The following is a 57,671-nucleotide window of genomic DNA, read 5'->3' on the forward strand; positions in this document are numbered from 1 at the left end:
GGATCTCCGCGCCGGGGATCAGCTGGGCAACGGAGATCGCGACGTCCCCGGTGCCGGGCGGCAGGTCGAGCAGCAGCACGTCGAGGTCGCCCCAGAACACGTCGGCCAGGAACTGCTGCAGCGCGCGGTGCAGCATCGGCCCGCGCCACACCACCGGGGTGTTCCCCTGGGTGAACTGGGCGATGGAGATCATCCGCACGTCGTGCGCGATCGGCGGCATGATCATCCGCTCGACCTGGGTCGGCTTGGCGTCGGTGCCGAGCATGCGCGGAATGGAGTGCCCGTAGATGTCGGCGTCGAGGACACCGACCGATAGGCCCTTCGCCGCCATCGCCGCAGCGAGGTTCACCGTGACGGACGACTTGCCCACCCCGCCCTTGCCGGAGGCGACCGCGTAGACCCGGGTCAGGGACCCCGGCTGGGCAAACGGGATCACCGGCTCGGCGGAGTCGCCGCGCAGCGACTTGCGCAGTTCGGTGCGCTGCTCGTCGCTCATCACATCCAGTTCGACGCGGATCGCGCCGATTCCGGGGACGTCGGCGACGGCCTTGGTGACCCGGTCGGTGATCTCGGTCCGCATCGGGCAGCCCGCGGTGGTCAGGAGGACCACGATGTCGACGCCGCCGTCGTCGGTGAGGGTGACGCTGTCGACCATCCCCAGATCGGTGATGGGTTTGCGGATCTCCGGATCGAGCACCTTGGAGAGGGCGCCGCGAACGTCGGACTCGGTCACTGCTGACATGCGACCCATGGTAGGACGCGCGTCCTTAGTGGATGCGCGGCAGGTCGGCGGCGCTCGGGTTGATGCCCGTCGAGTAGGCCAGCGACCAGGCCGTGACGTTCGCGACGTAGGCCATCGAGTTGTTGTAGCGCAGGATCGCCTTGGTTGCGGACCCGAGGTCGCGCATGTTCGTGCCGTCACACAGGTAGTTGGCGGTGGAGGCGGCGGCGTCGTAGAGGTTCTGCGGGTCGGCGATGCCGTCCCCGTTGCCGTCGATGCCGTACTGCGCCCAGGTGGTGGGGATGAACTGGGTGGGGCCGACCGCGCGGTCGTACACGGCGTCGCCGTCGAGGGCGCCGCCGTCGGTGTCCATGATCACGGCCTGGCCGGGGAGGCTGCCGTCGAGCGGCAGCCCGATGATCGGTTCGACGAGATTCCCCCGGTCGTCGGCCCTGCCGCCGTTGGCGTGGCTGGATTCGACGCGCCCGACGCCTGCGATCTGCATCCAGTTGATCCCGCAGCCGGGATTGCGTTCGGCGAGGGTCCGCTCGGCCGACCGGTAGGCGTCGAAGTTGATGGCCGGGATGCCGAGCGGGCCGTCGGGTAGCGGCGCGGGTGCGGCCACCGGTTCGGGTGCGGGTGCGGGTGCCGCCGCGAACGCCGGGGTGGCGTCGACCGGTTCCGGGGCGGTCACCACCGCGGGATCGGTGGTCGCGTCGGCCGGGGTCGGGTCGCCGGTGATGGGGGAGGCGTCGGCGGCGGTCAGCAGGGGGATCGAGGCGGGGGTCCCGGTCGCCGTTGCCGCGGTGACCAGCCCGGTCGGGACGAGGCCCGTCAGGGCGATGAGCGAGTTCCGTTTCGCCTTCGATTCGGACGGCTTGCTGTGGCGACCCACCTGGTACCTCCTGCGGCCCCCGGCGGGGCGTTGTCAGTGCTGTGAACCGCAGTCGACGCTACCCGATTCGAGATGTTTTCGTTATCTCTCCGTGATCAAACGGGGCGCCATCGGGCGCAAAGTCCCAGGTGAAGGCCGATGGTCGAGAAGTCTCGAAAGGATATCGACTCGGGCGTGTCCGGTATCGGCGACGCTACGGCGCGGGCGCGGGCGGACAGAACGGCGGACACGGCAGGGGCGGCAGGGCGGGCAGCGGGGGCAGGCCGGGAAGCGCGGGGAGGACGCCGGGCGCGGCGGCGTCGCGCGCCAGCTCCGGATTCGGGGGGATGGTCGGCGGGGTGGGTGTCGGGGTCGGCTCGGCAGGGCGGGTCGGTTCCGCGGGGCGGCCGGGTTCGGCGAGCAGGTCCGGGATCCGGCCCGGTTCCGGGGTGCCGCCCGCGGCGTACGCCTCCGACCACCCGAGCACATTCGACGTGTACGCCAGTGAATTGTTGTAGCGGAGCACGGCCCGGGTCCGCTGGTCGTCCTCGCGCAGGTTCAGCCCGCCCGAGCACAGGTACCGTGCCGCCGCGAGTGCCGCGTCGAACACGTTGTTCGGGTCGGCGCGCCCGTCGCCGTTGCCGTCGGCGGCGTACCGGGACCAGGTGCTCGGGATGAACTGCATCGGCCCGACCGCGCGGTCGTGCCGGGGATCGCCGTCGAGCGTGCCACCGTCGGTGTCCGTGATGACCTGGTTTCCGGCGAGGGAGCCGTCCAGCGCCGGGCCGAGGATCGGGGTGACGGTGGTGCCCGCCGCGTCCGTCCGTCCACCGCCTGCGTGGCCGGACTCGATGCGGCCAATACCGGCCAGCAGGTGCCAGCTGACACCGCATCCCGGGGTGTCGGCCGCGAGGGTGGCCTCCGCCGACCGGTAGGCACCGAGGACGAGTTCCGGGATGCCGAGGGCGCCGATCGTGACCGGGATCGGGGTCAGTGATTCCGCGAACGGCGACGCCAGCCGCTCGGCGATCGCCGGCGGCAGGTCGAAGGACACCGGCGGCGGCGGGGTGTACGCGCGGGGTGCGCGGGACAGGCGGGGAGCCGGTTCGAGGATCCCAACAACGCCTGTCTGTGCCGGGTCCGCGGCGTCGGGCGCCGGGGCGGCGACGGCGGGTGCGCCCGCGATGGCCTGCCCGCCCCCGACGGTCAGGCCGACCGTCACCCCGCCGATCAACGCGGCAACGGTGACGCCTGCCAGCCCCCTCAGTCGCATCCGCAGCCCCTCGTCGTCTCACACCGTCTCACCGTCACGCAGTCACGCAGTCACGCCGTCGCGTCGTCCCGACCCCCGTCCAGAATGTGACCCAGGTTACAGAACGGACTCGTTGCGCGTCGGGGTTCCGTTGAGCGCTACCGGTGCGGCTGCTGCTCCTCGGCGTCGCGTTCGGCGAGCAGTGACTTGATCTCCTCGAGCTCCCGGCGCAGATAGTCGCGGGTGGCGACCTCGCCGATCGCCAACCGCAGCGAGGCCAGCTCCCTGGCAAGGAACTCGGTGTCCGCCTTCGTCTGCTCGGCGCGGGCCCGGTCCTCCTCCAGCGAGACGCGATCCCGGTTTTCCTGCCGGTTCTGGGCCAGCAGGATCAACGGGGCGGCGTACGCGGCCTGGGTGGAGAACGCGAGGTTCAGCAGGATGAACGGGTACGGATCCCACTGCAGCCCGATGGCGGCAACATTGAGGATGATCCACACGATGACCACGACCGTCTGGATCAGCAGGTACTTGCCGGTGCCGAGGAACCGGGCGATCGACTCACTGACCCGGCCGACCGCCTCGACGTCGATCTGGAACCCGCGCCACCGACGGCCCGGCGTCTCGAGCCGGGCCCGTGCACTTGAGGAGGCGGGTGGGCGCTTGTCACTCATCGGCCGTTTCCTCTTCCCGCCAGTCCTCCGGCAGCAGGTGATCGAGCACGTCATCGACGGCGACCGCACCGAGCAGGTGGCCCTCGTCGTCCACCACCGGGCCGCACACCAGGTTGTAGCGGGCGAAGTAGCGGGTCACCATCGCCAGCGGATCCTCCGGCGACAGCTGGATCATGTCGGTGTCCAACAGCCCGCCGACCAGCGACGCGGGTGGCTCCCGCAGCAGCCGCTGGAGGTGGACGCAACCGAGGTAGCGGCCGGTCGGGGTGGAGATCGGCGGACGCACCACGAACGCCATGCTCGCCAACGCCGGGGTCAGATCGGGATTGCGAGCACGGGCCAGCGCCTCCGCGACCGTGGTTGCCGGCGTGAGGATCACCGGTTCCGGGGTCATCAGCCCGCCCGCCGTGTCGGGGGAGTGCTCGAGCAGCCTGCGCACCGGCTCGGAATCCTCGGGGTCCATTAGCTGCAGCAGCGACTCCGCCTCGGTCTCGGGCAGTTCGCCGAGCAGGTCGGCCGCGTCGTCCGGGTCCATGGCCTCGAGCACGTCCGCGGCCCGCTCCACCTCCAGGTGGGTGAGCAGGTCGGTCTGGTCGTCGGTCGGCAACTCCTGCAGCACGTCGGCGAGCCGCTCGTCGTCCAGCGCGACCGCGACCTCGTGGCGACGCTTGTCGGGCAGGTCCCGCATCGCGTTCGCCACGTCCGCCGGCCGCATGCCGTCGAACTGGGCGAGCAGTTGGGTCACGCCCTGGCCGGGAAGGGCGAGCTGAGAATGCGTGAGCCCCTGCACGTGTTGCCATTCCACGATGTGGATCGGCGCGCGGCGGGACAGTCCGGACCGGGGCTTGCGGACCGCGACGCGGGAGACGACCCAGTCCCTGGTCCGGGTGAGCTCGATGCCGAGGTCGACGACGAGAACCTCGACCCCGGCGAGCTCGTCGAGTTCGGGGTCGTCCACCCGGACCCGGGTGTCGACGACCTGAGCGAGGGCCAGCACCTCACCGGGCTTCTGGGTGAACTTGCGGAGGCTGACGCTTCCGGTCAGCGTCACCGAGCCCGGTTCGATCGCCGTCACCCGCAGCATCGGGACGAAGATTCGGCGCCGGGTCACCAGTTCCACGACCAGGCCGAGCACCCGTGGTCGCTGCCGTCCGATCCGGATCGTGATCACGACGTCCCGCACCCGGCCGATCGATTCGCCGTCCGGTCCGAGGACCACCAGGCCCGCGAGCCTGGCTGCGAAGACCTTGCTCACTGCTGCCATGATGGCAAGGCTAATTGGCTCGGTGTCCCGACGTCGCTCCGCGCGCCGGTGCGGCTCTCGGTGGGAGGTTCACAATGGTCCAGGCACGACCGCGGCGTTCGGTGCTCGCAGTTCCCGGGAGCAACCGGAAGATGATCGAGAAGGCCAAGGGGCTGCCCGCCGACGAGGTGTTCCTCGACCTCGAGGACGCTGTCGCGCCGATCGCGAAAGCACGGGCGCGCAACGACATCGCGGACGCATTGGCCTCGGACGGCTGGGGTTCGCAGATCAAGGTCGTTCGGGTCAACGACTGGACCACCGAGTGGACGTATGCCGACGTGGTCGACGTGGTGTCCGCGTCGGGCGCCCACCTCGACGCGATCCTGCTGCCGAAGGTCACCGACGCGGGGCACGTGCGGGCGCTCGACCTGCTGCTGACCCAGGTCGAGAGGGCCAACGGCCTCGAGGTCGGGCGGATCGGCATCGAGGCCCAGATCGAGAACGCGATCGGCCTGACCAACATCAACTCGATCGCCACCGCCAGCCCCCGGATGCAGACGCTGGTGTTCGGTCCCGCCGACTTCATGGCGAGCATCACCATGCGCACCCTGGTCGTCGGCGAGCAACCGGACGGGTACGACACCGGCGACGCCTACCACCACATCCTGATGACGATCCTGATGGCGGCCCGTGCGCACGGGTTGGAGGCGATCGACGGGCCGTACCTGCAGATCCGGGACGTGGACGCGTTCCGTCGGGCGGCGGCGCGGACGGCCGCACTCGGGTTCGACGGCAAGTGGGTGCTGCACCCGACGCAGATCGACGCCGCCAACGAGGTGTTCAGCCCGAGGCAGGACGACTACGACCGGGCCGAGTTGATCCTCGAGGCATACGAATACCACACGTCGGCGGTGGGCGGCGGCCGCGGCGCGGCGATGCTGGGCGACGAGATGATCGACGAGGCAAGCGCGAAGATGGCACAGGTCGTCGCGGCGAAGGGTCGGGCGGCGGGGATGACCCGCACGACGCGGTTCGACCCCGAAACTCCGTAAACTGGACATCGGATTCACACAGGACGACACCAGGGAGCTCCGATGCCCAACCCACTCGCACCGCCGAATCAGCCGGGACGGGGCGGCCTTCCGACACCACCCAGTGGCTGGCCGATCGGCTCCTACCCCACCTACGCGGAGGCGCAGCGCGCCGTCGACTACCTGTCCGACCAGCAGTTCTCGGTGGAGGACGTCACCATCGTCGGTGTCGACCTGATGCAGGTCGAGCGGGTGCTCGGGCGACTGAGCTGGGCGAAAGTCATTGGCGGCGGCATTGTTTCGGGCGCCTGGCTCGGAGTGTTCCTCGGCCTGCTGCTCGGGCTGTTCACCGACAACCTGCTCGGCCCGCTGATCGCGGGCATTCTTGGCGGCATCGTGTTCGGGGTGATCTCGACGACCATCCCGTACGCGGCCACCCGCGGGACCCGCGACTTCGCGTCGACAATGCAGTTGGTCGCTGGCCGGTACGACGTGCTGTGCGAGCCGAAGACGGCCGAGCGGGCGCGCGACATGCTCGCCAAGCTGGCGCTGTAGCAGGCAGCGCAGGGGGGAGAGTGCGGACCACACTCGGCATCCGCGCGCTCGGGAGGGCGACGCTGGCCCGCCAGCACCTGCTCGAGCGGGCGACCGACTCGACGGAGACCGTGACCCGGCACCTGTACGGGCTTCAGGCGCAATCGCCCGCCGCGCCGTACTTCGCGCTGTGGTCGCGGATCGACGGCTTCCGGACCGACGACCTGGCGCGGCTGATCGAGGACCGGTCGGTGGTCCGGATCACGGTGATGCGCGGCACCGTCCACGCGGTCACCGCAGCGGACGCGGGCGAGCTGCGACCGTGGGTGCAGCCGATCATGGACGGCGACCTGAGGACCAACGCCCAGCATGCGAAGGCCCTCGTCGGATGCGACACGGCGGCAGTGGCCGCGCACGCCCGCGAACTCCTCGACGCAACGCCGATGACGTTGGCTGCGTTGCGTCCACACCTGGCATCGCGGTGGCCGGATCGCGATCCCGCTGCGCTCGCCCACGCGGTGCGGGACCTTCTCCCGCTGGTGCAGGTGCCTCCGCGCGGCCTGTGGGGGCGGTCCGGGCAGCCGGTGTGCACGACGCTCCAGCACTGGGCAGGTGAACCGCTCGCGGAACCCGATCCGGAGCGAATCCTGCAGCGCTACCTCGCCGCCTATGGGCCCGCATCGGTCGCCGATGCGCAGGCGTGGTCCGGCCTGACCCGGCTCGGTGAGGTGTTCGAGCGAATGCGTCCGCGACTGCGGGTCTTCGCCGACGTCGACGGTGCCGAGCTGTTCGATCTGCCGGACGCGCCGCGTCCCGGGGCGGACGCCCCCGCGCCGGTGCGGATCCTCGCTCCCTACGACAGCATGCTGCTCTCGCACGCCGATCGCACCCGGGTCGTCGACGACGGCTTCCGCCGGGTGCTGTTCACCGTCAACGGCATCGTCAAGCCGGCGGTCCTCGTGGACGGACGGGTCGCCGGATACCTCGCTCCGAGTGTGAGCAAGAGTGCCGCGGTCGTGGATGTCACTCTGCTGCAGACACTTTCCAGGACACTGCTGCGTGATGTCGAGGCCGAGGCGCTACGACTGCTGCGCTTCACGCATCCGAGCGCCTGCTCGCACGAGGTCAGGGTGACTGCGGCGCGGTGATCGCCTCGGGGGCCGGGGTGTGCGCGACCGGGGCCACCGCGTCCGCCGGAGTGTCCGCAGGCGCCACCCGGAAGGTCGCCGCGTGCACCGCCCCGACCGCGAGGCCTGCCGCCGCGCCCCACAGCACGGCAACGAGTGCGCCGCCGAGGACCATGAGCGCGTAGGTGCCCGGTCCGGCGTGGACCACGAAGCTCGTGTACACCACGCGGATCAGGTTGGCGGCCAGCATGCCGACGACGGTGGCGCCCACCCCCGCGCCGAACGCGCGCGCCCGGCTGCGCGCAGGGCGGGCCAGCCGCACCGCGACCACCGCGATCAGCACCAGCGCGGCGAGCACGTCCACCAGCCAGGAACCGGGTGTGGTCCGCCCGAGCGGCCAGGCGCGCAGCGCGGGCACCGCGAACGGCAGTCCGAGGGCGCTGGGGACGAGCAGGGTGGGGACGTACGTCACGACGGTGCCGGTGATCGTCCAGATGCCAGCGACCACGGTCAGCACGGCGGCGGTCAGCGTGGCGGGGACGGCCCGGCGGGGGGACGCCTCGACCGGCGGGTTCGGCGATTCCGGTGCGCTGGTGTCGGGCATGGCGCAACATTAGTGGACAACTGTCCAATTGGGTGGCGAAACTCGGAGGTCGGCGTGCGGCGGAGCAAGATCGTGATTCTGGGCCTGGCGGCGGCGCTCGCCCTCGGCGGCGGGGCCGCCGCCGCGCTGCGCAGCGATCCCGCCCCCGCCGATACCTATCTCCGCGACGATCAGGGCCGGGCGCTGATCCTGCGCGGCTTCAACACGGCCTCGAGCAGCAAGAGTGCCCCGGACGGGATGCCGGAGTTCACCGAGGACCAACTCGACCGCGAACGGTCCGACATGGGAACCAATTTCGTCCGGTTCCTGATCTCCTGGCGGTCGGTGGAGCCGGAACCCGGTGTCTACGATCAGGCCTACCTCGACCGGGTCGCCGAACGGGTCGGCTGGTACGGCGAACGCGGATACCACGTGATGCTCGACATGCATCAGGACCTGTGGTCGGGTGCGATCACCCCGGACGGCACGACCGGGAACGGTGCACCGGCGTGGGCGACCCACATGGACGGCCTTCCGGTCGGGGAGCATGACATGTGGGAGCAGTACTACCTCGACGCGGGCGTCATCCGCGCCTTCGACAACTTCTGGGACACCACCGGTGCACACCCCGAACTGGCCGAGCACTACGCGGGCGCCTGGCGGGCCGTCGCCGAGCGCTTCGCGGACGACCCCGCCGTGATCGCCTACGACCTGATGAATGAGCCGTACGGGGGAACGCTCCAGGGCCCCGTGTTCGAGGCCGGACCGCTCACCGCGCTGTACCAGCGCAGCACCGATGCGATCCGCGAGGCGGACCCCGACAGCTGGGTGTGCGTCGCGCCGCAGGCGATGGGCACCAACTGGGGCACCGCGAGCGGGCTCGGCGCGATCACCGACGCTCGCGACGGCGAGCCGCGAATCGCCTACTGCCCGCACATCTATCCGCTGCCGATGGACCTCGGGGGCGGCTACGAGGGCGGCACCCGCACCCTCGTTGACGCGACGATCGACGCCTGGCGCGGTCACACGCTCCGCACCGCGAAGGCGCTCGGTGACGTGCCGGTCATCCTCGGCGAGTTCGGCCTCGACACCACCCTGCCCGGAGCGCTCGACTACGTCGACCGCGTGTACGCCACCGCGACCGACATGGGCGCCGGGGTGAGCTACTGGTCCAGCGACCCCGGATCGTGGGGCCCGTACGAGGTGGACGGCACCGCGCGCAACCTGGTCGGCGCGCTGGACGAGGCGTACCCGCGGGCCGTCGCAGGCACACCCGTCTCCTGGACGGGCGCGGTGGATCGACTGGAACTGACCTACCGCACCGACCCCGCGGTCGCCGCGCCGACCGAGATCTACCTGCCCAGGCGCGGATTCCCGGCCGGGGTGCGGGTCGAGGGCGGCGAGGTCGTCGACTGGAACGAGCAGACCAGGCTGCTGACCGTGCGCGCCCCCGCCGGTGCCGACGAGGCACGACTGGTCGTCACGCCGGGAACCTGATCCGGCGGGATCGCGCACCGGGTGTTAGATGGACGCGTGATCGACGACGTGCTGCCCACCGTCCGCGCCCGCCTGGTCGAGAGCATCGGCGGGCCGCGGCCGTCGGCGGCGTCGGTGACCTTCCTCGGTCTCGAACCCCTCGAGGTGCTCCGGTTCGAGGCCGACGCCGACGGGCTGGTCCGGTACGCGAGCCTCGGCTGTTCGCGGCACCCGATGGGTGACCCCAGCGACCTCGTTGCCGACCCGGTGCGCGGGCCGCGGGCGGAGTTGGTGCTCACCGTGCGCGGGGGCCTCGGCGCCGCGTCCGGGGTGCACCGGTCGCTCGCGATTCTCGCGGCGGCCCCCGCGGTGGAGGGTGTCGTGCTCGCGGTCGATGGACTGCTCGATCTCGGCGAGCCGCTCTGGGTTGGCGCCCCGTTCACCGCGGTCCTGTTGGGGGACAGCGGCATCGACGAGGTCACGCTCCCGGATCCCGCCGACCCGGTCCGGTTCCTCGACGCGGTTCCGATCACCGGGACCGAAGCGGCCTGGGTCCGGCTGCGCGGGGCGGCGGCGCTGCGGGAGGCGTGGACCGAGGCGGGCATCGACGTGCGCGACCCCCACCGCGGGCAGGCCGCGATGTAGTCGGCGCCGTTCGGGCGGGTGCGGTGCCGCCGTCCCCACACTCGGGCAGGCAGCCTGGAACAATGGCGGGGTGCGCATCGACCTCCACACCCACTCGACCGCCTCGGACGGCACCGACAGCCCGGGGGAGGTGATGCGGGCCGCGTCGGCCGCCGGGCTGCAGGTCGTCGCGCTGACCGACCACGACACCACCTCGGGATGGGCGGAGGCGGTCGACGCGCTGCCCGCCGGGTTGAGTCTGGTTCGGGGCATGGAGATGTCCTGTGCGGGGCGGGGCGCGGACGGCCGTCCCGTCGCGGTGCACCTGTTGGCCTACCTGTTCGACCCGGGCAACGAGGCGTTCGCGCGGGAACGGGAACGCCTCCGCGCCGAGCGGACCGCCCGGCTGCGGGGAATGGCCGAGAAGATGGCCGCCGACGGGCTGCCGATCGACCCCGATGCCGTGCTGGCCGCGGCAGGCCCGGCGGCGGGGCGCCCGCACCTGGCCCGCGCCCTCGTCGCCGCGGGGGTCGTCGGGTCGGTGAACGAGGCATTCGCCGACCTGCTGCGGACCGGGGGTCGGTACTTCGTCACCAAGGCCGACACCCCGCTGCCCGATGCGGTGCGGATGGTCGCGGCCGCCGGCGGTGTCAGCGTCCTCGCCCATCCGCGCGCGTCGGTTCGGGGCCACCTGATGGACATGAACCAGATTGGTGAGCTGGTTGCGGAGGGTCTCGGCGGTGTCGAGGTCGCTCACCACGATCACGGCGCGGCCGACGAGAGGTACCTCCGCGGACTCGCCGCGGACCTGAACCTGGTGGTCACCGGGTCCTCCGACTATCACGGCGGCAACAAGTCGGTGGTACTCGGTGAGTTCGTCACCGCGCCCGACCAGTACGAGCGCCTCATCGCGGCCGCGACCGGCGTCGAGGTGGTGACCGGATGAGCGAACCGTGGGTGGACGAATACGACAGCGACTACGACGCCCGCCCGGACGGCCCGGCGCCGCGGTGGGAGCGGCCCCGACGACGCGGGCGCAGCGCCCCGGCGCGGGCGCTGCAGGCGCTGAGCGGGGCCGTGACGGCGGGTGTCGTGCTGCTGACCGTGGTCGTGATCGTTGCGGCGTACCTCGGGTCGAGGCGCGGTTTCCCCGGGCCGGGCGCGGAGTCGGTGACGGTGCACGCGGTCGCCGCGGTCGCGGTGGTGCTCGCGCAGCGCGTCGCCGATCACCGGCGGGGTGCGGCCGCGGCAGCCGGGTCGGTGGCCGTGTTCTTGATCACAGCCGGGTTGTTCTGGACCCAGTGGTGGGGGTAGCTCACCGGAATCGTGGTTCACCGGTGAGATTTGCCAGGTGTGAGCCGACGGTGGCACACTTGCTGCACTCCAATGCCGGTGCCACCGCCCGGCGGGGGAGCGAAGTCGGATTCAACCAGCGGCAGATTTCATGCCCGGGCCCACCCCGCCCGGTGCTTCTCGCGTCCCGAGCCGGGTGCATTCCCCGTAGACCAATCGGGCACTCATCGTGCACCCTCGGAGCGCTGTAGTTCTCTATCGAAAACCTGCGGCTGCGTCGAAAAACAACCTTCGCCGCTGCTACTTACCAGTAACCCGCCCCCGCTGTGGAGCGGCATGAGTAGGAGTGTCATCGTGTCTCCCGTGACTGAAGCAACCACCCCTCCCAAGGTTGAGCTGACCGACGAAGAGATCTTCGCGGGCCACATCGGTGGCAAGCTGTCGGTCGAGACCACCGCACCCCTCGATTCGCAGCGTGCGCTGTCGATCGCGTACACCCCCGGCGTCGCCCAGGTGAGTCGGGCGATCCACGCCGACGAGACGCTCGCCGACCGCTACACCTGGACGAACCGCCTCGTGGTCGTCGTGTCGGACGGGTCCGCGGTGCTCGGTCTCGGCGACATCGGCCCGCGGGCGTCGCTGCCGGTGATGGAGGGCAAGTCGGCGTTGTTCAAGAACTTCGCCGGATTGAACTCGATCCCGCTGGTCCTCGACACCAAGGACCCCGACGAGATCGTCGAGACGCTGATCCGACTGCGCCCGAGCTTCGGGGCCGTCAACCTCGAGGACATCTCCGCGCCGCGCTGCTTCGAGATCGAGAAGCGCGTCATTGAGGCACTCGACTGCCCGGTCATGCACGACGACCAGCACGGAACCGCGATCGTCGCGCTGGCCGCCCTCAAGGGTGCGGTGAAGGTCCAGAGCCGCGACATCACCACCCTCCGCGTGGTCATCTCGGGAGCCGGTGCCGCCGGTGTCGCCTGCGCGAACATCCTGCTCGCCGCCGGGATCGCGGACGTCACGGTGCTGGACTCGAAGGGCATCGTGTCCGCCGACCGGAGTGATCTCAACGAGATCAAGGCGGACCTGGCGGCCCGAACCAACCCGGCCGGGCGCACCGGCGGCATTGTGGAGGCCCTCGACGGCGCGGACGTGTTCCTCGGCGTCTCGGCGGGCACGGTGCCCGAGGAGATCATCGCGACGATGGCCGACGAGGCGATCATCTTCGCGATGTCGAACCCGGATCCGGAGATCCACCCGGACATCGCGCACAAGCACGCCGCGATCGTGGCGACCGGGCGCAGCGACTTCCCGAACCAGATCAACAACGTGCTCGCGTTCCCCGGGGTGTTTAAGGGCGCCCTCGACGCCGGTGCCCGCCGGATCACCGAGGGCATGAAGCTCGCCGCCGCCGAGGCGATCCTGTCGGTCGTCGCGGACGAACTGGCCGTCGACAAGATCGTGCCGAGCCCGCTCGACCCGCGGGTCGCCCCCGCCGTCGCCGCGGCCGTTGCCAAGACAGCGCAGGACGAGGGCGTCGCGTAGCGCCCCGTCCACCCGCACACGCGAACGCCCCGGAACCCCTTGCGGGTCCGGGGCGTTCGGCGTCGAGAGGGGTCCCGGTCAGTGCTCGATCCGGGCCCTGGCTGCGGCCGCCTCGGCGTGCCTGCCGAGGGCCTCGAACGTGTCACCCTCGAGCAGCGCAACCCGCACCGCCAACTGCGGAACGTCCGCAACCCGGTCCCGTGCGTCGGCGAGCACGGCCAGCACCTCCTCGTGCCGGTCGGCGGTGGCCAACGCCTGCGCAACGACGAGCAGGGCGCTCCCGCAGCCGATCTCGTCTCCCGCGGCGGCGAACGCGTCGGAGGCGCCGAGTCCGGTCGCCGCCGCCTCGTCGATTCGGCCCAGCTGCGCAAGAGCCCGCGCCGTCGAATCCTCGATGTCGGCGCGGGTCCACCCCTCGGCCAGCCCCGCCGCCTCACGCAGATCCGCGAGACCGCCGTCGTCGTCGAACCCGCACCGCGCCCGGCCGCGCAGGTGCAGCGATTCGGTGAGCAGATCGGCCCGGCCCTCGGCAAGGCGGGCGTCCGCGACGGCCTCGTCGAGAACCTCGAGGGCGCCCTCGTCCTCGAACTGCGCCAGCATCGCCCCGAGGTCCGTGCCCGCCGTCGCCGCAACGACGTGGTCCCCGCAGGACCTCGCCAGCTCACGGCACCGGTGCCACGCCGCGAGGGCGCCCTGCGGGTCACCCGCGTCCCTGCGCGCCCGGCCCAGCCACAGCAGGGTGTGCCCGAGCGACCCGGGCGCGGTCCCCTGCTCTTCCTCGAGTTCGGCCAGCCGGCTCAGTTCGTCGGCCGCCTCGTCCGGGTGCCCGGCCCGCACCAGCAGCACCCCGAGGTGGTAGGCGGGACCGAGCGATCCCAGGCCCGCGAGTTCCGACTCCCGCTTCGCCAGCCGCATCCGGGCGACCGCGTCCTCCGCGGCGCCGAGATCGGCGGCGATGTGCGAACCCAGTGCGGCCAGGGTCGCGGTGGTGGCCCTCGCGCGGTGCGCCACCGACAGTTCGAGCGCACCGTCGACGGCCGTCAATGCCTCCTCGAAACGGCCGCGACTGGCCAGTACCTGGCCGCGCAGGCGCGCGAGCACCGTGCGTCGGCCCGGTGTCAGGGCGGCGGCCGACTCGGTGTCCAGCCAGGCAAGGGCGTCCTCGGTGCCCTCCTCCGAGTTCTGCAGCGCTTCGACCCGCGCGATCGCGTCGCCCGCCGCCGCGACGTCGTCGACGAACGCCGCCGCCGTGACGTCGTCGACGAACCCCGCCGGGTCGACCACCGCCGGGGCCGCGACGACGTGCGCGCGGCCGATCGGCAGGTCCCAGCCCCGGTCCACCAGCGCGACGGTGGCGGCAAGGGTCTCGCTGCGGTGGCTGGTGCCGTTGCGCTCGTCGAAGCGGGCCGCCAACTCGTCCGCGGCCCGCAGGCACGCCTGCCCCAGCTCGTCGACCGTCCACCGTCCGTCGTTGGGTCCGAGGAACGGGACCAGCGGAGCGGCATCGGATCCGCGCACCCGCTCGTCGCCGAGCCCGGCCCGCCCCGCTGCCGAACAGGTCACCGCGAAGGCGGTGAGCGCCTCGAGATGCCCGGCCGCGTTGAGCCGGTCGTGCGCCAGCCAGCCGAGGTGCCGCTCGAGCATCTCGATGGCGCGGTGCGCGTTGCCGGTGACCGACAGGAAGACCAGGTGCCGCGCGATCATCGCAATGTTGTCGGCGTTGCCGCGCGCGAGCCGGTACCCGCGCAGGTGCATCCGCTCGGCCTCGTCGAACCGGCCCGCCTCCAGCAGCGGCACCAGCGTGTGCGAGATGGCCCGTTCCGGTTCCTCGCCGCACTCGTACCCCTGCTCGAGCATCTCCTCGATCAGGTCCAGCCCGGTCGCGGGCTCACCGGTGAGGATCCGGAAGGTGGCCTCCTCCGAGCGGACACAGGCGTCGCAGTGGCTGTAGTCGTCGCGGGGGGTCCGCGCCAACTCGTCGAGGTACCGCCGCGCCTCCCCGAACCGTCCGGCGAGGAACGCCTCCGAGAAGCGGGTCTGCACCACCCCGGACAGGCCGACGCCCGCCTGCCGGTACGCGGTCTCCATCCGTTCGATGGACTCGGCGATCGTGGCCTGGGGGAACATCGGATTCGAGCCGAGCGAGTCGGCGATCCACTTGTGGAACCACAACAGGTCGTAGTCGTCGACCTCGTTCGGGAACCGGGCCGGGTCCGCGGCGTTGCGGCCAACGCACCAGGCGAAGGCCGCGAGCAGTGCCTCGGTGTCCCCGGTCATCGACGAGGACTGCACCAGCCGCATCCGCACCCGGTACGCGGTCTCTTCCTCGCCGGCCTCGTCGGCGACGGTGATCGCACGCTCGATCAGCTCCCGTTCGGCCGGTCCGTATGGGGTGCAGTCGATCTCGGAGATCAACTCGTTCAGATCGACGGGGGTCTCACTCGGCATGGTCGTCCTTCTCGGTCATCTCGGGAGCGTCGATGGTCGGCAGGCTCGGCAGCCCAACCGACAGGTGCACGATGTCGGTCATCGCGTCGGTCAGCGCCGCGCGATCGGCCGCACTCAGCGGCCGATGCCCGGCGAGCAGGGATTGCACGTACAGGATCCGGACGGTCCGGGACAGCACGGCGTCATCGTCGACGCTGGCAAGGGTGCGGACCAACCGGTTGTGCCAGTTCAGGACGAGTCGGCCCGCGGTGTCCACGCCGGCCGCTGCCTCGGCGGCGTCCACCCGGCCGAGGACATCGGCCCAGAACCCGCCCGCCTCGCTCGACTGCTCGCGCCGCAGCCTGCGCAACACGGCCTCGTCGGCCACGTACAGCGCGGGCACCGTGTCGGGGGCGAACGCCCGGACCGCCGCGGCCGCACCGAGATCGGTCAGCGCGCGGTCCGCCCGCTCGGTCAGCGCACGGGTGCGCGCCCGGTCGGCCGCCTGCGGCAGGTCCAACTGGTCGATCTCGTCGGCGACGGTGACCACCTCGACCTCGGCTCCGGGCACGAACTCCGGCAACCGGGCGGCGATGTCCGCGTCGTAGACATAGCCGCCGTTGACGATCGGGGCGCCGGGGCGGGCGATCCCGGCGAGCTGTCGGAACTCGTCGACCGTCCTGGTGTAGCGCACCACCCCGCGGGTGGCCGCCTCCCCGAAGGTGGTTGGGCCGTCGGTCGTCTCGACGGGCAGGTGCGGGACGATGAACCGGGCCAGCTCGTCGTCGTGCAGGACCAGGGCCCGCAGCGCCAGATGGTGCACCGCGAGGAACCCGGCCAGCCGGTGCGGTGCCCGCGCCGCCAGCCCGATCACCCAGCGGCGCACCGCCGCTCCGAGTTCGGTTCGGGTCTGCTCGAGCGCACCGTCCTCGATCAGGGATTCTCGGGACGCGGTCGGGGTCAGGCCGGTGGTGTTCACCACGGTGCGGACGAAGAACGCCCACTCGGGCAGCAGATCGTCCATCCGATCGGAGAGCAGCATGCCGCCCAGGTATACCCGGCTGGACTGGCGTTGACCGGGGGAGAGCGGGAACGGCAGCACGAACGCGGTGCCGCGGGTTCCGGTGGCGGGCACGTGCAATGCGATCGTGTCGAACGGTTCGGCGCCAACGACCTCGCGGCCGAGCGCGCGCAGCTCGGGTGACGCGGGCACGCCGGTCTCGAGGAACGGGGCTGGCCGGGTGACGGTCTGCCCGGCGACCGTGACCCGCACCGGCAGGTGCCGTCCGAACCGGTCGGCCAGGTCGTGGGCGCCGCCGGCGGAGACCAACTCGGCGGCGTCCTGGCGCGGCACCAACTCCACCCGGGTCCCGACCGGCAGGTCCTCGGCGAGCGTGGTGACGGTGAACGTGCCGTCGGCGCGGCCGACCCACTCGACGGCGCCGCCGCCGACCGCGGAGCGGGACCGGACCCGGATCTGGTCGCTGACCATGAAGCAGCTGAGCAGCCCGATCCCGAACTGCCCCAGACGGTCCGTCCGCGGCAGGTCGAGGACGTCCCGCTTGGAGCTGCGGCCGACGGTGGCGAGTAGTTCGCCGACCTCGTCGGCGGTCAACCCGATCCCGTCGTCCTCGACCGCGAACACCGGGTCGGTGTCGGTGCCGGGCAGGACCCGGATCGTGCCCTGGTGACCGGGTTCGCGTTCGCGGCGGGCGGCGATCGCGTCGCATCCGTTCTGCAGCAACTCACGCAGAAAGACCTGCGGGCCGGTGTAGATACTCGCGCTGAGCAACTCGATGATCCCACCGAGATGTACCTGGAAGAGACGGCTGCCGCCGTCGGCTGTCGTTGTCATCGGTCCCGGAGCCTATCGGGGGAGTCGGACACCCGATTCGCGGAGCGGGGTTCGGGTCCGGGCCCGCCGCCGGGCCGGCGAGCGCCCGCTGGGGTGAGAAGATGTGGCGGCACGGGTGTGGTGACTTCTCAGGAGTGTGGCGGACGATGACCTTGCGGACGGTGGCGGCCGTTGCTGCGGCGGCGACGGCGATGCTGACCGGGTGCGCGCCGAGCACCCTCACCGCCGATCCGGCCCCGGCCGCGCTCACCGTCGGTTCCGGTGGATCCGCGGATCGCGCGGTGCTCGCCGAGATCTACGCGGGGGTGCTGCGGGGCACCGGGTCGCCCGTCGACACCAGGACCGGGCTCGTCGAGGGGCAGGACCTGACGTTGCTGGATTCCGGGGAGGTGACCCTGGTGCCCGAGTACACCGGTGCACTGCTGCTCCGCCTGCACCCCGGCGCCACCGAGATCGAGCCGGACGAGGTGTTCGAGGAACTGAATCGTTCACTACCGCAGGGTCTTTCGGTGTCCGATCCGGGGATGGCTGAGCGGCCGGGTGCGGGTGACGCGGGCGAGGAGGGCAGCAACCTCCCCGCGATGGCCGTCGTCCCACTGATGCGATCCGGCGTACTGACGGGCGCGCAGGTCAAGGCGCTCAACGTCGTTGCCGGTGAGTTGACGACGGCCGACCTGGCGGAGATGAGCGAGACGGTCGGTCGGGGAGACCTGACCGCGGACCAGGCGGCAGCGAACTGGCTTGCCGCACGGTGACGCTGGCGATTAGCCAGCTTCCGGCCGTCGAATTCGGGCGTGCCGGGTCTGTAGGGTCGACCCCCTAACGGCCAACGCGGACGGACGGGTGGGGGAACGATGCCGGGGACAGCCCAGCGACTGAGGACACTGGCGGTGGGGTTGGCGGTCGGGCTGATCGGGGCCACGATCGTCGCGACGCCCGCCGCGGCGCAGGGGGCGGGGGACGCCGCCAGCTACGCGCCGACGATGCTGATTCTGGACGCGTCCGGGTCCATGCAGCGTCCCGACCAGGCGGGCACGATGATGGATGCCGCGAAGAACGCCGTGCACGCCTTCGTCGACACGGCGCCAGCGGCGTCGCGGGTCGGGCTCGCCGTGTACGGCACCGGCACCGGCAACGGGGAGTCGGAGAAGGTCGCGGGCTGCCGCGACGTTCGGGTGGTGCAGCGGCCGGACCCGCTGGACCGAGCGGCCCTCAACGACGCGGTCGACGGCATCACCGCCAGCGGCTGGACGCCAATGGGCACGGCGTTGCGTGCTGCCGCGCAGGCGCTGCCGGACTCGGGACCGCGGTCGATCGTGTTGGTCTCCGACGGCGACGACACCTGCGCGCCACCGGAACCGTGTGAGGTGGCCCGGGAACTGAAGTCTCAGGGCGTCGACCTGGTGATGCACGCGATCGGGTTCGCGGTGGACGAGACGGCACGGGCGCAGCTGACCTGCATGGCGCAGGCGACCGGGGGGACCTACACCGATGCGGCGGATGGTGCGGCGCTGGCGCGGACCCTGCCGCGGGTCACCGCGGCGGCGCTGCGCAACTACGAGGCGGCGGGGACGCCGGTCACCGGCACACCCGGGCACCAGGCGGCCCCGGTGCTGACGCCGGGCCAGCACCTGGACACGATCGGCCAGAAACAGGAACGCTACTACGCGGTGGACGTCCCGGACGGCGCCACCGCGTACTTCTCCGCAACGGTGTCGTTCCCGGCGGCACCGCAGCGGCGGGTGCAGCCGAACCGGGACAACAACGTCCTGCAACTGCGGGTGTATGGCAGGGACGGCCAGGACTGCAACGAGTTCGAGTTCGAACAGGTGACGGACACGAGTGGCGGCGCCGCGCTGACGGTGGCCGCCGCGTTCGACGGCGCGAGCGAGAAGCCGACCGGCGACAACGCCGGTGCGGACCGGTGCCGCGGCGGCGGGCGCTACTACGTCGCGACCACCTGGAGCACGGTGTCCGACGGGGTGCCGGACCGGATCCCGGTCGAGTTGCTGGTCGGGATCGAGCCCGCGGCCACCGACCCGGGCCCGGCGGGGGCGACGACCCCGACCGCCTTCGTCGAGCCGAGCGGCTCGGGCACCCCCACGGTCGGCGGCGGGTCCTTCAACGTCGCGACCGAACTCGCGGGCAGCGGCCGGTACACCGACACCGTTCGGCGCGGTGAGATCGTCTACTACCGCGTTGCGCTGGACTGGGGGCAGGGCCTGGCCTACCGCGTGCACCTCGCGGGCAACGGCAGCACCGCGGTCGAGGACGTCTCGCTCGCGCGCAGCACCCTCTACTCGCCGAGCCGCGAGGAGATGGTGTCGGACTTCGGGTCCTACACCGGTTCGGACCAGGTGCTGCCGTCCGGCGACACGGCGCTGGCCAGCACCGCGGTCCGATACCAGAACCGGGGTTCCGACGACCTCGCCGTCCGCACGACCGCGGTGCCGGGCTGGTACTACATCGCGGTCAAGGTGGGGGCGACATCGGTGGCGGGCGCCGGGGTGCCGGTGCCGATCCGGCTGGACCTGACGGTCACCGGTGAACCGGAGGATGGCCCCGGCTACGCGACGGGCGTGCCCGCCGGGATCTTCGGCGAGCGGCCGGTGCCGGACACCGCCGCGGTGCCGGTCACCGCAGCGGCGGAGCAGGGTGCCGCCCCCGCCGCCGAGCACGCCCCGGCGTCGGGTTCGTCGACCGTGGCGATCGGGATTGCGGCCGCGGCCGCGGCGGTGGCGCTGGGCGGCCTCGCGCTCGGCTGGGTTGTGCTGCGTAGGCGGCGGCGGTAGGGGCCGCGCCCCGGCCCGTTCAGGCGGGGGTGCGGGCCAGCGCCGCGCGCAGGAACGCGCCGAGGTCGCGGACCGCGTCGTCGGCGTCCCGGACCAGCGACGCCTGCAGGTGCGCGACGTGCCAGAGGGTCGGGTACTCGCGGTACTCGACGCTGACGCCCGCGGCCCGCAGCCGGTCGGTCAACTCGACCGCCTGCGGGTACAGCACCTCGCTGGTGCCGATGTGCACGACCGTCGGCGGCAGCCCGGTCAGGTCGCCGCGGAGCGGCGCGAAGCCGGGGTCGGCGGGGTCGCCGCCGCCGAGGTAGGCGTCGGCCGCACGGAAGGACCAATCGGTGTTGACCACCAGGTCGCGGTCGAACGGGGCGTCCCTTGCGCCCGGATCGACCCACGGTGCGATCAGGGCGAGGGCGGCCGGCCGGACGCTGTACCGGTCGATCAGCCGGCGGGCGGTGCCAACGGCGAGCCCGCCGCCCGCCGAATCACCCGCGACCGCAAGCTGATCCGGAGTGAATCCGTACTCGCCGATCAGCTCGATGTATGCGGCGACCGCATCGTCCAACGCCGCCGGATACCGGTGTTCGGGTGCCAGCCGGTAGTCCAGGACGTACACCGCTGCCCCGGTCTCCCGTGCCAGGTGCGCCGCGACCGAGCGGTGGGTGGTGAGTGACCCGAGCGTGTACCCGCCGCCGTGCAGGTACAGGACCGCGGTGCGGCGCTCGGTGGCCCCGACCGTGACGCACTCGGCGGGTCGACCCGCCAGGGTGACCCGGCGGACGACGGTGTCCCGCGGGAGGCGCTGCACGACGGCGCCCGCGTCGAGCACCCGGCGGGCCACCGGCGCGGGCAACGACCGGTGCAGCGCGACCCGATAGAACAGCCCCAGGTTGGCGGCAACCAGCGGCCGCGGCAGGTACGGCACCGGGCTACTTCGCCTTCGGCTTCGGCATGACGCGGCCCGCGACCTCCGCGACGATCCGTTGGTAGCTCGAGCCGACCAGGCGGACCCAGGCGTCGAGGAGCTTCGCATCGGCACCGATCAGGACCCGGGCCCTGCCCTTGCGGACCCCGTTGACGATGGTTGCCGCGGCGGACTCCGGCGTCGTGCGGGCCAGCTTCTTGTCGAAGAACTCGGAGAACGAGGCGAGGTCCTCGTCGGGGCCCGCGGTGGCGTTGCGCGCGATCGCGGTCTTGATGCCACCCGGATGGACGCAGGTGACCTTGACCGGATGCTTGGCGATCAGCATCTCCTGGCGCAGCGACTCGGTGAACCCGCGGACCGCGAACTTCGCCGCGTTGTATGCACTCTGGCCGGGCATCGACAGCAGGCCGAACAGGCTCGAGACGTTGACCACGTGCCCGTCCCCGGACGCGATCAGGTGCGGCAGGAACGCCTTGGTTCCGTTGACGACCCCCCAGAAGTCGACGTCCATGATCCGCTCGATGTCCTTGAACTCGGACCGCTCGAACGTCCCGTGATACGCGATGCCCGCGTTGTTGTACACCTGGTTGACGGTGCCGAAGTGGGCCGCGACGGCGTCCGCGTACTCGGCGACCGCTTCCCGCTGCGTGACATCGAGGTGGTCCGCCTTGACCTCGGCTCCCAGTCCCCGTGCCAGGTCGGCGGTCTCCGCCAACCCGACGCTGTTCTGGTCGGAGAGCGCCAGTTTCGCGCCCTGTCGTGCCAGGTTCAGCGCGAGTGCCCTGCCGATCCCGGATCCGGCACCGGTGATGACAACGACCTTGCCTGCGAATTCGCTCACTGAACCGTCACCTTCTCGTCGTTGCTGTCGGGGGTGGTCGCCTGCGCCGTCGGCAGGTCGGCGATGTTGACGCTGTCGTAGGCGTCGAGATCGAAATGCTTGGTCTGGTTGCGGAACTCGAAGGTGAAGCCGGGCCACAGGGTGGTGTTGTTGCCGTGCTTGTCGAGGTACCAGCTGGCGCACCCGCCGTTGTTCCACACGCTGTGGCTCAGCTTGCGCTGGACGTCGCGGTTGTAGTCGTCCTGCGCGTCCTTGCGTACCTCGACGGTGCCGATCTCGTTGCGCTCGATCACGTTGATCGCGTCGACGACGTAGTTCAGCTGCGACTCGATCATGTAGACCATCGAGGTGTGCCCGAGGCCGGTGTTGGGACCGACCAGGAAGAACATGTTGGGGTAGTTCGCGATGGCGGACCCCTTGTAGCCCTGCTGACCCTGCTCCTCGAACACCTCGGCAAGACTGCGGCCGTCGCGGCCGAAGATGCCGGCGAAGGTCGGCGAGTCGGTGACATGGAATCCGGTGGCGACCACGATCGCGTCCACGTCGCGGCGGCGTCCGGTGCTGTCGACGACGCCGGTCGCGGTGACCTCGGCGATGCCGTCGGTGACCAGCTCGGTGGTCGGCCGCGCCAGCGCGGGGTAGTAGTTGTTGGAGATCAGCATGCGCTTGCACCCGATCCGGAAGTTCGGGGTGACCTTCTTGCGCAGCACCGGATCCGCGATCTGCCTGCGCAGGTGGAGCTGCGCGGCGATCTGCAGCGGCCGCATGAAGGCTGGAGCCTTCGCGAGCCCGACCACCTGGGACTCGCGCATCAGGTAGATGCCGAGCCGGGACAGCTTCTGGAAACCGGGCAGGTACTTGAACGCGAGCTTCTCCACGCGGGTGTACTGACGGTCGGCGCGCGGCAGGATCCACGGAGCGGTGCGCTGATAGACGTCGAGTTGGGCGGTCCGCGCGGCCAGTTGGGGCACGATCTGGATCGCCGAGGCACCGGTGCCGATCACGGCGACGCGCTTGCCGGTGAGGTCGACGTCGTGGTTCCACTGCGCGGAGTGGAAGATCTCGCCCTCGAAGCCCTCGATGCCCTTGATGTTCGGCAGGGACGGCTCGCAGAGCGCGCCGACCGCGGACACGACGATCTTCGCGACGAACGTCCCCTGCGAGGTCTCGACCACCCAGCGCGCGCGGTCGGCGTTCCAGTGCGCGGTCCGCACGTCGCAGTTGAAGACGTGCCGGTCGAGGACCCGGTACTTGCGGGACACGGCCTCGATGTAGCGCTGGATCTCGGGTTGGGTGGAGAACGAGCGCGTCCAGTCCGGGTTCAGCGCGAACGAGTAGGAGTACAGGTGGGAGGGCACGTCGCAGGCGGCGCCGGGGTAGGTGTTGTCCCGCCAGGTGCCGCCGACGTCGGAGCCTCGTTCGAGGACGAGGAAGTTGGTCTTTCCCTCCTGGCTCAGCTTCACGGCGGCGCCGAGCCCGGCGAATCCGCTGCCGATGATCAGCGTGTCGATCTCGCGCGCGGTGGCCCCGGACGGCACCGCAGTACCTGTAACTGGAAGACTCATGTAATGCAGGATATGGGTCTACTAACTCTCGGTCAATAGGTTGTTGACTTCGATTCAGTAAGGTGTGGGGTCATGGAGCCGGTCAAACGCACCCGGATGAGTCCGGACGAGCGGCGCGCGCAACTGATCGATCTCGGCGCCCGGATGCTCGCCGAACGGCCCCTCGAGCAGGTGTCCGTCGAGGACATCGCGGACCGGGCCGGGGTGTCGCGCGGGCTGCTGTTCCACTATTTCGCGTCCAAGCACGACTTTCATTTGGCGATCGTCCGGCACGCGGGCGCCGACATGCTCGCGCACACCGAGCCCGATCCGGCGCTCGACCCGATGGCGATGCTGCACGGCTCCGTCGCCGCGTACGTCGACTACGTGTCCGAGAACCGCAACACCTATGTGTCGCTGCTGCGCGGCAGCGCAAGCGGCGACCCGCAGATGTGCGACGAATTCGAACGCACCCGCGCGGCGATGGCCGACCGGATCGTGACGCAGCTGCCTCGGCTCGGCATCGAGCCGGACGCCCGCATCGCCCTCGCCGTTCGTGGGTGGATCGCCTTCGTGGAGGAGGCGGCCATCAGTTGGCTTCGCGAGCAACAGATCTCCCGCGACGAGCTGATCGCGCTGCTCGTCACCGCCCTGCCCGCCGTCGCCCTCGGCGCAGGCGCGGCCGCCCTCCTCGGAGGCTCCGCTCCGCGGCCGTGAGTGATCCGTACCCCAGTTGGGGTGAGAATCGCGCACGGGCGCGGAGCGCACGAAGCCGGGCCGAGCCCATCCCGGTGGATGAACTCGACCCGGCTTCGTGTCAGGACCGTCAGGCGGTCACCGGCTCAGCGGAACGCCTCGTCGATGATCTCCTGCTGCTCGACGGCGTGCACCTTGCTCGAACCCGACGACGGGGCCGACATGGCGCGCCGCGAGATGCGCTTGATGCCCGCCAGCTTCTCCGGCAGCAGCTCCGGCAGCGCAAGGCCGAACAGCGGCCACGCGCCCTGGTTCGCCGGCTCCTCCTGGACCCAGCGGAACTCGGTGGCGTTCGGGTAGCGGTCCAGCGTTTCGCGCAGGCGGCGGCTCGGCAGCGGGTAGAGCTGCTCGATCCGGACGATCGCGACGTCCTCGCGGCCCTCCTTCTGCTTGCGCGCCAGCAGCTCCCAGTACAGCTTGCCGCTGACCAGCAGCACCCGGGTCACCTTGTCGCGGTTGCCGTCGCCGGTCTCGTAGCCGGGCTCCTCGAACACCGAGCGGAACTTGCCGGTGGTGAAGTCCTCGAGCTCGGAGACCGCGGCCTTGTTGCGGAGCATCGACTTCGGGGTGAACACCACCAGCGGGCGGCGGATGCCGTCGAGGTGGTGCCGCCGCAGCAGGTGGAAGTACGACGCGGGGGTGGACGGCACCGCGACCGTCATCGACCCCTCCGCGCACAGCTGCAGGAAGCGCTCGATCCGGCCGGAGGTGTGGTCCGGGCCCTGACCCTCGTGGCCGTGCGGCAGCAGCAGCACGACATCGGACAGCTGACCCCACTTGGCCTCACCGGACGAGATGAACTCGTCGATGATGGTCTGCGCGCCGTTGACGAAGTCGCCGAACTGCGCCTCCCACAGCACGAGGGCGTCGGGGTTGCCGACCGAGTAGCCGTACTCGAAGCCGAGGCCCGCGAACTCGGTCAACGCCGAGTCGTAGACCATGTACTTGCCGCCGTTGTCGGCGTCCGCGGCGATCCTGGCGATCGGGTTGTACTCGTCGCCGCTCTTCCGGTCGATCAGCACCGAATGCCGCTGGGTGAACGTGCCGCGGCGGGAGTCCTGTCCGGCCAACCGCACCAGGGCGCCCTGCTCGACCAGTGAACCGAACGCGAGCAGCTCCGCGAATGCCCAGTCGATCTTGCCCTCGCGGGACATCTCGTGCCGCTTCTCGATCACCGGCTTCACGCGCGGGTGCACGGTGAAGCCGTCGGGGACGTTGAGGAACGCGTCACCGATCCGGGCGAGGGTCGCCGCGTCGACCGAGGTCTGCAGGCGGGCGGGCGGGGTCTGGTCCAGCTCGACCGACTCCGACGGTTCCGGCTTGAACTTCTCCAGCTCGCGGACCTCGTTGAACACCCGCTCCAGCTGACCCTGGTAGTCGCGGAGGGCGTCCTCGGCCTCCTTCAGCGAGATGTCGCCGCGACCGATCAGGGCCTCGGTGTAGCTCTTGCGGACGGAGCGCTTGGTGTCGATCAGGTCGTACATCGCCGGCTGCGTCATCGACGGGTCGTCGCCCTCGTTGTGGCCGCGGCGGCGGTAGCAGATCATGTCGATGACGACGTCCTTCTGGAACTTCTCGCGGAAGTCCACGGCGAGCTGCGCCACCCAGACGCAGGCCTCCGGGTCGTCACCGTTCACGTGGAACACCGGGGCGGCGATCATCTTCGCCACGTCCGTGCAGTACTCGGACGAACGCGAGTGCTCGGGCGCGGTGGTGAAGCCGACCTGGTTGTTGACGACGATGTGCACGGTGCCGCCGGTGCGGTAGCCGCGCAGCAGCGACAGGTTCAGCGTCTCCGCGACGACACCCTGACCGGCGAACGCGGCGTCGCCGTGCAGCATCAGCGGCAGGACGGTGAAGCCCTCCTGGCCCTTGTCGAGGATGTCCTGCTTGGCGCGGACCAGGCCCTCGAGCACCGGGTCGACGGCCTCGAGGTGCGACGGGTTCGCGGTGAGGGAGACCTTGATGTCGTTGTCGCCGAACATCTGGATGTACTGGCCCTCGGCGCCGAGGTGGTACTTCACGTCACCGGAGCCGTGCGCGGCCGCCGGGTTCATGTTGCCCTCGAACTCGGTGAAGATCTTCGAGTAGGGCTTGCCGACGATGTTCGCGAGCACGTTCAGGCGGCCGCGGTGCGGCATGCCGATGACAACCTCGTCGAGGCCGTGCTCGGCGGACTGGTCGATGACGGCGTCCATCATCGGGATGACCGACTCGGCACCCTCGAGGGAGAACCGCTTCTGCCCGACGTACTTGGTCTGCAGGAACGTCTCGAACGCCTCGGCGGCGTTGAGCTTGCTCAGGATGTACTTCTGCTGGGCGACGGTCGGCTTGTGGTGCGGGCCCTCGACCCGCTCCTGCAGCCACCGGGTCTGCTCGGGGTCGAGCATGTGGGTGTACTCGACGCCGATGTGCCTGCAGTACGCGTCCCGCAGGATGGACAGGACGTCGCGCAGCTTCATCCGGTCCTTGCCGTTGAAGCCGCCGACGGTGAACTCGCGGTCGAGGTCCCACAGCGTCAGGTCGTGGGTGGTGACGTCGAGGTCGGGGTGGCTGCGGAACTTGTCCTTCACGAACTGCAGCGGGTCGGTGTCGGCCATCAGGTGGCCGCGGTGCCGGTAGGCGGCGATCAGTTCAAGCACCCGGGTGCTCTTGTCGACGGCGCCCGCCGACACATCCTGACGCCAGCGGACCGGCTCGTACGGGATGTGCAGCGAGTGGAAGATCTCGTCGTAGAACTCGTCGCTGATCAGCAGGTTGTGGATCGTGCGCAAGAAGTCGCCGGACTCGGCGCCCTGGATGATCCGGTGATCGTAGGTGGAGGTCAGGGTCATCAGCTTGCCGACGCCCATCTCGGCGATCTTCTCGGCGCTCGAGCCCTGAAACTCGGCCGGGTACTCCATCGCGCCAGCACCGATGATCGCGCCCTGGCCCTGCATCAGGCGCGGCACCGAGTGCACGGTGCCAATGCCGCCCGGGTTGGTCAGCGAGATCGTCACGCCGGAGAAGTCCTCGGCGGTGAGCTTGCCGTCGCGGGCGCGGCGGACGATGTCCTCGTACGCGCTGTAGAACTGCACGAAGTTCATCGTGTCGGTGCCCTTGATGGCGGCGACGACGAGCGAACGGCTGCCGTCCTTGCCGGGCAGGTCGATCGCGAGGCCGAGGTTCGTGCTTGTCGGGGTGACGACGTTCGGCTTGCCGTCGACCTCGGCGAAGTGCCGGTTCATGTTCGGGAACGAGTTGACCGCCTGCACGATCGCGTAGCCGAGCAGGTGGGTGAACGACACCTTCCCGCCGCGGGTGCGGGCGAGATGGTTGTTGATCACGATCCGGTTGTCGAACATCAGCTTCGCGGGGATGGCGCGCACGCTGGTGGCGGTCGGGATCTGCAGCGAGGCGGACATGTTCCTGGCGACGGTGGCGGCGGCGCCGCGCAGGACCTTCGACTCGGGCGCGGCGGCCGGAGTCGCTGCGGCCGCCGGCTTCGGGGCGGGGGCGGGCTTCGGCTTCGGCGCGGGAGCAGCAGCGCTCGGGGCACTCGGTGCGGCCGGCTTCGGAGCGGCCGGCGCCGGAGCGGGCGGTGCCGGAGCGGGCGGGGGCGGGAGAGTGGCGGCGCCGTTGGTGGCGGTGCCGTTGGAGGAGGAGGGAGGAGTCGCGGCGGGAGTGGTCGCGGGGATCTGCCCGTTCGCACCCGGCGCGTCCGGCTTGTAGTCGGTGAGGAACTCGTGCCAGCTCGCGTCCACGGATGAGGGATCATCCTGGAAGCGCTGGTACATCTCGTCGACAAGCCACTGGTTCTGTCCGAATTGTGACGTAGAACTGCTGCTCACGGCAGGTGTTCGCCTCGTTTCTCTCTTGGTCCCCGAAATCGGCGCGTGTACATGGGAGGCTAGTCCCCTCTGGCGGCGAACGCGCACCGGGCGCGTGCCGAGTGAGCTGGGTCACGCGGCGGCGATCAGCTCTCTCAATCGAGGACAGTCTCGGCGGCCAGATTATTCCCCACCTGATGTCGGGCCGCATTCCACAGGTCCTCGTACGGTCCGCCCGCGTGCCGCAGCGTGGCGTGCTCACCGACCTCGACGACGCGGCCGCCGTCGATCACCACCACCAGATCGGCGCGCGCCGCGGTCGCAAGGCGGTGCGCGACGACGATCGAGGTGCGCTCCCGGGTCAGGCGTCCACTTGCCTCGAGAACGATGCGCTCGGTGGCGGGATCCAGTGTCGCGGTCGCCTCGTCCAGCAGCAGCAGGTCTGGGTCGACGAGTTCGGCCCGCGCCAGCGCGACGAGTTGACGCTGACCCGCGGACAGTCCCTGCCCCCGTTCCCCGATCGGGGTGTGCATGCCGTCCGGCAGTGCGGCGATCGTGTCGAGCGCGCCGACCGCGCGGGCGGCCGCGGTGATCTGCTCGCGGGTGGCCTCGGGCTTGCCGTACGCGATGTTCGAGGCGACGTCCCCGGAGAACAGGTGCGCCTCCTGGGGGACGACGCCGAGGCGGCCGCGGTACTCGTGCAGCGGGTAGCGGCGCAGGTCGACGCCGTCGACGCGGACCGTGCCGTCGGTCGGGTCGTAGAACCGGGCGAGCAGCTTGACCACCGTCGACTTGCCTGCGCCGGTGCGGCCGACGAGCGCGACGGTCGTGCCCGGCGCGAACCGCAACCTCACACCGTGCAGCGCGTCGGTGTCCGCACCTCGATACCGGAACGTCACAGTGTCGAAATCAACCGAACCCCCGAGGTGCCCCATGATCGGGGTCGATTCGGCCGCCGCCGCGGTTTCGATGGAGCTGGGGGTGCGCATCAGGTCACCGATCCGGCGCAGTCCGACCTGCGCCTGCTGGTACCCGTCGAAGACCTGGGACAGCTGCTGGATCGGGCCGAACAGCAGACCCAGGTACAGCACGAACGCGACGAGCACGCCGGACGTCGTCGCGCCGTCCGCGATCCGCATCGCCCCGATCAGCACGACCGCCGCCAGCGCCAGGTCGGCCAGCAGGGTGATCAGGGGGAAGTACACGGAGAGCGCCGTCTGCGACCGCATCCGCGCCCGCCGGTAGCTGTCCGCGCGTTCGGCGAAGCGGCGCGCCGCGACGTCCTCCCGCCGGTACGCCTGCGCGGCGCGCAGCCCGGTCACGTTCTCCTGGAAGTCCGCGTTGACCAGTGAGATCCGCTCCCGGGACACCGTGTACGCCGCCGACGACACCCTCCGGAAGACCAGCGTGGCGACCAGGAGCGGTGGGACGGCGGCGAGCGCGACCAGCGCCAGCGTCGGGTCCGTGACCAGGAGCGCCACCGAGATGCCGACCACGGTGAGCACGCTGACCACCGCGGTGGACAGGCCGGTCTGGAGGAACGACGAGAGCGCGTCGACGTCGGTGGTCATCCGCGTCATGATCCGGCCGGACAGTTCCCGCTCGTAGTAGTCGAGCCCGAGCCGCTGCAGGTGGGCGTAGCTGCGGACCCGAAGGCCGTAGAGCACCTTCTCGCCCGCCCGCGCGGTGATCACGGTCATCACGGCGACGACCGCCCAGTCGGCGGCGACCAGCGCGACCCCGGCCGCGGTCGCCCACCACAGTGCGGACGGGCTGTCGGGGGTGACGCCGTGGTCGATCGCGAACCGCACCACCGACGGGAGCAGGACACCGACCAGCGAGTCGGCGGCTAGGCACAGCACCACCGCGGCGAGGATCCAGCGCACCGGCCGCAGGAGGGTCGCCAGCCGGAAGCCGGGATCGGGTCGGCGCAGGTCCTCGTCGTCGGCGCCGGGGGAGTCGGTGGCGGGCGGCAGCGCGGCGACCGCCGCCAGCAGTGCCGGGGTGGCCGCCATCTCGCCCATCGCCCCGGCCATCGGGCCCCCGCCGGGTCCGCCTGCCGTCGCCCGGGCGGCGTCGGGGGCCGCGGCATCGGACGCCGACCCGGAAACCGCCTCGGGCCACAGCCGATCGTCCGCCGGCTCCGCAGCCGGGCCGGGGGTGTCGATGTCGGCCGGGTCGGGCTCGCCGTCGGGGTCGGCGAGCAGGTCCCGGAACAGCGGGCAGCGGGCGTCGAGGTCGGCGACGGTGCCGTGGTCGATGATCCGGCCGCCGTCGAGGACGGCCACCCGGTCGGCGAGGGACAGCGTCGACCGCCGGTGCGCGAGGATCAGGGTGGTGCGGTCCGTGCGTTCCCGGAGGGCGTCGAAGATCGTCGCCTCCGTCGCCGCGTCGACCGCGGACGTGGCGTCGTCGAGAATCAGCAGGCGCGGATCCACCAGCAACGCCCTGGCCAGCGCGACCCGCTGACGTTGCCCACCGGACAGCGTCAACCCGCGTTCACCGACGACGGTGTCGTAGCCGTCGGTGAGTGCCTCGATGAACTCGTCGGCCCTGGCCATCGTCGCCGCGGCACGGATCTCCTCGGCGCTCGCCTCGGGGCGCCCGAGCGCGATGTTCGCGGAGATGGTGTCCGAGAACAGGAACGGCTCGTCGAACACCAACCCGACGGCCTCGCGGAGCTGGTCTGCCCGCAGCGCCGACAGGTCGTAGCGGTGACCGTCGACGGTCAGCGCGACGGAGCCTGCCTCGGGGGCGTAGAACCGGGGCAGCAGCAGCGACAGTGCCGTCTTCCCGGATCCGGCGCGGCCGACGACGGCGACCGTCTCGCCGGGCGCGATGTCGAGGTCGAGCCCGGCGAGCACCGGCCGATCCCGGTCGAACCCGAAGTCGACACCGCGCAGCCGGACCCCGAGCGGACCGGCGGGCAGCTGGATCGGGTGGGGCGGGTCCGCGACGCCGGGTTCGGTGTCGATCACCTCGTAGACGCGTTCGACGGCGGCCCGGGTCATCTGCGCCATGATCACCACCGACGACAGCAGCCGGGTCACATTGGACATGGTCGCGACGTAGGTCGCGAACGCGAGGAAGGTGCCGATCGTGATCGTGCCGTTCATCGCGAGGACGCCGCCGAGGGCGATCACCCCGACCAGGCCCAGCTGGGGCAGCGCCGCCATCGTCGGGGTGAACCGGGCGTTGACGCGGGCGGCGCGCAGCCGTTCGGCGAACAGGGTGCGCCCCAACTCCTCAAGCCTGCCGACCGCCCGGGCTTCCTGACCGAAGCCCTTCACGACGCGGACCCCGGTGACGGTTTCCTCGACGTGCTGCGCCAGGTCCGCCGCCCGCTGCTGCGCCGACCAGGTGGCCGCGAACAGCGTCGGCCGGACGCGGCGCACCACCACCGTCACCGCGGGGACGACCAGCAGCGCGACGACGGTGAGCAGCGGCGACAGCCAGGCCATCACGACGATCGCGAGCAGGAACTGCAGCAGCGCACCCGCGGACAGCGGCACCATCGCCAGCAGGCCCTGCACCAGCTGCAGGTCGGTGATGGACCGGGACACGACCTGCCCGGTGCGCAGCTGGTCCTGTCCGACCCCGTCGAGTCGCTGCAGCGAGCCGAGCAGCCCGAGGCGCAGGTCGTGCTGGACGTCGAGGGACAGCCTGCCCGCCAGCATCCGGCGGGCGAACTGGCAGCCGAAGCGGACCACGCCGAGCGCCGCGATCGCGGCCGCGACCACGACGATCACGTCGGTGGCGCCGGTCGCCGCATCGTCGACCGCGATGCGGGTCAGCAGTGGGAAGGTGATGTCGATGACCGCGGCGATCATCGTGACCGCCAGCGCACCGACGGTCAGGCCGCGATGCCGCCAGCATTCGGCGGTCAGTCGTCGAATCCAGCCGGTGCGGGTCACGTGATGTCCCGGCTGCGGGTGGACCACCAGCCGAGGGCAACGGCGACGGCCGTCCACACGAGCAGCATGCTCGCGGCACCGGGCCACGGCGCGAACCCGGCGAGGACCGTGCCCTCCGCCGCCGGGGTGACGACCGTCGACCAGGTGACCGCGCCGGGCAGCCACCTGCCGATGCCGCCGGCTCCGACACCCGACAGGACCGCGGCGGTGACCAGTTCGCCGACCGGATACCAGGCGAGGAGGGTGATTGCGGCGGCCGTGGGGGAGGCGAACAGCAGCCCAAGGCCCGCGCCGATCAGCGACCATGCCACGGTCGCCACCGCGCCCGCGGCGACCATCGCGAGGATCGCCGGGGTCACCGCGAACCGATCTCCCCCGAAAACCGCCATGCACGCGACGGCAACCAGTTCCACCGCGACCGCGTAGCCGAGCCCGACGAGCGCGGTCACCGCCAGCTTCGCGGCGAGCACCCGGTCCCGGCCGCGGGTGGTGACGAACGTCGGGGTCAGGGTCCGGTGCCGGAACTCGGTGCCGGCATTGACCGCCCCGAAGATCCCGGCGAACAGCACCGCCCACGCGATCGCGACGACCAGCCCGACGGAGACCGCGCCCGTGGACAGGTCGGAATCGAAGGAGGAGGCGAGGCCGTCCGCCATCGCCGCGTAGATGGACGCGGCGAAGAGGGCGACCACGACCGGGGCGATCGCGAGTGCCCACCAGAACCGCAGCGTCAGCACCTTGCGGAGTTCGGCGGTGACCAGCGCGCTCATCGTTGGCCCTCCCATGGCATCGGGTACGGGCCGGGTTGCGGTGCCGCGGCAGGTCCGGCGCCGGGCGCGGCGAACCGCCCGGACGTCATCGACAGGAACACCTGCTCGAGGTCGACCCGCTCGGTCGCGATGCCGAAGATCCGGACCCCGGCAGCCGCCGCTGCCGCCGCGATCGCCGGTTCGTCGGCGCCGCGGACCGCGAGCCTGCCGTCCGGCATCACCTGCGCATCGGTGACGCCCCGGGCCCCGAGCGCGAGGGCGAGCGTCGCTGGATCGGAGGCGGCGACGAGCACGCGGGCGCTGTGCGCGGCCCGCAACTCGTCCACCCCGCCCTGGTACACGAGGCTGCCGCGGTCAACGATCACCAGCCGGTCCACGGTCTGTTCCAGCTCCCCGAGCAGGTGACTCGACATCAGCACCGTCCGCCCGGTCGCGGCGAACGCGCGGAGGAACTGCCGCAGCCAGGCGATGCCCTCGGGGTCGAGCCCGTTCGCCGGTTCGTCGAGGACGAGGATCTGCGGGTCCCCGAGCAGGGCGGTTGCCAGCGCGAGCCGCTGACGCATGCCGAGCGAATAGGCGTCCACCTTCTGCCGGGCGGCAGGCCCGAGTCCGACGGTGGTCAGCACCTCGCCGGCGCGATCGTCGGGAACCCCGATCGCGGCCGCGTAGACGAGTAGGTGCGCGAGGCCGGAGCGCGCGGGATGCATGCTCTGCGAGTCGAGCAGCACCCCGACGGTGCGAGCCGGGTGCGGCAGCTCAGTGAACGGGAGCCCGGCCACCGTCGCGTACCCGGACGTCGGGGCGACGAGCCCGAGCAGCATCCGCAGGGTGGTCGTCTTCCCGGCACCGTTCGGGCCGACGAAGCCGGTGATCGAGCCGACGGGCACCGTGAAGCTCAGGTTCGACACGGCAACGGAGGCCCCGAACGTCTTCGTCAGCCCGACGACGTCGACGGCAGGGACACCAGGACTCATGACGTGAACCCTAGGCGACGTCCGGGGGCGCTGCGCCGCGTCGTAGCGTGTTCCGGGTGAGTTGCTCGGGTACCGATGATCGGTTCGTGGTGGTCCGGGCGTTCCTCGCCCTCTCGGTGGCGATGGGGCTCGGTCGGTTCGCGTTCACCCCGATCCTCCCGCTGATGCTGGACGGGACCGGTCTCGGGCCGGAGGCGGCCGCGACGCTCGCGACCGCGAACTACCTCGGGTACCTGGCCGGCGCGGTCGCCGCGATCGCGGTGCACCGGATCGCGCAGAGCCAGCTGTCGCTGCGGGTGTCGCTGGTGTCGCTGATCGTCACGATCGCGGCGATGGCGGTGACCGAGTCCGAGCTCGCGTGGCTGGTGCTGCGCTTCGTCGCCGGCGCGGCGAGCGCGGCGGTGTTCGTGTTCACCGCCCGGGTCGCGCACCAACGGGTCCGGGCGGGCGGTGACGGTGTCGGCTGGGTGTTCGGTGGGGTCGGCGGCGGGATCGTGCTGTCGGCGGTCGCGATCCTCGCACTGGGGCGGGAGGCGGACTGGCGGGTGGCGTGGCTGGTGTGCGCGGGGTTGGCCGCGGTGCTCGCGGTCGCGGCGTGGTCGCTGCCCGGCGAACCGCGGGTGGCCGCCCGCGATGCGGCGCCCGCCGTTCCCGCTGCCCGGCCCGGCCGCGGCTTCGGGTGGCTGACGGCGGCCTACTTCTGTGAGGGACTGGGCTACATCATCTCCGCGACGTTCCTCGTCGCCGCGGTGGCGTCGACCGGGCAGGCGCACTGGCTGGGGTCGGCGGTATGGATCGCGGTCGGTGCGGCGGTGATCCCGTCCTGCGTGGTGTGGAACCGGCTCGCGCGCAGACGGTCGCCCGCGGTGACGACGACGGCCGCGCTGGTCGTGCAGGCCGTCGCGGTTGCGGTGTCCGCCGCGACCGGGTCGCCCGCGGTGCAACTCGTCGCTGCCCTGTGTTTCGGCGGCACGATGATCGCGATCGTGATGCTCGCGTTGGGGGAGGGGGCGCGGCTGGCCGGGCCGCGGGCGGCGGCGATCCTGACGTCGGTGTACGGGCTCGGGCAGGTGATCGGGCCGGTGGCCGTCGCACCCCTGCTTGGCGGCGGCTACTCCGCTGCCCTCGCGGTGGCGGCGGCGGTTCTCGCGGTGGGAGCGCTGTGCATGGTGCCGGTGCTGCGCGCGGAACGGGCGCGGTGACGCCCCGGCCGGACAAGTTTCGCCCAACCCCTGGCTTTTGACTGCAACTACCGGTTACAGTTACCCGTGTGTTGCGGGCCACCCGGCCTGTCAACGCTGACTCGCCACAGCTGCTGTTCACCACACACGGGAGACGTGATGACACTGTCGACGACACGGGACGACCAGGCCGCCGCGGCTGCCGACGACTACGACGACGTCCTGCGGCAGCTGTCCGAGGCGTCGGTGCACAAGCACTTTGACCCGTACGTCGACATTGATTGGGACTCCCCGGAGTTCGCCGTCGTCCCCGACGACGACCGCTGGATCCTCAACCCGGAGGATGACCCGCTCGGCGCGCACCCCTGGTACCAGGCGCAGTCGCGGGAGAAGCAGATCGAGATCGGGATGTGGCGCCAGGCCAACGTCGCGAAGGTCGGCCTGCAGTTCGAGAACATCCTGATCCGCGGCATGATGCAGTACGTCTTCTACCTGCCCAACGGGTCCGCCGAGTACCGGTACTGCACCCACGAGTGCATCGAGGAGGGCCACCACACCCTGATGTTTCAGGAGATGGTGAACCGGATCGGTGCCGACGCCCCGGGCATGGGCCCGGTGCTGCGCACCCTCTCCGCCTTCATCCCGCTCGCCGCGACCCCGCTGCCGGAACTCTTCTTCGTCGGCGTGCTCGCGGGTGAGGAGCCGATCGACCACCTGCAGAAGTCGTTCCTGCGCGGCGACAGCCCGATGCACCCGATCATGAAGTCCGTGATGGCGATCCACGTCGCCGAGGAGGCGCGGCACATCTCGTTCGCGCACCGGTTCTTGCGCCGCCGGGTGCCGATGATGTCCCGGGCGGGCCGGTTCGCGCTCTCGATCGCCACGCCGATCACAATGCGCATCCTGTGCGACGCGATCGTGATCCCGCCGAAGTCGTTCTGGCGGCGGTTCGACATCCCCAAGTCGGTGCGCAAGGAGCTGTTCTGGGACAGCCCGCAGTCGCAGCAGGCGCTGCGGAACTACTTCGGCGACGTGCGGATGCTCGCCAACGACGCTGGCCTGATGAACCGGGTGTCGAAGCGGGTGTGGAAGGCCTGCAAGATGGACGGCGACGCATCCCGGTACCGCAGCGAACCGCACCGCCGCGCCGCCTGAGGCCCCGCCGCACCACAGCAGATCGGATCGTCGCAATGCCCCATGTCGTCACCCAGTCCTGCTGCAGCGACGCCTCGTGCGTCTATGCCTGCCCGGTCAACTGCATCCATCCGACCCCGGACGAGCCCGACTTCCTTACCGCGGAGATGCTGCACATCGACCCGGCAGCCTGCGTCGACTGCGGCGCCTGCGTGTCGGCGTGCCCGGTCGACGCGATCGTTCCGCAGAAGAAGCTGACGCCTCCGCAGGTGCAGTACCTGCAGATCAACGCCGACTACTACAAGGAACCGCACGAAGAGCGGGCCAAGATCGGCGGCACCGAGACCCGGCCCGCGCTCGCCAAGGTCACCGCCGCCGCGCAGGTGCGCACGGACCGCGGGCCGCTGCGGGTCGCGATCGTCGGATCCGGGCCGGCCGCGATGTACGCGGCCGACGAACTGCTCACCCAGCCCGGCGTGACCGTCAATGTCTTCGACCGGCTCCCGGTGCCGCACGGGCTCGTTCGGGCCGGGGTGGCCCCGGACCATCAGAAGACCAAACAGGTCGGCAGGCTGTACGACGTGATCGCGCAGCAGTCGGGTTTTGAGTACCACCTGAATGTCGAGGTGGGGCAGCATATTTCGCACGACGAGCTGCTTGCCCATCACCATGCGGTCATCTACGCATCGGGTGCCTCCAGGGACCGCAGGCTCGGGATCGCGGGGGAGGACCTGCCGGGCAGCACCTCCGCGACCGACTTCGTCGCCTGGTACAACGGGCACCCCGATCACGCCGACGACGCGGTCGACCTGTCGCACCGCAGGGCGGTCGTGATCGGGAACGGCAACGTCGCGCTCGACGTCGCGCGGATCCTCACCGCGGACCCGGACACCCTCGCCGCGACCGACATTGCCCCGTACGCACTGGAGGCATTGCGCCGCAGCGCGATCGAGGAGGTCGTGATCCTTGCGCGCCGTGGGTTCGCGCAGTCGGCGTTCACCGTCCCCGAGTTCGCCGGGTTGCTCGATCTGCCCGACATCGACGTGCTGGTACAGCATCCCGGCATCGATCCGGAACTCGAGAGTTCCGCGGCCCGAGGCAAACTCGACCACGCCGTCGCGCAGAAGCTGCGCCTCCTCGACCGGATCACCGAGCCGCCGCCGGGACGCAGGCGGATCGTCTTCCGCTACCTCCTCGGCCCGACCGGCATCGTCGGGGACGAGCGGGTCACTGGCGTCGACGTCGCGCACAACACGTTCGACGACGGCGCGCTGGTGGCGACCGGTGAGACCGAACGGATCGACGCCGGACTGGTGCTCACCTCGATCGGATACCGGGGAACTCAGATCGCGGGCGTGCCGTTCGACGCCGGCCGGGGCGTCATCCCCAACGAGGCGGGACGGGTGCTCGACGCGCCCGGCGGGGACGTGCTGGCCGGGGTGTACGCGACCGGATGGATCAAGCGCGGACCGAGCGGCTTCATCGGCACCAACAAGTCCTGCGCGCAGGACACCGTCCGCGGTCTCGTCGACGACTTCAACGCCGGTCGACTCGGATCGCCGAGCCGCGGCAACGCCGAGCTGCGACACCTCGTCCGGGACAGGCAGCCCGCGGTGATCGACGCGGCGGGGTGGCGCGCGATCGACGCGGAGGAACTGCGCCGCGGCGCGGCGGCGGGCCGGGTCCGGGAAAAGATCAGCGACGAGTCCGAACTGCTCGCGATCGCCAGGGCGGCCGCCGCGCCGAGCGCAGCGTCGGGCGGGGGCATGCGGGCGGTGCTGCGGCGCAGGCAGGCACCCGCGCAGGCGGCGATCCTTCGCCCCTGACCCTGACCCTGCGACCACGGGCACCCGCCGCCGCCTCGGGCGACGGCGGGTGCCGCGCGCTAGCGCCCGAGCATCGCGGTCATCTGGTCGATCTCGGTCTGCTGCCCGGCAATGATCGCGGCGGCCAGCTCGCGGACCTCCGGGTTCTGCCCGTCGGCCTCGATCTGCTTCGACGACTCGACCGCGCCCTGATGGTGGGCGATCATCATCTCCAGCCACGCCCGGTCGAACTCGGCGCCGGTGGAATTCTCCAGCTGTGTCATCTGCTCGTCGGACATCATGCCGCCCATGTCGTCGCCGTGCATGGAGTGATCCATCTCCGCGCCCGTCATGGTCGGCGCGCCCCACGCGGCGAGCCACCCGGTCATCTGCTTGATCTCCGGGTCCTGCGCGGCCTCGATCTGCTCCGCCAGCGCCAGCAGCTGTGGGTTCTCGGTGCGGCCCTCCGCGAGCGCCGCCATCTCCACCGCCTGCTGGTGGTGCGGGATCATCATCTGCGTCCACGCCACGTCGGCGGCATTGTGCTCGGACGACATCTCGCCGGATTCCTGCGCCGACGTCGTCATCGAGCTCATCGAGTCCATCGAATGCCCGTCGGTGCCGTCGTCGGTCGAGCAGCCGGCGAGGACGAGGGCGGCGGCGGCCAGGGCGGCGACGAATCCTGCGGTGGTGGTGCGAGTAGTCATTTCGGTGCCTTTGCTCTTTCGTGAAGTGGTGAAGTCGGCCGGACTGCGCACGCGGCGCAGTGGCCCCGTCACACCCGAAGCAGGCAGAGGGACGCGAGTCGAACGGAGGTCGGTGCGGCGAACGGGGGGCCGCGGTCGAACCGGGCCGGGACGATGCGCCGTCGGTCACGGCCGCCGCCGGGGTCGGTGACGACACCGAACAGCGTCAGGGCGACGAGGAGGGCGATGCCCGCCGTCAGCACGGCAAGGCAGGTCGCGAGCATGTGCTGCCCACCGGAATGGCCGCCCCCACCGTCGCGATCGGGCGACCGGTCGCCGTCGTGCTCGACGGCGGCGGCCGGGGCGGCGTGCGCAGGCGCCGAGGCTGCGACGTGATGCATGGCAAGGAGGCCGAGGACAACGGCGAGCAGCAGGACCGCGCGACGCGGTCCGGTGCCGAGCGTTGAGGTCCGGGCCATGTGCCCGACTATACCTCCTGGGGGTAGTGCTCCGCGGTGATCGACCACTGCGCGGGGGCCGGACCGAACGCGTCCCTGGCGTTCGCGATCACGCCCTTGCCGATCGTGCGGTTGCCCGCGCTGCCGATCACCGCTCCGACGCCCGCGGGCACCAGCTTGCCAAGGATGAGTGCGCTGCGCTTGGCGGCGTACTTCGTGACGAACGTGCGGAGCAGGGTCTGGTTCATCCCCGTCACGGTCCCGGTCGGCAGCTTCCCGGACAGCAGCAGGCCCCAGTTCTTGGTGGTCGCCCCGACCGCCTTCTCGACGATCTCCATGCCCGCCGCCCCCAGCGCGACGGACAGCACCAGCGCGCGGCGCCGTTCGTGGTCGACGACCGGGATGCCGTGCACCGACGCCACCGCCAGCGTGAACAGCGCGCTGGCCTCGAGGAAGAAGGCGGTTTCCGCGCCGACCGCCGCGATCGACCCCGCGGTGCCGATCCCGGGGACCGCGGCGGCGGCCCCGACCGCGCCGCCGCTGCCGGTGACCGCGGTCAGGAACATGCGCTCGAGTCGCGCGACGATCTGCTCGGGGGTCTCGTCCGGGTGGGCGCGCCGGACCCGGGACACATAGGTCTCGACGGCCGGTCCCTGCAGGCGGGTGCCGTTGTCGAGCAGCGAGGCGATGGCCCGCTCCACTCGTCCGGTGATGTTCATCGGTGCATCCTCCTGCCCGGACCGCGCGTTCGGCGGCCGAACACCCTCCCAACGTTCCGCCCGCCCCGATTGTTCCGATGACGCGTGCCTCACGGGGCGACCGGTGCCCGGCCCTGGCTGACCTAGGGAACCAGCTCGGCGGGCTTCGGCGGGGGTGGGGGAGTGCCGTCCCCGAACGGCCTGCCGCCCAGCGCGTCCCGTCCGTGTGGCGTGGTCCAACCGGACAGGTCCGGTCCCTTCGGGACGATCCGGGTCGGGTTGATGTCGGTGTGCACCAGGTAGTAGTGCTCCTTGATTTGCGTGAAGTCGACCGTGTCGCCGAATCCGGGCGTCTGGAACAGGTCCCGTGCGTACGCCCAGAGCACGTCCATCTCGGCGAGTGTGGTGCGGTTGCATTTGAAATGCCCGTGGTAGACGGCGTCGAACCGGACCAGCGTCGTGAACAGGCGCACATCCGCCTCGGTGATCGTGTCGCCGACCAGGAAGCGCTGCGTGGCCAGGCGCTCGCTCAACCAGTCCAGCCGCGCGAACAGTCGGTCGTACGCGGCCTCGTAGGCGTCCTGGGAACCGGCGAATCCACACCGGTAGACGCCATTGTTGACGTCCCGGAAGACCAGGTCCGCGACCTCGTCGATCTCGGGGCGCAGCGGCTCCGGGTACAGGTCGGGGGCGCCGTCGCGGTGGTACGCCGTCCATTCGGTGGACAGGTCGAGCGTGATCTGCGGGTAGTTGTTGGTGACGACCTGCCCGGTCGGCACGTCCACGATCGCCGGGACGGTGATGCCGCGCGGATAGTGCGGGTCGCGCGCGAGGTAGGCGTCGCGCAGTCGGGGGATCCCCAGCACCGGGTCGACGCCACCCGGGTCGAGGTCGAAGGTCCAGCTGCGCTCGTCGTGGGTGGGGCCGCACAGGCCCATCGACAGGGCGTCCTCGAGGCCGAGCAGGCGCCGGACGATGATCGCCCGGTTCGCCCACGGGCAGGCCCGCGCGACGACCAGCCGGTACCGTCCCGGCTCGACCGGAAAGCCGTCCCTGCCGTCGGCGGTGATCCGGGTCTCGATGTACCGGGTGTCGCGGACGAATTCGCGTCCCGGTTCGACATAGCTAGCGGCCGTGCCGTTCTCGTCGCTCACCTCTTCACGGTAGCGCCACCTCGGTGACCGAGCCGAGTTCCTCGTAGCCGAGTCGTGCGGCCAGCCCGCGGGAGGCGAGGTCCTCCGGGTGGCTGCGCCACTCCGGGATCATGCCCTCGTCCATCGCGTCGTTGGTGCACAGCCTGCCGACCGTCGTTCCGTTGCCCCGGCGGCGGGCCTCCGGAACGGTCAGCACCCCGAGCCGGGCGATGATCCCCTGCCATTCGGAGTAGCCGGCGCAGGAGAGCGGCCGCGCGTCCTCGTCGAGGAGCGTGAACCAGTTGCGTCGGGCGGTGAGGTCGGCCTCGGCGACGTCGTCCGGCGGGCACAGCGCCTGCAAGGCGAGCACGTGGGGGAGGACGTGGGAGATGAGGGGGCTCGCCACGTTGATGTCGCCCACCTCGGACGCGTAGGCCAGCAGGCGGGGGCCGGTGCACCGCCCGCCGTGGTCCCTGGTCAGGTCGCCGAGGGTCGACCGGGACGCCAGAGCGTCGTCGTCGAGCGCCGCCGCGCGGTCGAGGAACCAGGGCGGCCCGACGAGCGCGCTCGCGCCGGCGAACCGCAGAAACCGGACCGTGTCGGTGGCCGGTCGTATCGTTCGGGAACCGGCAACGCGCAGCGCGTCGTCCGGCAGGCCGAGCTCTCGCGACCAGGCGAGGGCGACAATGTCGAGTTGGTGCGAGTCCACCCCGTGACGCTATCGGGTCGCGGGATCGGTGGCCTTGCCCCGCTCACACCCGCTCCGTATATTTCAGGCTCGAGGCAAGGGGCTCACCCGTGATCGTCACCAACCAACCCGTCGAGATCCGGCAGTGGCCCGCGCTCTGGGCGCTGTGCCTGGGTTTCTTCATGATCCTGGTCGACTCCACGATCGTGGCGGTCGCGAACCCGGCGATCATGGAGCACCTCGGCGCGGACATCAACAGCGTGGTGTGGGTGACCAGCGCCTACCTGCTCGCGTACGCGGTTCCGCTGCTGATCACCGGCAGGCTCGGCGACCGATTCGGTCCGAAACGCCTGTACCTGCTCGGTTTGACCCTGTTCACCGCGGCCTCGCTGTGGTGCGGCCTGTCCGGCAGCATCGAGATGCTGATCGTGGCGCGCGTCGTTCAGGGCTTCGGTGCCGCGTTGATGACGCCGCAGACGATGGCGGTGATCACCCGGATCTTCCCGCCGGACAAGCGGGGCACCGCGATGGGACTGTGGGGTGCCGTCGCCGGCGTCGCGACGCTGGTCGGGCCGCTGGCGGGCGGCGTGCTCGTCGACGGGCTCGGATGGCAGTGGATCTTCATCGTCAACGTTCCGGTCGGCGTGATCGCCTTCCTCGCCGCGATGCGGTACGTCCCGACCCTCGAGACCCACGAGCACCGGTTCGACCTGCCCGGCGTGGTCCTCAGCGCCGCAGGCATGTTCTTGCTGGTGTTCGGGTTGCAGGAGGGCAACACCTACGACTGGTCCGTGCGGATCTGGTTGATGATCGCGGCCGGTGTGCTGCTGCTCGGCGTGTTCGTCTGGAACCAGTCCCGCAACCGGGACGAGCCGCTGCTGCCCCTCGAGCTGTTCCGCGACCGCAACTTCTCCCTCGCCAACATTGCGATCACCTCGATGGGCTTCGCGATCACCGCGATGGTGTTGCCGCTGATGTTCTACGCGCAGGGGGTGCGGGGGCTGTCGCCGACCGGGTCGGCCCTGCTCATGGTGCCGATGGCGGTGCTGACCGGTGTCCTCGCCCCGAACGTCGGCAAGCTCGTCGACCGGGCGCACCCGCGGTACATCGCCGCCCCCGGCTTCCTGATGCTGGCGGTCTCGTTCGGCTGGCTGGCGCTGGTGATGACGCCCGAGGTCGCGATCTGGGAACTGTTGCTGCCGATCGCGCTGATGGGTGTGGCGAACGCGTTCATCTGGTCACCGCTTGCCGCGACCGCGACCCGCAACCTGCCGCCGCAGCAGGCAGGCGCCGGTTCGGGGGTGTACAACACCACCCGGCAGGTCGGCGCGGTGCTCGGCAGCGCAGGCATCGGCGCCCTGATCACGGCCCGGCTGTCCGCCAATGGGGTGCCCTCCGCCGGTGCCGCCCACGAGGGCATGGCCAGCGCGATGCCCGACGTCGTCCGGGACGGGTTCAGCTCCGCGATGGGGCAGTCGATGCTGCTGCCCGCCGTGGTGCTGCTGGTCGGATTCGTTGCGTCGCTGTGCTTCTCGCGGCCACGCCGAGTCGAGGATGGCGCGGACGCGCCGCGCAGGGACGAGAGCAGCACTGTGGCAGGCTGACGGCATGACCGATCCCGCAACCGACACCCGGGCGACACCGCTGGCCGAGCTGCACATGCACATCGAGGGCGCGCTCGAGCCGGAGCTGATCTTCGAACTCGCGCAGCGCAATCGGATTGACCTGCCGTACGCCGACCTCGACGACCTGCGATCCCGGTACGAGTTCACCGACCTGCAGTCGTTCCTCGACCTGTACTTCGCGAACATGACGGTGCTGCGCACCGCGCAGGACTTCGCCGACCTCGCCAGGTCGTACCTGGCGCGAGCGGCCGCGGCGGGGGTGCGGCACGCCGAGATCTTCTTCAATCCGCAGGCGCACACCGCCCGGGGCGTCCCGCTGCGGGAGGTCCTCGAAGGGTTGGGGGATGCGCTGGCGGGCAGCGAGGCCGAGCACGGCGTGAGCACCGGGTTGATTGCGGGCATCCTCCGGGACCGCCCCGTCCCGGAGGCGGACGCGCTGCTGACCGACCTGGTCGGGTCGGGGGCCCCGCTGCTCGGGATCGGCCTCGACTCCGCGGAGGTCGGGTATCCGCCGTCGCTGTTCGTTGACGTGTTCGGGCGGGCCCGCGCCGCCGGGCTGCACGTCGTCGCACACGCGGGCGAGGAGGGCCCTCCCGACTACATCCGGCAGGCCCTCGACCTGCTCGGCGTCGAACGGATCGACCACGGTATCCGCTGCGTCGAGGACGACGACCTGGTCGACCGGTTGGTGCGTGACCGGGTTCCGCTGACCCTGTGTCCGCTGTCGAACGTCCGGCTGCGGGTGGTCGACCGGCTCGCCGACCACCCGATCCGCCGGATGCTCGCGCGGGGGCTGCATGTCACCGTCAACTCCGACGATCCCGCGTACTTCGGTGGCTACGTCGACGACAACCTGGCCCGGCTCCGCGCCGACGTCGGACTCACCGACGCGGAGCGGGAGCGGCTGGCGCGCAACTCGATCGAGGCGTCCTTCGCGAGCCTCGCCAGGAAGGCGGAGTTGCTCGGCGGCTGACGCGGGCTATCCGAGCACCTGCCGGAGATAGTCGTTGTCGAAGCGGCGCTCCGGGTCGTACTTGTCGCGGGCCGAGCGGAACTCGTCGAAGTGCGGATAGCTGGGCCGCAGGTCGTCCGCGGTCCGCGAGTGCATCTTTCCCCAGTGTGGACGGCCGTCGACCGCCTTCGCGATGGCCTCGACGGCGTCGAAGTACTCACGGTGGTCGCGGCGATGGTACTGGTGCACTGCCACGTAGGCGGTATCCCGGCCGGACGCGGTGGAGAGCCAGATGTCGTCGGCGGCGGCGAAGCGCACCTCGACGGGGAAGGCGACGGTGAACCCGGAGTCGTTGATCCAGCGGTCGATCTCGCGGAGGGTCTCGGGGAGCGCGGCGGCGGGCACCGCGTACTCCATCTCCCGGAACCGCACCCGCCGCGACGACGCGAAGACCTGGTAGCTGCGGTCGACGTACTCGCGGGCGCTCAGCGCCTGTGCGGAGAGGTTGTTGATCCTGGGGATCGCGGCGGGGAACCGGGTGGCGACCCGGTTGACGCCCTCGAAGATCGTGTTCGAGATCAGTTCGTCGTCGATGTAGGCGCGCACCGCACCGACCGGCCGGGCCTGCGTGTCCGCGGGGAGTCGGGTGTTGTGCTTGGTCAGAACCCGGTCCGTGTGCGGGAACCAGTAGAACTCGAAATGGTCGACGCCGTGGACGTGGTCGTCGAGTCGAGCCATGGTGTCACCGAACCGGGCCGGCGCCTCGACGGCCCGCATCATGAATGCGTTCGCGCACTGCAGCGTCAGCGTCGCGATGACACCGACCGCGCCGAGACCGAGGCGGGCGGCGTGGAACAGTTCGGGGTTCTCCTCGGCGGAGCAGTCGACGACCGCACCGTCCGCGAGCACGAGCTGAATGGCGCGGATCTGGGTGGCGAGACCGCCGAATTGGGCGCCGGTGCCGTGGGTGCCGGTGGAGATCGCCCCGGCGATGGACTGCGCGTCGATGTCCCCGAGGTTGATCATCGCCAGGCCGAGATCCCACAGCCTGGGATTGAGGTCGTGCAGCCGCGTGCCGGCGAGGACGGTCACCAGGGCGCCGGACTCCCCGGCCGGCACCACGGATTCGATCCCGCTCAGATTGTCCAGGCTGATCATCACGCCGTCGGTCACCGCGATCGGGGTGAACGAATGCCCGGCGCCGACGCACTTGACGTGCAGTCCTTCGTCCGCCGCCCGGGTGATCTCGGCGCTGAGCTCGGCAACGGACTTCGGCGTGGCGAACCGCCGGGGGTCGGCACCGGCGCTGCGCGCCCAGTTGTGCCACTTCTGTGAGTGCATCTGCACACTATTACCTGGACGTCCGTCCAGGTCAACACCTTGTATCCAATCAGGTTGGGACGTTTTAGGATCGTCGAATGCTGAATCGCCTTCCTGCGGACGAACGCCGCGCACAGCTGGTCGAATCGGCGATGGGGATCGCGGAACGAGGCGGCGTCAGCTCCGTCACGATCCGCGCCGTCGCGGAGGAAGCGGGTGTGTCGCTCGGTGTCGTGCACTACTGCTTTGAGAGCAAGGAGGCGCTCGTCGCGGCGATGGGCGAGGCCCTCGTCCTGCAGCTGAGCCAGGCCCTGCGGTACGCCTTCGGGCAGGCGCACACCGACGAGGCGCAGACCGGGGTGCGCGGACTGCGTGAGCTCCTGCACAGCGGCCTGTCCGCGATGTGGCCGATCGTCGAGGCCACCCCCGACCGGCAGCTGCTCACCTACGAGATCACCGCCTACGGTCTGCGGCAGCAGGCCGCCGGGGCCGAGCTGGCCGGTTCCATTGCCGCCAACCAGTACGCGACGATGGACGCCGAGGCGATCGAGTTCCTCGAGACCTCGGCCGCGCATGTCGGCATGCGCTGGACCGAGCCGGTGGCGCACATCGCCCGGTTCGCGCTCGCCGTCATCGACGGCATCGTGCTGCGCTGGCTGGTCGATCGGAACGGCGAGGCCGTGCTCGCCGAGCTCGACGATCTGGTGCAGATGGTCACCGGCAAGGCCGTCGAGATCTGACCGGTCCCGCCGCGGCGCCAGCCCCGAATCATGGACAGTTGTCCAAATGGGGTGATTGACTGGGCAGGTGACCGCGACCACCGATCGATCCGCCATGACACCCACCGGCACCGTCGCCCGGCTCGACGCGGCGACCCGCCCGCTCGATCCGCCGTTCGCCGCGGTGGACCTGGCCTCCCTCGACGCCAACGCCGCCGACCTGGTGCGGCGCGCGTCGGGCACCCCGATCCGGGTGGCAAGCAAGTCCGTCCGCACCCGTGCGGTCCTCGAACGCGCGTTGGGATCGGGGCTCACCGAGTCCGGCGGATTCCGCGGCATCATGTCCTACTCGCTGCGCGAGGCGATCTGGCTCGTCCGCGCGGGCGCCCGCGACGTGCTGATGGGGTATCCCACCGTCGACCGGGGTGCGCTGGCCGAGTTCGGTGCCGACTCGCTGCTGCGGGACTCGATCACCCTGATGATCGACGGAGCCGAGCACCTCGACGTCATCGCCGCCGCCGGCGCCACCGGGGCGCGGCTGTGCCTCGACGTCGACGCCTCGCTGCGGATCGGGCCGGTCCATCTCGGCGTCCGCCGCTCGCCGCTCCGCACCCCCGAGCAGGCCGCCGACCTCGCCCGCGCCGCAACGACCCGGGGCTGCGCGGTGGTCGGGGTCATGTTCTACGAGGCGCAGATAGCCGGGCTCCCGGACACCAGCGCCGCCGTGCGACTGGTTAAGAGGGCCTCCGCCACGGAACTGTCCACCCGGCGCGGTGCGGTCGTCGCCGCCGTCACCGCGGTGGCGGGCCGCCTCGAGATCGTCAACAGCGGCGGCACCGGCTCGCTTGAGGTCAGCTCCGCCGACCCGGCCGTCACCGAGGTCACCGCCGGGTCCGGCCTGTTCGTTCCGACCCTCTTCGACCGCTACCGGTCGTTCACCCCGCGTCCGGCGATGTTCTTCGCGCTGTCCACGGTGCGGCGGCCGAGCCCGAAGATCGCGACGCTGTTCTCTGGCGGCTACATCGCCTCCGGCCCCGCCGGGGCGTCTCGGGTGCCGACGCCGGTGTGGCCTGCCGGGCTGAGTCTGCTGCGCAACGAGGGCGCGGGCGAGGTGCAGACCCCGGTGACCGGACTCGCGGCGAGCGCGCTGCGGATCGGGGACCGGGTGTGGTTCCGGCACGCGAAGGCGGGCGAGCTGTGCGAGCGGTTCACCGACGTGCACCTCGTCGCCGCGGACGGCGCCGTCACCACGGTGCCCACCTACCGCGGCGAAGGTCAGTGCTTCGGCTGAACCAGGGCGGGCCCGGGATGGGTGCGGAGGAACGCGCCCAACTCGGTCAGCCCGTCCGGCGTTGACGGCAGGTAGTCGGTGAGCGCGGGGGAGCGGACGATCACCGCGCGCCACTTGCCCCGGGAGATGGCCACGTTCAACCGGTTCCGGGACAGCAGGAAGCCCATCCCGCGGGGCACATCCGCGGCCGACGACGCCGTCATCGACACGAACACCACGGCGGCCTCCCTGCCCTGGAACTTGTCGACGGTGCCGACGAGCACCTCGCCGAGGCCCGCCGCGGCGAGGTGCTCGCGGATCAGCGTCACCTGCGCGTTGTAGGGCGCGACGACGAGGACGTCGGCCTGCCCCAGCGGGCGCGGGGCCTCGCCCGCCGCGGTGGTCCACGGCGTGCCGATCAACGAGACGGCCGCCGCGGTGATCGCCGCCGCCTCCTCGGCGGACGCGGTCGAGTTCCCGACATGGTCGACGAACAGCGCCTCCACCCCCGGCTCCACGCCCGCGAGGTGCCGCCCGGTGGTGACCGACTCCTTCGCGTGCAGCCTGCCCTCGTACGACAGGTCCGACACCGCCGCGCACACCGCGGGGTGCATCCGCCAGGTGATGTCGAGGAAATACCCGAGTTCCGGTGGGAGCGCGCCGTGCCCGGCGGCCAGCCACCCCAGCGCGGAGGTGTCCACCGGCTCGGGGTGGATGCCCTGGCTGACCTGCGGAAGCTGCTGCGGGTCGCCGAGCAGCAGCAGGTTGCGTGCGGAGCGCCCAACCGCGACCGTGTTCGCAAGCGAGAACTGCCCGGCCTCGTCGACGACCAGCAGGTCGAGGCTGCCCGGCGGGACCCGGTGGGGGTGCGCGAAATCCCATGCGGTGCCGCCGATCACGCAGCCGCCCTCCGCGTTCTCGTCGAGGAAGGCGGGGAATCCGGACGGGTCGAGTTTGGTCCACTTCGGGTCGTCCGCGAGCCCCGACCCGGGCTTCTTCGCGACCCGGTCACCGGCGACCCCCGACCGCACGATGCCGTCGAGCATGTTCTCGACCACCGAATGCGACTGCGCGACCACCCCGACCCGCCACCCGTGCCGGGTGACCAGGTCCGCGACGACGGCGGCGCCGGTGTGCGTCTTCCCGGTCCCCGGCGGCCCCTGCACGGCCAGGTACGAGTCGTCGAGGTCGAGCAGCGCCCCGGTGATCGCCTGCGCCCGATGGTCGGGGTCGGCGGCGGGGAGCGGCGCCCCGGACCGGGTGCGGGGCGGGATGCGGCGCAGGATGTCCAGGGCCGCGGTGCCCGGCATCGTCGGCAGCGCGGCCGCGACCACGGCGGCCTGAGCGGCGATCGCGGCCTCGATGTTCTTGGTCGGCACCGGCCTGCCGGGTGCCAGCGCCATCGGCACGCTGTCGTGCGGGTCGGCACCCTGCAGTTCCTCGATGAGCACCACGTCGCGGGCGCGGCCGTCGCTGCCCGGGTCGGACGCGAGCGCGCGCACGGTGACGGTGACCGTCCCGCGGCTCGCCGCGTCCTCGCTGCCGATCCCGGTCGCCGCGTCGTACAGCGCGAACGGCTGATCGCCGACCCGGGCCGTCGAGCCGGACCCCCACCGGCCGACGAGCCGGACCGTGCGACGCTGTTTGCGTTGCCGCGGCGTGCTCGTGTGCCAGTCCTCGGTGACCGTCACGGTGTCGGCGACGAAGGCATCCGCGGTGTCGGCCCACTCGTCGACGGGGGCGGTGAGCCGCTCGAAGTGTGCCCACCAGTACGGCTTTCGTTCGCGGCGGTGGTAGCCGAGCGCCGCGGCAAGGAGCGCCGCCGCCTGCTGGTCCTTGCTCCGGTCGCCGGCCAGCGCCCCGCCGACGTGCGCCAGCAGCGCCGTCTCGTCCGCGCCGGGCTCTTCGACCGTGACGTCGACGGCCTGCTGCGCCGGGTGCGGCCGTACGCCCCGCTCGGCGGCAAGGCCGAGCAGCCAGTCCCGCAGGCGCAGCGTCGATAGGCAGTCGTACTCGTTGTAGTCCGCGATCCCGGCCAGCACCGCGGCCGCGGCGTCGTCACCGGCGTCCCGCAGCGCGCAGTACCGGCCGTACTCGACGATCGAGTCGGCGGCGTTGTCGACGCCGGTCCGGATCGAGTCGCCCATGTACAGCGGCTCCAGCTTCTTGATCGAGTAGGACGGGGCCCCGACCCGCAGCGCACCCCGCACCACCGGGCACAGGTCCACCAGGACGTTCTCGCGCAGCAGCGCGTCCACCGCGTCCTCCCCGACGCCGTGGCGACCGGCCAGGCGCAGCAGGGCGGTCTTCTCGTACGCCGAGTAGTGGTGAACGTGCATGTGCGGGAATCGTTTCCGGCGGTCGGTGAGGTAGTCCAGGAAGTCGAGCAGCGCCCGGCGCTCCCCGATCCGGTCGTGCGCCCAGAACGGCAGGAACGTGCCGTCGGACTCCACCACCCCGAACAGGTACTCCAGCCCCCAGTCGGTGGATCCGTCCTCCGCCCACAGCGGGTCGCCCTCGAAGTCGAAGAAGATGTCACCCGGGTCGGGGGCGGGGATCGCGGCGAGCGCGTCCGGGTCGGTGACCTCGACCGCAGGCGGACCGCCGGGTGGTGTGCGGAGTTGGACGGCGGCCTGCCCCCGCAGGGCGGCGAAGGTGCGCTCGCTCATCCCGGCGACCCGCTCGGTGGCGCCGGCGAGGGCGTCCACGGTGGTGAGGCCGCCGCGGATCAGGACGTCCCGCTGCGTCGAGCGCAGTCCCGCGACCAGGGTCAGGTCCCGGCTGCGTTCCACCTCCGGGCCGCAGTCGGCGCACCGCCCGCAGCCGCGGACCTCCCCCCACACCACCGCCGTTCCCCGGTCGCGGTGCTCGTCGAGCAGCCGCACCAGCGCGTCCCTGCGCTGCCGGAACACCGGAAGGATGTCGTCGAGCGGGTAGGACACCTCGGTGCCCTCGCCGAGGACCAGGCTCACCGTCGGTGCAGGCGGGACGCCGTCGGCGGCCAGTGCGTCCGCGTACGCGGCCACCTGCAGGAGGGCGGGCACCCTGGCGTGCCGGGACAGCTTGGTGTCGACGACCCGGTACCCGGCGTCGGTGCGCACCAGAAAGTCGCAGAAGCCGAGGAACCGGGCGGCGGGCGTCGCCTGCCGGAAGAAGGTGCCCTGGTAGATCACCTCGACACCCGCGCGGGCGGCATCGATCGTCGCCTTCGTCGCGCGGGCCAGGTCCTCGGCGTCGAGCCGCGGCCGCTCGATGGTGACGACACCGTCGCCGAACCGCTGCCGGTACTCGTCCAGCCTGCGGCGTTCGTGGGCGTCGCCGAGGGCGGTGGTCCGCTCGAGCATCGGATCCGACGGGCCCGCCGCGGGCCGGGCGCGATGCCCGAGGGTCACGTCGAGCTGCCGCAGCAGCGCGAACTCGCAGTCCGCCGCCCGCGTCAGGTCGCCCGCGCTGTGGACGAGGACGTCGTCGAGGAGGAACACGACTGCGACTATGGCAGACCGTCCCGACATAATCGGGTGGTGCCGTTCTTCACCGGGGCCTCCGGGCAGGTCCACCACCGTCGCTGGCCGTGCCCCGACCCCGTCGCCGCGCTGGTGTTCCTGCACGGCATGGGGCAGCACACGGGCCACTATCACCGGTTCGGGCGGGCCCTCGCCGCCGAGGGCATCGAGACCTGGGCACTCGACCACGTCGGGCACGGGCTCAGCGAGGGCGAACCCGGCCACCCCGGTTCGCTCGACGTGCTCGGGGCCAACGCGCTGCTACTCGCCGACCTCGCCGCACACGACCGACCCGGGCTGCCGCTCGCGGTCATGGGGCACTCGCTCGGGGCCGCCACCGCGATCGCCGCGCTCGGCGCCGCGCCGGACCGGTTCGGGGCCGTCGTGCTGTGCGGGCTTCCGCGCGCCGCCGCGGCCGATCCGGGCGCGGTCGGCGGGGTGCTGGCGCCGATCCTGGTGGTGCACGGCGTCGACGACCGGCTCGCCCCGATCGACGGTGCACGGGCGTGGTCGGCCGCCGTCCCGACCGCGGACCTCCGCGAGTACCAGGACGCGGGCCACGACCTGCTGCACGAACCGGTGCATCGGCGGGTCACCTCCGACGTCGCCGCGTTCCTCCGGGATAGCGTTCGGACATGACACCCGACGAGCATGTCGCCGTGCTGCGGGCCGAGGGCATGCGCCTGGCGGCGATGCCCCCGGACGCGCTGGGCGCCCCGGTCCCGACGGTGCCGGGGTGGACCCTGGAACGGGTGATCCGGCACACCGGGAAGGTGCACCGCTGGGTGACGGGCGTGCTCGCCGCCGGGCCGGGCGCCACCCTCGCCGGGTCCGCCGACGCCCCGCCGCTGCCGCACGGACCCGGCTGCCTGCCCGCCTACCGGGAGTCCCTCGATGCGCTGCTCGCCGAGCTGTCCGGCAGCGACGTCGACCGGGCCGCACCGACCCTGACCGGCCCGGGCACGGTCCGGTTCTGGGCGCGCAGGCAGGCGCACGAGGTGACGGTGCACCGGGTGGATGCAGCCGACGCGGTGCACGCCGCCGGTGGCCGGCCGCCCGCGCCGGTCGATCCGCGCTGCGCCGCGGACGGTGTCGACGAGTGGGCGCGGCTGATGCTGCCGCGGGCCGTCCCGCAGATTCCGAACACGTTGCACGGCAAGAGCGTTCACCTGCATGGCACCGACACCCCGGATGCGGAGCTGCTGCTCGCCTTCGGCGCCGACGGAGTCCGGGTGGAGGCCGGACACGGGAGGAGTACTGTGGCGATCCGCGGCACAGCGGAGGACCTGTTGCTCACGATGTGGCGCAGGCGCCCGCTTGCCGCACTGGAGATGGTCGGCGACGCCGACGTCGCGCGCCGGATGATCGACGCCGCCAGGATTTAGGCCCGGCCACCGCATCCCCACGCCAGCCCGGCCGCCCGCTGCGCCGCCGCAAGCGCCCCGGCGAGCGCCGCGTCGGTGAGGGCGGCGTCGTCGAGGTCGGGGCACGCGAGCACGGTGACCGGTCGGTCGCCCGCGCTCACCGTCGATGCCCCCGGCGCGTAGTCCGGACCGCTGAGCGACAGGACGGCCTGCATCGCGGTCCACGCGTCGGCGCCGAACGTCACCGCCGCCCGCACCCAGGGCCCCAGCTCGTTCCATCCGTCCGCCGGGTCGTCGACGATGCGGGCGCCGAACAGTTTCTGCCCGCTGGCCTCCCGGTCGCCGGGGAGCGCCGCGACCCCAGCCAGGTGCAGCGCGCGCAGGAGCCGCGGCTCGGCGACCGCGCCCGGACCAACAAGCAGCAGCTTGGGGAACCGATCACCGAAGCCAGGAACTGTCGTCGTCATACCCGCCATTGAACCCGATCCCGCTGAACCCAATCCGGCTGAACCCGAACCGCCGCGAACGGCAAATGGGCCGCCTCCCGCGGGAGACGGCCCATTCGGCGGCGCCGGGAACGTCCGCCGGTGACGTCAGGTGTAGATCGCCTCGATGGCGGTGCCGAACGTGTCGTGGATGACGTTGCGCTTGAGCTTGAGCGTCGGCGTCAGCTCCCCGGTCTCGATGGTGAAGTCCACGTCGAGGATGCGGTACTTCTTGATCTGCTCCGGGCTGGAGACCTTTTTGTTGCCCTCGGCGATCGCGGCGTCGACCTCGGCGACCAGGTCGGGGTGCTTGACCACCTCGGCGATCGGCAGGTCGGCGGCGACCCCGTTGCGCTCGCGCCAGCCGGGCAGCGCCTCCTGGTCGATCGTGATCAGCGCACCGATGAACGGCTTTGCGTCGCCGACGACGAGGCACTGGCTGATCAGCGGGTGCGCACGCAGGGCGTCCTCGAGGACCGCGGGGGCGACGTTCTTGCCGCCCGCGGTGACGATGATCTCCTTCTTGCGGCCGGTGATCGAGACGAAGCCGTCCTCGTCGATGGAGCCGAGGTCGCCGGTGTGGAACCAGCCGTCGCGGATCGAGTCGGCGGTTGCTGCGTCGTTGTGCCAGTACCCGCCGAACACGACCGGGCCCTTGAGCAGCAGCTCGCCGTCCTCGGCGATCTTCGCGGCGTGCCCGTTGAGCGGCTTGCCGACGGTGCCGACCCGCTGCGCGGTGGTGGTGTTCACGGTGACGGCCGCGCTGGTCTCGGTGAGGCCGTAGCCCTCGTAGACCGGGACGCCGATGCCCCGGAAGAAGTGGCCGAGGCGGGCGCCGAGCGCGGCGCCGCCGGACACGGCGCGGTCGCATTCGCCGCCGAGCGCGGCCCGCAGCTTGCCGTAGACCAGCTTGTCGAACAGGGCGTGCTTGAGCTTGAGTCCGAGGCCGGGCCCGCCGTTCTCGATGGCCTCGCTGTACGCGATCGCCGTCTCGGCGGCCTTGCCGAAGATCTTGCCCTTGCCGCCGTCCTCGGCCTTCTGCTTCGCCGAGTTGTAGACCTTCTCGAACACCCGCGGCACCGAGAGGATGAAGTTCGGCTTGAACACCGCGAACTGGTCGACCAGCGTGGTCAGGTCGGCGGTGTGGCCGACGGTGACCTTGTTGTCGAACGCGCCGAACGAGATCGCGCGGGCGAACACGTGGGCGAGCGGGAGGAACATCAGGGTGCTGCGGCCCTCGTACATCGCGTCGGCGAGGGCGATCTTCACGGCCTGCGACTCCGCGCTGAAGTTGCCGTGCGTGAGCTGCACGCCCTTGGGCCTGCCGGTGGTGCCGGAGGTGTAGATGAGGGTGGCGGGGGAGGAGGCCCCGACCTGCCCGCGGCGCTCATGCAGCGCCTCATCGGTGATCTCGGCGCCCCGGGCGGTGAGCTCGTCGAGCGCGCCCGCCTCGATCTGCAGCATCTCCCGCAACGCGGGCGCCGCCTCGGCGACATCCTTGACGGTGGCGGCGTGCTTGGCCGTCTCGACGACGAGCAGCGCGGTCGCCGAGTCCTCGAGGATCCACTGGGCCTGGTCGGCGGACGAGGTCTCGTAGATCGCGACGGTGCAGCCGCCCGCGGTCCAGATCGCGTAGTCGAGGACGACCCACTCGTAGCGGGTGGCGCACAGGATCGCGACCCGGTCGCCGAGCTCGATGCCGGACGCCATCAGCCCCTTGGCGACGGCCGTGACCTGGGCGGCGAACTCCGCCGCGCTGACATCGACCCAGGCGCCGCCGACGAGCTTCTTGAAGGGCACATGCTGCGGGCATTCCTTCTCGAAGCGGAACACCGTGTCTGCCATCGAGACGTCGTCCGGAACGGAAAACGACTGCGGAACTTCGAACTCTCGCACTTGGGGACCCTCCAGGACTACCGACACATACGGGTGTGCATTGCATCACATTCCGGCGGGGGATGCACGAGCTTCCCTGTCCGGAATGACCGGATGTAACGCCGCCGAAACAAGGTGTCTGTTACTCGAAGTTCCGCGAACTGTGACTTTGCGGTGTCCGGCGCAGGGGAGTGAGGCGTAGATCACGTTTTCAGCGCCGCCCGCACCTCGTCGTCGGTGAGCTGGTGAAAGTCGCGGTAGGCGCCGCCGACGCCCCCGAGCCACCGGGGCACGAGGGGGCACACCACCTCGTCCGCGACCGCGCGCAGCCGATCCATCGCCTCCTCCGACGACACCGGCATCGCGACCACCACCCGGGCGGCGGCCCCGGCCCGCGCGACCAGGCAGGCGACCTCGGCGGTCGCGCCGGTGGCCATCCCGTCGTCGACGAGGACGACGGTCCGCCCGGCCATCGGGATCGGCGGGCGGTCGCCCCGCAGCAGCCGGACCCGCCGGTCCAGTTCGCGGCGCTCGGCGGTCTCCGTGCTGGACAGGGTCAGCGGCGATACCCCGGACCGGCCGATCACGTCCTCGTTGAGCACCCGGACGCCGCCCTCGCCGATGGCGCCCATCGCCAACTCCGGCTGCCACGGCAACCCCAGCTTCCGGACCACGATGACGTCGAGGTCCCCGGCAAGGGCCCGGGCCACCTCGACGGCCACCGGCACGCCGCCGCGCGGCAGTCCCAGCACCAGCGGGTCGGTGCCGCGCAGGTGCCCGAGGGAGGTGGCCAGGTCGCGGCCCGCCTCGGCGCGGGTGGCGTAGAGCATCGCACCGTCGACGCTACGCCGCACCCGGCCCGGGCACTATCGTTCGGCGACCCCGAAGCGCCGCAGCGTCAGCGCCGGATTGACCGCCCGCACCTGGGCGATCCGGTCCGCGGCGGCCTCCGCGCGGGCGGTGCCGACGCGCTCACCGAGGGCGGCGAGGACCACGCCCATCGGGTCGACGATCATCGAGCATCCCGAGCCGGTGCGGGCGCTCTGGTCGGCGGCGGCCACGTAGATGGTGTTCTCGATGGCCCGGGCCCGGACCAGCGTCGCCCAGTGGTCCTCCTTGAGCGGGCCGGGCACCCACTGCGCGGGCAGCGCGAGCACGTCGGCGCCCGCGTCGACGATCCGCCGCGTCACCTCGGGGAAGCGCAGGTCGTAGCAGGTTTGCATGCCGAAGGTGAGGCCGTCGACGGTGAAGGTGACGGGATCGGTGATCGGGCCTGCCCGGTAGACGTCCGACTCCCGGTAGCCGAACGCGTCGTAGAGGTGGAGCTTGCGGTACACGGCGGCGAGGGTGCCGTCCGGAGCGGCAGCGACGAGCGTGTTCGAGATCCGGTCGTCGCCGGGCAGCGACTCGTTCACCCCGGCCACCAGGTGCACGCCGACCTCCGCGGCGACCGCGAGCAGGCCGGAGACGAACGGCCCGTCGAGCGGTTCGGCCGAGGCGGCGACCCCCGCATCGAGCCGCGGCGCGGTGTACATCGCGTACTCGGGGGCGACCACCACCCGGGCACCGCGGGAGGCGGCCTCGCCAACGAGGGTGCGGATCACCCGGAGGTTGTCGTCCTTGCCCGTTCCCGCGGAGAACTGGGCCACTGCGATCTCGACCATGCGCCCATTGTGCGCACGGCCGAGATCGGGCCGCAGCGGGAGGTCAGGACATGTCGCCCACGGTCGAGACCAGGTTGCCCTGCATGAACTGGTGGTACGCGGGCAGGTCGAGCATGCCGTGGCCGGAGAGACCGATCACCAGCACCTCGGGTTCGGTGAGCGTCCTCGCGTACTCGGCGCAGGCGGCGATCGCGTGCGACGACTCGGGGGCGGGGACGATGCCCTCGGCCCTGGCGAACTGCACACCCGCGGCGAACGACGCGGTCTGGTCGACGGCCTTGCCGGTCACGTAGCCGAGGTCGACGGTGTGGCTGAGCAGCGGCGCCATGCCGTGGTAGCGGAGTCCGCCCGCGTGGATCGGGTCCGGCACGAAGTCCTGTCCGAGGGTGTGCATCTTCAGCAGCGGCGTCAGGCCAGCGACGTCGCCGTGGTCGTACCGGTACTCGCCCTTGGTGATCGACGGGCACGCGGCGGGCTCGACGGCAATGACCCGGGTCTGCGCGCGGCCGTGCAGTACCTCGCGGATGAACGGGAACGCCAGGCCGGCCAGGTTGGACCCGCCCCCGGCGCACCCGAACACGACGTCGGCGTTTGCCTCGCCCGCGCCGCGCAGCTGCTCGACGGCCTCGAGGCCGATGACGGTCTGGTGCAGCACCACGTGGTTGAGGACGCTGCCGAGCGCATAGCGCGCGTTCGGGTCGCCCGCGGCGACCTCGACCGCCTCGCTGACGGCCATCCCGAGGCTGCCGGGGGTGTTCGGGTCGTCGGCGAGCATCTTCCGGCCCGCCTCGGTCAGCGTGGACGGGCTCGGATGCACGGTGCCGCCGTAGGTCTCCATCAGGAACCGGCGGTACGGCTTCGACTCGTACGATGCCCGCACCTGCCACACCTCGAGGTCGATGCCGAACTTCGCGCACGCGAACGACAGCGCCGAGCCCCATTGCCCGGCACCGGTCTCGGTGGTGATCCTGGTGACACCGTCCTGCGCGTTGTAGTACGCCTGCGCGACGGCGGTGTTGGTCTTGTGGCTGCCGACCGGGCTGACACCCTCGTACTTGACGTAGATGCGCGCCGGGGTGCCCAGTGCCTTCTCGAACTCGCGCGCCCGGATCAGCGGCGCGGGCCGCCACGTCCGGTAGACCTCGCGGATCGGCTCGGGGATCGCGATGTACTGCTCGGTGGATGCCTCCTGCTCGATCAGGCCGGACGCGAACAGCGACTCCAGGTCGGCCGGTGTGACCGGTTCCCTGGTCCCCGGGTGCAGATGCGGCGGCGGGGGCACCGGCAGATCCGCGGCGATGTTGTACCAGTGGGTGGGGATCGGCGTGTCGGCCACGGGGCGCTCCTGGTGTCGAAAGGCGGGTTTCGCCCCGCATTGTGCCCGGGATGGTGATCAGGGTTACCTCGGCCGGGTGGCCGCGGGTCGGCCGCACCGGCGGACATCGACTAAACTCCTGGTGAAATGAGTGACACCGAGCAGTACCCCGAGCCGGAAAACGACAGCACCACATTTGCCGATCTCGGCATCGACGA

48 protein-coding genes (2 of these 48 only partly in view) are annotated in these 57,671 nt (G+C 71.3%); 21 read left to right on the plus strand and 27 right to left on the minus strand.

The annotated features are described in order from the left end of the window. The 5 genes from ACFWPA_RS04610 to ACFWPA_RS04630 all read right to left on the minus strand — a co-directional run. Nucleotides 1-742, minus strand: partial view of an Mrp/NBP35 family ATP-binding protein gene (locus ACFWPA_RS04610; protein WP_378505858.1) — the 5' portion only. Its footprint begins 395 nt before the window's first position; only the first 742 of its 1,137 coding nucleotides appear in the window; its start codon is at nt 740-742; its stop codon lies off the left edge, out of view. 25 nt (nt 743-767) lie between these two features. Then, nucleotides 768-1,616, minus strand: a complete 849-nt coding sequence (locus ACFWPA_RS04615) for a lytic transglycosylase domain-containing protein (RefSeq protein WP_378505859.1) — start codon at nt 1,614-1,616, stop codon at nt 768-770. 193 nt (nt 1,617-1,809) lie between these two features. After that, the gene (locus ACFWPA_RS04620) at nt 1,810-2,868 is read right to left on the minus strand and encodes a lytic transglycosylase domain-containing protein (protein WP_378569707.1); all 1,059 of its coding nucleotides are present in this window, start codon (nt 2,866-2,868) and stop codon (nt 1,810-1,812) included. Between the two features lie 137 nt (nt 2,869-3,005). Beyond that, the gene (locus ACFWPA_RS04625) at nt 3,006-3,518 is read right to left on the minus strand and encodes a DUF1003 domain-containing protein (protein ID WP_378569708.1); all 513 of its coding nucleotides are present in this window, start codon (nt 3,516-3,518) and stop codon (nt 3,006-3,008) included. Beyond that, on the minus strand, nt 3,511-4,782 hold the full coding sequence (locus ACFWPA_RS04630) for a magnesium transporter MgtE N-terminal domain-containing protein (protein ID WP_378505862.1): 1,272 nt from the start codon (nt 4,780-4,782) through the stop codon (nt 3,511-3,513). The genes ACFWPA_RS04625 and ACFWPA_RS04630 overlap by 8 nt, the downstream gene beginning before the upstream one ends. Before the next feature lie 74 nt (nt 4,783-4,856). Here ACFWPA_RS04630 and ACFWPA_RS04635 point away from each other — a divergent pair, with 74 nt between their 5' ends. From ACFWPA_RS04635 to ACFWPA_RS04645, 3 genes are read left to right on the plus strand one after another with little or no spacing between them, the layout of a single operon-like run. Continuing rightward, nucleotides 4,857-5,813, plus strand: a complete 957-nt coding sequence (locus ACFWPA_RS04635) for an HpcH/HpaI aldolase/citrate lyase family protein (RefSeq protein ID WP_378505863.1) — start codon at nt 4,857-4,859, stop codon at nt 5,811-5,813. 42 nt (nt 5,814-5,855) lie between these two features. Continuing rightward, entirely contained in the window at nt 5,856-6,347 is a 492-nt protein-coding gene (locus ACFWPA_RS04640; RefSeq protein ID WP_378505864.1) for a general stress protein, read from the plus strand. Between the two features lie 20 nt (nt 6,348-6,367). Next, nucleotides 6,368-7,474 carry a winged helix DNA-binding domain-containing protein gene (locus ACFWPA_RS04645; RefSeq protein WP_378569709.1) on the plus strand — a complete coding sequence of 369 codons (1,107 nt, stop codon included), beginning with the start codon at nt 6,368-6,370 and terminating at the stop codon, nt 7,472-7,474. Here ACFWPA_RS04645 and ACFWPA_RS04650 read toward each other — a convergent pair. Beyond that, complete coding sequence (locus tag ACFWPA_RS04650; protein ID WP_378505866.1) at nt 7,452-8,057, minus strand: hypothetical protein; 606 nt, start codon at nt 8,055-8,057, stop codon at nt 7,452-7,454. The genes ACFWPA_RS04645 and ACFWPA_RS04650 overlap by 23 nt on opposite strands. 54 nt (nt 8,058-8,111) lie before the next feature. On the opposite strand from ACFWPA_RS04650, the gene ACFWPA_RS04655 reads away from it, so the two are divergent. From ACFWPA_RS04655 to ACFWPA_RS04675, 5 genes are all read left to right on the plus strand, one after another. Then, on the plus strand, nt 8,112-9,533 hold the full coding sequence (locus tag ACFWPA_RS04655) for a cellulase family glycosylhydrolase (protein WP_378505867.1): 1,422 nt from the start codon (nt 8,112-8,114) through the stop codon (nt 9,531-9,533). Between the two features lie 51 nt (nt 9,534-9,584). Then, complete coding sequence (locus tag ACFWPA_RS04660) at nt 9,585-10,157, plus strand: suppressor of fused domain protein (RefSeq protein WP_378506049.1); 573 nt, start codon at nt 9,585-9,587, stop codon at nt 10,155-10,157. A 70-nt stretch (nt 10,158-10,227) separates the two neighbouring features. Next, nucleotides 10,228-11,082 (plus strand): PHP domain-containing protein, encoded by an 855-nt coding sequence (locus ACFWPA_RS04665; protein ID WP_378569710.1) that lies wholly within the window; start codon nt 10,228-10,230, stop codon nt 11,080-11,082. Next, on the plus strand, nt 11,079-11,450 hold the full coding sequence (locus ACFWPA_RS04670) for a hypothetical protein (protein WP_378505869.1): 372 nt from the start codon (nt 11,079-11,081) through the stop codon (nt 11,448-11,450). The genes ACFWPA_RS04665 and ACFWPA_RS04670 overlap by 4 nt, the downstream gene beginning before the upstream one ends. A gap of 333 nt (nt 11,451-11,783) precedes the next feature. Next, nucleotides 11,784-12,974: an NADP-dependent malic enzyme gene (locus tag ACFWPA_RS04675; protein ID WP_378569711.1), complete on the plus strand. Its 1,191-nt coding sequence runs from the start codon at nt 11,784-11,786 to the stop codon at nt 12,972-12,974. A 78-nt stretch (nt 12,975-13,052) separates the two neighbouring features. Here ACFWPA_RS04675 and ACFWPA_RS04680 read toward each other — a convergent pair whose 3' ends face one another. Then, complete coding sequence (locus tag ACFWPA_RS04680) at nt 13,053-15,422, minus strand: hypothetical protein (protein ID WP_378569712.1); 2,370 nt, start codon at nt 15,420-15,422, stop codon at nt 13,053-13,055. Beyond that, nucleotides 15,412-17,256, minus strand: a complete 1,845-nt coding sequence (locus ACFWPA_RS04685) for an HSP90 family protein (protein ID WP_378505872.1) — start codon at nt 17,254-17,256, stop codon at nt 15,412-15,414. The genes ACFWPA_RS04680 and ACFWPA_RS04685 overlap by 11 nt, the downstream gene beginning before the upstream one ends. Nucleotides 17,257-17,402: 146 nt before the next feature. Here ACFWPA_RS04685 and ACFWPA_RS04690 point away from each other — a divergent pair, with 146 nt between their 5' ends. Together ACFWPA_RS04690 and ACFWPA_RS04695 are read left to right on the plus strand one after the other, a co-directional pair. Next, a complete protein-coding gene (locus ACFWPA_RS04690) occupies nt 17,403-18,011 on the plus strand; it encodes a hypothetical protein (RefSeq protein ID WP_378505873.1) in 609 nt (202 codons plus the stop codon). A gap of 99 nt (nt 18,012-18,110) precedes the next feature. After that, nucleotides 18,111-20,048 (plus strand): VWA domain-containing protein, encoded by a 1,938-nt coding sequence (locus ACFWPA_RS04695; protein ID WP_378569713.1) that lies wholly within the window; start codon nt 18,111-18,113, stop codon nt 20,046-20,048. 19 nt (nt 20,049-20,067) lie between these two features. Here ACFWPA_RS04695 and ACFWPA_RS04700 read toward each other — a convergent pair whose 3' ends face one another. The 3 genes from ACFWPA_RS04700 to ACFWPA_RS04710 are packed head-to-tail and all read right to left on the minus strand — an operon-like array spanning nt 20,068 to nt 23,376. After that, the gene (locus ACFWPA_RS04700) at nt 20,068-20,970 is read right to left on the minus strand and encodes an alpha/beta hydrolase (protein ID WP_378505875.1); all 903 of its coding nucleotides are present in this window, start codon (nt 20,968-20,970) and stop codon (nt 20,068-20,070) included. Nucleotides 20,971-20,974: 4 nt separating this feature from the next. Continuing rightward, complete coding sequence (locus tag ACFWPA_RS04705) at nt 20,975-21,811, minus strand: SDR family NAD(P)-dependent oxidoreductase (protein ID WP_378505876.1); 837 nt, start codon at nt 21,809-21,811, stop codon at nt 20,975-20,977. Further along, entirely contained in the window at nt 21,808-23,376 is a 1,569-nt protein-coding gene (locus tag ACFWPA_RS04710; RefSeq protein WP_378505877.1) for a flavin-containing monooxygenase, read from the minus strand. The genes ACFWPA_RS04705 and ACFWPA_RS04710 overlap by 4 nt, the downstream gene beginning before the upstream one ends. Nucleotides 23,377-23,448: 72 nt before the next feature. On the opposite strand from ACFWPA_RS04710, the gene ACFWPA_RS04715 reads away from it, so the two are divergent. Further along, nucleotides 23,449-24,072: a TetR/AcrR family transcriptional regulator gene (locus tag ACFWPA_RS04715; RefSeq protein WP_378569714.1), complete on the plus strand. Its 624-nt coding sequence runs from the start codon at nt 23,449-23,451 to the stop codon at nt 24,070-24,072. A gap of 125 nt (nt 24,073-24,197) precedes the next feature. Here ACFWPA_RS04715 and ACFWPA_RS04720 read toward each other — a convergent pair whose 3' ends face one another. From ACFWPA_RS04720 to ACFWPA_RS04735, 4 genes are all read right to left on the minus strand, one after another. Further along, nucleotides 24,198-27,941: a multifunctional oxoglutarate decarboxylase/oxoglutarate dehydrogenase thiamine pyrophosphate-binding subunit/dihydrolipoyllysine-residue succinyltransferase subunit gene (locus ACFWPA_RS04720; protein ID WP_378505879.1), complete on the minus strand. Its 3,744-nt coding sequence runs from the start codon at nt 27,939-27,941 to the stop codon at nt 24,198-24,200. 134 nt (nt 27,942-28,075) lie between these two features. Further along, nucleotides 28,076-31,834, minus strand: coding sequence for an ABC transporter ATP-binding protein (locus ACFWPA_RS04725; protein ID WP_378569715.1), 3,759 nt, complete (start codon nt 31,832-31,834; stop codon nt 28,076-28,078). Beyond that, nucleotides 31,831-32,604 (minus strand): hypothetical protein, encoded by a 774-nt coding sequence (locus ACFWPA_RS04730; RefSeq protein ID WP_378505881.1) that lies wholly within the window; start codon nt 32,602-32,604, stop codon nt 31,831-31,833. The genes ACFWPA_RS04725 and ACFWPA_RS04730 overlap by 4 nt, the downstream gene beginning before the upstream one ends. After that, a complete protein-coding gene (locus tag ACFWPA_RS04735; protein ID WP_378505882.1) occupies nt 32,601-33,578 on the minus strand; it encodes an ABC transporter ATP-binding protein in 978 nt (325 codons plus the stop codon). Before ACFWPA_RS04735 ends, ACFWPA_RS04730 begins: the two co-directional genes overlap by 4 nt. A 56-nt stretch (nt 33,579-33,634) precedes the next feature. On the opposite strand from ACFWPA_RS04735, the gene ACFWPA_RS04740 reads away from it, so the two are divergent. The 3 genes from ACFWPA_RS04740 to ACFWPA_RS04750 all read left to right on the plus strand — a co-directional run bounded on the left by ACFWPA_RS04740 (nt 33,635) and on the right by ACFWPA_RS04750 (nt 37,719). After that, on the plus strand, nt 33,635-34,780 hold the full coding sequence (locus tag ACFWPA_RS04740; protein WP_378505883.1) for a YbfB/YjiJ family MFS transporter: 1,146 nt from the start codon (nt 33,635-33,637) through the stop codon (nt 34,778-34,780). A 138-nt stretch (nt 34,781-34,918) separates the two neighbouring features. Then, complete coding sequence (locus tag ACFWPA_RS04745; RefSeq protein WP_378569716.1) at nt 34,919-35,914, plus strand: diiron oxygenase; 996 nt, start codon at nt 34,919-34,921, stop codon at nt 35,912-35,914. Nucleotides 35,915-35,949: 35 nt separating this feature from the next. After that, nucleotides 35,950-37,719 carry an FAD-dependent oxidoreductase gene (locus ACFWPA_RS04750; protein ID WP_378569717.1) on the plus strand — a complete coding sequence of 590 codons (1,770 nt, stop codon included), beginning with the start codon at nt 35,950-35,952 and terminating at the stop codon, nt 37,717-37,719. A 59-nt stretch (nt 37,720-37,778) separates the two neighbouring features. On the opposite strand, the gene ACFWPA_RS04755 is transcribed toward ACFWPA_RS04750, so the two are convergent. The 5 genes from ACFWPA_RS04755 to ACFWPA_RS04775 all read right to left on the minus strand — a co-directional run bounded on the left by ACFWPA_RS04755 (nt 37,779) and on the right by ACFWPA_RS04775 (nt 41,382). Continuing rightward, on the minus strand, nt 37,779-38,405 hold the full coding sequence (locus ACFWPA_RS04755; RefSeq protein ID WP_378505886.1) for a DUF305 domain-containing protein: 627 nt from the start codon (nt 38,403-38,405) through the stop codon (nt 37,779-37,781). A gap of 68 nt (nt 38,406-38,473) precedes the next feature. Next, entirely contained in the window at nt 38,474-38,863 is a 390-nt protein-coding gene (locus ACFWPA_RS04760) for a DUF6153 family protein (RefSeq protein ID WP_378569718.1), read from the minus strand. An 8-nt stretch (nt 38,864-38,871) separates the two neighbouring features. Then, the gene (locus ACFWPA_RS04765; RefSeq protein ID WP_378505888.1) at nt 38,872-39,561 is read right to left on the minus strand and encodes a hypothetical protein; all 690 of its coding nucleotides are present in this window, start codon (nt 39,559-39,561) and stop codon (nt 38,872-38,874) included. A gap of 122 nt (nt 39,562-39,683) precedes the next feature. Beyond that, complete coding sequence (locus tag ACFWPA_RS04770) at nt 39,684-40,694, minus strand: glutathione S-transferase family protein (RefSeq protein WP_378505889.1); 1,011 nt, start codon at nt 40,692-40,694, stop codon at nt 39,684-39,686. Between the two features lie 4 nt (nt 40,695-40,698). After that, entirely contained in the window at nt 40,699-41,382 is a 684-nt protein-coding gene (locus tag ACFWPA_RS04775) for a GNAT family N-acetyltransferase (RefSeq protein WP_378569719.1), read from the minus strand. Between the two features lie 161 nt (nt 41,383-41,543). On the opposite strand from ACFWPA_RS04775, the gene ACFWPA_RS04780 reads away from it, so the two are divergent. Both ACFWPA_RS04780 and ACFWPA_RS04785 read left to right on the plus strand, forming a co-directional pair. Next, nucleotides 41,544-42,965 carry a DHA2 family efflux MFS transporter permease subunit gene (locus ACFWPA_RS04780; RefSeq protein WP_378506050.1) on the plus strand — a complete coding sequence of 474 codons (1,422 nt, stop codon included), beginning with the start codon at nt 41,544-41,546 and terminating at the stop codon, nt 42,963-42,965. Between the two features lie 4 nt (nt 42,966-42,969). Then, entirely contained in the window at nt 42,970-43,959 is a 990-nt protein-coding gene (locus tag ACFWPA_RS04785) for an adenosine deaminase (protein WP_378569720.1), read from the plus strand. Between the two features lie 6 nt (nt 43,960-43,965). Here the strand turns inward: ACFWPA_RS04785 and ACFWPA_RS04790 are convergent, their stop codons facing one another. Further along, the gene (locus tag ACFWPA_RS04790; RefSeq protein ID WP_378569721.1) at nt 43,966-45,279 is read right to left on the minus strand and encodes a D-arabinono-1,4-lactone oxidase; all 1,314 of its coding nucleotides are present in this window, start codon (nt 45,277-45,279) and stop codon (nt 43,966-43,968) included. 77 nt (nt 45,280-45,356) lie between these two features. On the opposite strand from ACFWPA_RS04790, the gene ACFWPA_RS04795 reads away from it, so the two are divergent. Together ACFWPA_RS04795 and ACFWPA_RS04800 are read left to right on the plus strand one after the other, a co-directional pair. Next, nucleotides 45,357-45,998, plus strand: a complete 642-nt coding sequence (locus tag ACFWPA_RS04795) for a TetR/AcrR family transcriptional regulator (protein ID WP_378505893.1) — start codon at nt 45,357-45,359, stop codon at nt 45,996-45,998. Between the two features lie 94 nt (nt 45,999-46,092). Then, nucleotides 46,093-47,268, plus strand: coding sequence for an amino acid deaminase/aldolase (locus ACFWPA_RS04800; RefSeq protein ID WP_378569778.1), 1,176 nt, complete (start codon nt 46,093-46,095; stop codon nt 47,266-47,268). On the opposite strand, the gene ACFWPA_RS04805 is transcribed toward ACFWPA_RS04800, so the two are convergent. Continuing rightward, nucleotides 47,253-50,729, minus strand: coding sequence for a TM0106 family RecB-like putative nuclease (locus ACFWPA_RS04805; protein ID WP_378569722.1), 3,477 nt, complete (start codon nt 50,727-50,729; stop codon nt 47,253-47,255). The two genes, ACFWPA_RS04800 and ACFWPA_RS04805, sit on opposite strands and share 16 nt — an antisense overlap. A gap of 39 nt (nt 50,730-50,768) precedes the next feature. Here ACFWPA_RS04805 and ACFWPA_RS04810 point away from each other — a divergent pair, with 39 nt between their 5' ends. Continuing rightward, nucleotides 50,769-51,389 carry an alpha/beta hydrolase gene (locus ACFWPA_RS04810; RefSeq protein ID WP_378569779.1) on the plus strand — a complete coding sequence of 207 codons (621 nt, stop codon included), beginning with the start codon at nt 50,769-50,771 and terminating at the stop codon, nt 51,387-51,389. Next, the gene (locus tag ACFWPA_RS04815) at nt 51,386-52,135 is read left to right on the plus strand and encodes a maleylpyruvate isomerase N-terminal domain-containing protein (protein ID WP_378569723.1); all 750 of its coding nucleotides are present in this window, start codon (nt 51,386-51,388) and stop codon (nt 52,133-52,135) included. The genes ACFWPA_RS04810 and ACFWPA_RS04815 overlap by 4 nt, the downstream gene beginning before the upstream one ends. On the opposite strand, the gene ACFWPA_RS04820 is transcribed toward ACFWPA_RS04815, so the two are convergent. From ACFWPA_RS04820 to ACFWPA_RS04840, 5 genes are all read right to left on the minus strand, one after another. Further along, on the minus strand, nt 52,132-52,581 hold the full coding sequence (locus tag ACFWPA_RS04820) for a hypothetical protein (RefSeq protein WP_378505896.1): 450 nt from the start codon (nt 52,579-52,581) through the stop codon (nt 52,132-52,134). The genes ACFWPA_RS04815 and ACFWPA_RS04820 overlap by 4 nt on opposite strands. Nucleotides 52,582-52,707: 126 nt before the next feature. Continuing rightward, complete coding sequence (locus tag ACFWPA_RS04825; RefSeq protein ID WP_378505897.1) at nt 52,708-54,495, minus strand: AMP-dependent synthetase/ligase; 1,788 nt, start codon at nt 54,493-54,495, stop codon at nt 52,708-52,710. Nucleotides 54,496-54,677: 182 nt separating this feature from the next. Next, a complete protein-coding gene (locus tag ACFWPA_RS04830; RefSeq protein ID WP_378506053.1) occupies nt 54,678-55,304 on the minus strand; it encodes a phosphoribosyltransferase in 627 nt (208 codons plus the stop codon). A 36-nt stretch (nt 55,305-55,340) separates the two neighbouring features. Then, the gene (locus tag ACFWPA_RS04835) at nt 55,341-56,138 is read right to left on the minus strand and encodes a carbon-nitrogen hydrolase family protein (RefSeq protein WP_378569724.1); all 798 of its coding nucleotides are present in this window, start codon (nt 56,136-56,138) and stop codon (nt 55,341-55,343) included. Nucleotides 56,139-56,181: 43 nt separating this feature from the next. Then, nucleotides 56,182-57,474, minus strand: coding sequence for a TrpB-like pyridoxal phosphate-dependent enzyme (locus tag ACFWPA_RS04840; RefSeq protein ID WP_378505899.1), 1,293 nt, complete (start codon nt 57,472-57,474; stop codon nt 56,182-56,184). A 126-nt stretch (nt 57,475-57,600) separates the two neighbouring features. Between ACFWPA_RS04840 and ACFWPA_RS04845 the strand changes: the two genes are divergently transcribed. Beyond that, nucleotides 57,601-57,671: the beginning of a DEAD/DEAH box helicase gene (locus ACFWPA_RS04845; RefSeq protein ID WP_378505900.1), read on the plus strand. 1,690 nt of this gene lie beyond the right edge of the window; 71 of the gene's 1,761 nt are visible here — the first part of the coding sequence; it begins with the start codon at nt 57,601-57,603; its stop codon lies beyond the right edge, outside the window.

The organism is Rhodococcus sp. NPDC058505, from assembly GCF_042720095.1.
Taxonomy (GTDB): Bacteria; Actinomycetota; Actinomycetes; order Mycobacteriales; family Mycobacteriaceae; genus Rhodococcus_G.

Excerpts from the sequence above, each read along its gene's own strand:
- ACFWPA_RS04620 (WP_378569707.1), bottom strand. The coding sequence starts at position 2,868 with ATGCGACTGAGGGGGCTGGCAGGCGTCACCGTTGCCGCGTTGATCGGC.
- ACFWPA_RS04625 (WP_378569708.1), bottom strand. The coding sequence starts at position 3,518 with ATGAGTGACAAGCGCCCACCCGCCTCCTCAAGTGCACGGGCCCGGCTC.
- ACFWPA_RS04630 (WP_378505862.1), bottom strand. The coding sequence starts at position 4,782 with ATGGCAGCAGTGAGCAAGGTCTTCGCAGCCAGGCTCGCGGGCCTGGTG.
- ACFWPA_RS04635 (WP_378505863.1), top strand. The coding sequence starts at position 4,857 with ATGGTCCAGGCACGACCGCGGCGTTCGGTGCTCGCAGTTCCCGGGAGC.
- ACFWPA_RS04640 (WP_378505864.1), top strand. The coding sequence starts at position 5,856 with ATGCCCAACCCACTCGCACCGCCGAATCAGCCGGGACGGGGCGGCCTT.
- ACFWPA_RS04650 (WP_378505866.1), bottom strand. The coding sequence starts at position 8,057 with ATGCCCGACACCAGCGCACCGGAATCGCCGAACCCGCCGGTCGAGGCG.
- ACFWPA_RS04670 (WP_378505869.1), top strand. The coding sequence starts at position 11,079 with ATGAGCGAACCGTGGGTGGACGAATACGACAGCGACTACGACGCCCGC.
- ACFWPA_RS04680 (WP_378569712.1), bottom strand. The coding sequence starts at position 15,422 with ATGCCGAGTGAGACCCCCGTCGATCTGAACGAGTTGATCTCCGAGATC.
- ACFWPA_RS04685 (WP_378505872.1), bottom strand. The coding sequence starts at position 17,256 with ATGACAACGACAGCCGACGGCGGCAGCCGTCTCTTCCAGGTACATCTC.
- ACFWPA_RS04690 (WP_378505873.1), top strand. The coding sequence starts at position 17,403 with ATGACCTTGCGGACGGTGGCGGCCGTTGCTGCGGCGGCGACGGCGATG.
- ACFWPA_RS04695 (WP_378569713.1), top strand. The coding sequence starts at position 18,111 with ATGCCGGGGACAGCCCAGCGACTGAGGACACTGGCGGTGGGGTTGGCG.
- ACFWPA_RS04710 (WP_378505877.1), bottom strand. The coding sequence starts at position 23,376 with ATGAGTCTTCCAGTTACAGGTACTGCGGTGCCGTCCGGGGCCACCGCG.
- ACFWPA_RS04715 (WP_378569714.1), top strand. The coding sequence starts at position 23,449 with ATGGAGCCGGTCAAACGCACCCGGATGAGTCCGGACGAGCGGCGCGCG.
- ACFWPA_RS04730 (WP_378505881.1), bottom strand. The coding sequence starts at position 32,604 with ATGAGCGCGCTGGTCACCGCCGAACTCCGCAAGGTGCTGACGCTGCGG.
- ACFWPA_RS04735 (WP_378505882.1), bottom strand. The coding sequence starts at position 33,578 with ATGAGTCCTGGTGTCCCTGCCGTCGACGTCGTCGGGCTGACGAAGACG.
- ACFWPA_RS04745 (WP_378569716.1), top strand. The coding sequence starts at position 34,919 with ATGACACTGTCGACGACACGGGACGACCAGGCCGCCGCGGCTGCCGAC.
- ACFWPA_RS04750 (WP_378569717.1), top strand. The coding sequence starts at position 35,950 with ATGCCCCATGTCGTCACCCAGTCCTGCTGCAGCGACGCCTCGTGCGTC.
- ACFWPA_RS04755 (WP_378505886.1), bottom strand. The coding sequence starts at position 38,405 with ATGACTACTCGCACCACCACCGCAGGATTCGTCGCCGCCCTGGCCGCC.
- ACFWPA_RS04760 (WP_378569718.1), bottom strand. The coding sequence starts at position 38,863 with ATGGCCCGGACCTCAACGCTCGGCACCGGACCGCGTCGCGCGGTCCTG.
- ACFWPA_RS04765 (WP_378505888.1), bottom strand. The coding sequence starts at position 39,561 with ATGAACATCACCGGACGAGTGGAGCGGGCCATCGCCTCGCTGCTCGAC.
- ACFWPA_RS04780 (WP_378506050.1), top strand. The coding sequence starts at position 41,544 with ATGATCCTGGTCGACTCCACGATCGTGGCGGTCGCGAACCCGGCGATC.
- ACFWPA_RS04785 (WP_378569720.1), top strand. The coding sequence starts at position 42,970 with ATGACCGATCCCGCAACCGACACCCGGGCGACACCGCTGGCCGAGCTG.
- ACFWPA_RS04790 (WP_378569721.1), bottom strand. The coding sequence starts at position 45,279 with ATGCACTCACAGAAGTGGCACAACTGGGCGCGCAGCGCCGGTGCCGAC.
- ACFWPA_RS04795 (WP_378505893.1), top strand. The coding sequence starts at position 45,357 with ATGCTGAATCGCCTTCCTGCGGACGAACGCCGCGCACAGCTGGTCGAA.
- ACFWPA_RS04800 (WP_378569778.1), top strand. The coding sequence starts at position 46,093 with ATGACACCCACCGGCACCGTCGCCCGGCTCGACGCGGCGACCCGCCCG.
- ACFWPA_RS04815 (WP_378569723.1), top strand. The coding sequence starts at position 51,386 with ATGACACCCGACGAGCATGTCGCCGTGCTGCGGGCCGAGGGCATGCGC.
- ACFWPA_RS04820 (WP_378505896.1), bottom strand. The coding sequence starts at position 52,581 with ATGACGACGACAGTTCCTGGCTTCGGTGATCGGTTCCCCAAGCTGCTG.
- ACFWPA_RS04830 (WP_378506053.1), bottom strand. The coding sequence starts at position 55,304 with ATGCTCTACGCCACCCGCGCCGAGGCGGGCCGCGACCTGGCCACCTCC.
- ACFWPA_RS04835 (WP_378569724.1), bottom strand. The coding sequence starts at position 56,138 with ATGGTCGAGATCGCAGTGGCCCAGTTCTCCGCGGGAACGGGCAAGGAC.